This window comes from Vibrio sp. 378, from assembly GCF_033339435.1.
In genome coordinates, this window is the sequence record NZ_JAWOUO010000001.1 from 747,584 (window position 1) to 800,155 (window position 52,572).

The following is a 52,572-nucleotide window of genomic DNA, read 5'->3' on the forward strand; positions in this document are numbered from 1 at the left end:
GTTTACCTATCATACAAACCGTTCAGCAAAAGAAACTTAACGGCACACCTCAAGCATTGATTTTGGTTCCAACACGCGAGCTTGCACAGCAGGTATTTGATAATTTGAATCAGTACTCGGCAGAAACAGAACTTCGCATTGTGTGTGTTTATGGTGGTACAAGCATTGGCGTACAAAAGAGAAAGTTAGAAGAGGGCGCTGATATTTTGATTGCCACGCCAGGCCGCCTTTTGGATCACCTGTTTAATGGTAACGTAAACATCTCTAAAACCGGTATGCTCGTGTTAGACGAAGCCGACCGTATGTTAGATATGGGATTTTGGCCTGACTTGCAGCGCATCTTCCGACGTTTACCTGCAGAGAAACAGATCCTATTGTTCTCTGCGACATTTGAGAAGCGAATCAAAACTATTGCGTATAAACTCATGGAATCGCCAGTTGAAGTCGAAGTTTCACCAGCAAATACGACTGCTGAAACGGTAACACAAATGGTTTATCCAGTGGATAAAAAACGGAAACGTGAATTGCTAGCGTACTTAATTGGCTCGCGGAATTGGCAGCAAGTGCTGGTATTTACAAAAACGAAGCAAGGCAGTGATGAGTTAGCGAAAGAGCTCAAGTTAGATGGCATCAAAGCGGTTTCTATCAACGGTGATAAATCACAGGGCGCCCGCCAAAGAGCTTTGGATGAATTTAAACAAGGTAAGGTACGTGCTTTGATTGCAACCGATGTGGCAGCACGAGGGTTAGATATTCAAGAGCTAGAACAAGTCGTGAACTTTGATATGCCATTCAAAGCAGAAGATTATGTCCATCGAATTGGCCGCACTGGAAGAGCAGGAAAGTCAGGTTTGGCGGTTTCTCTGATGAGTAGAGATGAGGAGTACTTGTTGCAAGCTATCGAGAACCTGCTTGATCAACGCTTACCCCAAGAATGGCTGGCAGGTTTCGAACCAAGTCTTGTAGAAGAAGTTGAGCCTGAACAAAATGGGGGTGGGCGCCGTCGTAGTCGTTCATCTGAGAAGCGTAAGCTAAAAGCAAAATTGGCGATTCATAAGAATCGTGGTAAATCACGTAGCTCTCGCTAAACCGCGCAAACTTTTGTTCTTACATAGTCAGGCTGTTTTTGCCTCTTCATAGACGTCTAACGTTTGGGGGATAGCAAGTAGGTACCCTTGATACATATCGAAACCGAGCTTTTTCATTAAGCGAAGTTGATGCTCGGTTTCAATTCCTTCGATAACGGTTTTAGAGCATAACGCTTTTGCGAGTGATAATGCATCGTTAAGCGCTTTAAAATCACCGTTTTCATACCTTAGCAATAAAGAGCGATCCATCTTGATTATATCTGGGCAAACGCTTCTCACTCGCTCAGTTGTCGATGCATTGACGCCATAATCGTCAATCGCTAATTTAAATCCTTCAAGACTTAACTCCCGAGCAGCTTGAGACAAAGAGAGTTCATCCTCCACCTTCAATTCAAGTAACTCCATGACGATTTGTTCATTCATCAAATGCGATTCATAAATGGTTTGTTTTAGCAGTCGGTTATAAGTGATGTCTTTGACTAGTATCTCTGCCGCTACCGGTAATACATTGAGAAACAATTGTTTTGTGTGAAAGCGAGACTGAGAGAAATTTTTGATATGGATTAGGCGACTTAAGCGTTCAACATTGAGCAAATCTTGAGTGGGAGTCGCTTTGGATTGGAAAAACTGATCTGGCCTAACCATGGTGCCATTGGCATTGCTAATTCTTACCAGTGCTTCAAGGCCAACGATGGAAATATCGTTCTTATATATGGGTTGAAAGACACTGCGGAGAGTGAAGTTCGCGTATTTCGCAATATACTGCCCGTCGGCTTCTTTCCGGATGCAACTAAGTAGTTGCGAGATGCTCATCATTGTTACCACAACCTAAATCAATGTCTCAACATCAGCGTTATCGCGCTAATTTTTCTATTTCATTGGCAATGAATCTAAGTGTGCTCATTAACTCAAGCAAGAACGATGGTAATGGATGGGTAGTTTTGTCGAGTGATATCAAACAAATTGATGAAATAATTGATAATCTCAGCACTTCAATTTGATGCTACCATTGCAGTACGGCATACAACTGCAAATATTTTCTGACTAACTGCTGTTTGTTCGAACGCCGTAAAGGATGCCCAAACTTAATGTAACAAGGGCTAATACCGAATCGAGTGTCCAAAGATTGCGTGAGTTGCGACTCGCTGGTGTACAGTGTGATTCCTTGTTCTGTGTATTCGTTGATCTGATCGGGTAGTTCACCCATCCACCAATGAAGTAATTCTCGGCTCGTTTTGCTGCGACTTATCCAATGATCACAAACCAAAAAGAGTAGGTCATTAGGCTGTAAGGCATAGCCATATTCACTCTGCCATTCCGTAATTGATGAGAGTAAGTTTTCCCGGCAAGATTTTCCGGCACTGACCATATGGTGACTCAGAACCCAGACAGTGCCGATGTCGGATGAAATTCGATAGTGATGGGGAAGGTCTGGAGAATCCAACACTTCGATTGGCTTTATCACGCAGTTGTATCCAAAGTGACGAAAAGTATGTTCCATCCTTCTTGAAAACGCGAGACCAAGATGATGCTCACTCATGCCTTGGTTATGCACCGCAGGGTAATGCTTTTCACACAGCTTAAGACAGTCGTCTTGAAAATCATTAACACTTTGAATAACTAGGTCGAGTAGCAAAGAATATCCCTTAATAATTACAAAACGAACTGCAAAAGGTTAGCATAGTCTTTTGAGAATAGACTAATTTACTTCGGCAACTTCTTGATCTAAACACCAAATTTCTCACAAATGACCGTGTTTAATCTTTAATAGAGCAACACGAAAGAAGCAGAAGTTGAACAAAAATTTGAAAGGGAAAAAATGATAAAGCTAGAACGCGCACAAAAAGAGGCGTTGGCCACCGCCATTCAAGATTACATGCAAGACGAGCTAGATGTTGAAATTGGCCAGTTCGATAGTGAGTTTCTAATTGATTTTATAACAGAAAAACTAGGGGTAATTTATTATAACAAGGGTGTTGAAGATGCTAAGTTACTGGTTGAACGCAGAATGTTAGAAGTTTCCGAAGAGCTGTATGAGATAGAACAAGAAATTAAGCTGTAAGTTTCAGTTTTACAAACGATTTAAAGTTCCTTCAAAAAATTCGAACAACTTGATAGATACGGTACCATTGGCTGGATGTAAATGATGGTAAATAATCTGTTTCATATGACGTAAATAGGTTAATGTAGTGTTTCTTGCTCAGCATTAACTTAGGAATATATCTAGGAACTTGAGATGGATACACTGGTAAAGAATTACAACCTTACTGCACGCGTGATGCATTGGTTATCAGCGCTGTGCATTATTGGTCTATTTGCAGTGGGTTTGTGGATGGTCGACCTTAGCTATTACAGCGAATGGTATCGAACTGCGCCGCATTACCATCGCTCTGTCGGTATTTTACTCGCTATTTTAACTTTGGCACGCATCGTATGGAAACATGTGACGGCGTCACCAAAGGTAGAAGGCAAACGTTACGAAGTGCTTGCTGCTAAAGCAGCGCATGGTGTTATGTACCTACTATTGGTCACCATCTTTGTTTCAGGTTACCTCATTTCAACGTCTGATGGACGCGGTATCGAAGTGTTTAATTGGTTCACCGTGCCAGGAGCGGGAGAGTTATTCCCAGGCCAATCAGATATTGCAGGTGAGATTCACTTCTATGCAGCTTGGGCAGTCATCCTGATTGCAGGTTTACATGCTATTGCTGCACTAAAACACCACTTTATCGATAAAGACAACACATTAAGAAAAATGTTAGGAGCTTCAAAATGAAAAAGTCACTTTTCGCTACAGGATTAGCTATCGCTATGGCACTGCCATTTGGCGCGCAAGCTGCAGATTATGTCATCGATACCAAAGGTGCTCACGCTTCAATCAACTTTAAAGTTAGCCACTTGGGTTACAGTTTCATCAAAGGTCGTTTCAATACATTTTCTGGTGACTTTTCTTTTGATGAAAACAACATTGCTGACTCAAAAGTAAATGTTGTTGTTGATACAACCAGCCTAGATTCAAACCATGCTGAACGTGACAAACACATTCGTAGTGGTGACTTCATCGATGCTGGTAAATACAGTGAAGCAACCTTTACGAGCACAAAAGTGGTTGATAAAGGCAATGGCAAACTAGATGTAACTGGTGATCTAACGCTACACGGTGTTACTAAGCCTATTACTATAGAGGCTGAATTCGTTGGTGCTGGCAGTGACCCATGGGGCGGCGAGCGCGCTGGCTTTGTTGGCAACACTCGCCTAGAGCTTGCTGACTTTGACATCCCAGTAATGGGTGCTTCAAGCTACGTCGATATGGAACTTCATATCGAAGGTATTAAGAAGTAATTAGTTCCTTTTAGATACACTAAAAGCGCTCTTCACTTGAAGAGCGCTTTTTTATTATCTTAATCACATCACTAACATCGATAAACCAGTCAGTGATAGCGATTGAAAGCCAATAGACGTTGTAAATGTTTAGCGAATTACGCTGTTTCTAACTCGCTTTTTTCCACTAGGTTTAAACGCTCACCAAAAATCGGGCGTAGTGCTTTTAATACTTCAGTACGAGCAACCACCCCGACCATCTGCCCATTTTCAAGCACAGGAAGCACTTGTGGCTTACTTACTTTGATACTTTTAGCGCGTTCTTCGAGAGACAAAGACGTCAAGCGAGTGGCAATACCCATACTGCTCGCTGGGTACAACTGCTCTTTATCGATACATAGGAATTCCACAACATCAACGAGGCGATCACCAGCGTCAATTGCGACCACATCTCGGCTCATGATGTCGACGACTTTTTGGTCTTTCACCGGAATGTAGTCCTCACACCATAGTTCTACCATCACATCGTGAGCAGAGAAGAAGCCAACTAATCGATTTTGTACGTCTACAACAGGTGCGCTAGTTACGTTGTTATCAAGTAACACATCCAGAGCGGCTGCAATTGGCGTTTCTGCACGAACGGTGACTGGTTTTGGGTTCATAATGTCTTTAACAAAAGAGGCATTTTTCATGGTGAAATCCTTAACTGACGACAGTGTTGTAGTTGTAGTGATAGAAGAAATATTCGCTGCTTTTAGTTCTGGTCGGCGAAAAATACACCAGTTTGAAAGGCCAACTAATACCGCTCCGCCGACGATGTTGCCAAGCGTGACAGGAATCAAGTTAGCGGTGATAAAGTGGCTAATGTTTAGGTCTGTGTATTGTGACGCGGGCACACCGACAGATGCCCAAAAAGATTCAGGTGCAAAATTCGCGATAACAATACCAAGTGGAACCATAAACATGTTCGCAACACAGTGCTCAAAACCGCTGCTGACAAACATTGCCACAGGCAAAATTGTCATTGCTGCTTTTGTCATTGCATTTGCAGAACTAAATGTCAGCCAAATCGCTAGGCAGACCAACAGGTTACAGAGAATACCGAGTGCAAACGCTTGAATGAGAGTGTGGTGAAGTTTGTGTTGTGCGATGTTAAGCGCATTTAATCCCCATTGACCGCCATCCATCTGATAAAGACCAGCAGCAGTAACCAACGCAAGTAGGAACATCGCACCAATAAAGTTACCAACGTAAACTTTGCCCCAGATCGAAAGCATCTTACCGAACGAGATTTGCTTATTGGCCCAAGAAATACTGGATAGGACGGAGCTGGTAAATAATTCACCACCGCAGATCACTATGAGGATCAATCCCATGCTAAATGCGAGTCCACCAGCTAGGCGGCTCAAGCCCCAACCAGCGCCCGTACTGCCGGTGGTCACCGTGATGTAAAACAAGAATGCTAACCCGATGAACGCGCCGGCCATAATCGCGAGGCTTAATGTCATACTGCTGGTTTTGTTTGCCTTACTTAACGCAAATTTTTCCGCTTCAACCATCATCTCTTTTGGAGAAAAATACTGGTGATTTTGAGAACTGGTCACCGCCATATTGACTCCTTAATTTGTAATCGCATAAAAAATCCTTGGTTATTAACTCAAAAATGAAATTGTTGTTTTTATTAAGAGCCTCAATGACTTCAGTTTCAAAACCATTGAGGCTTGCGGTGTTCCCGAACCGCGTACTCAGAATAGGGAGAACGGTTAGTAAGGTAAAATTGATAATATTTAGAAACCTCATCAAATTAATTGATAACTTTACGGGGCCAGGTAAAATGAACTCTATTGCTTATTGGGGCATGCTTTAACAATTGTGGGGATTGGGAAATACCCACTAATAATGGAGGACACTTTGCGCTACTCACTTAAGCAATTAGCGGTTTTCGACGCAGTTGCAGATACCGGCAGTGTAAGCCAAGCCGCAGAAAAATTGGCTTTGACACAATCAGCGACAAGCATGTCGCTTGCGCAATTAGAGAAGATGCTTGGCAGGCCGTTGTTTGAGAGGCAAGGCAAGCAAATGGCGTTAACCCATTGGGGGATGTGGTTACGACCAAAAGCAAAACGCTTGCTACAAGATGCATTGCAGATTGAAATGGGCTTCTATGAGCAACATTTATTGAGTGGTGAGATTCGTATGGGAGCGAGTCAAACTCCAGCAGAGCACTTAGTTCCCGACCTTATCAGTATCATTGATAATGACTTTCCAGAAATGCGTATTTCCCTCGGTGTACAAAGTACAAAAGGGGTGATTGATGGGGTATTAGATTACAAGTATGACTTAGGGATTATTGAAGGGCGCTGTGATGATAACCGTTTACACCAAGAAGTATGGTGTCGTGATCATCTTACTGTTGTCGCAGCTTCTCATCATCCTTTTGCGCGTAATCAGTCTGTTAGCCTTGCGCAGTTAGAGCAAGCGAAGTGGGTACTAAGAGAGCATGGCTCTGGCACACGAAAAACATTTGATAGTTCTATTCACCACCTTATTGAAGATTTGGATGTGTGGCGCGAGTACGAACACGTTCCGGTGTTACGTAGTTTAGTTGCTAATGGTCAGTACCTTACTTGCTTACCGTATTTAGATGTAGAGCGATATATAGAAGCAGGTCATCTTGTGGCATTAAATGTACCTGAGTTAAAAATGGAAAGGATGCTTTCATTTATATGGCGTTCAGATATGGCAGAAAACCCATTAGTCGACTGCATTAAAAGAGAGGGACTACGAATGATGAAAGGGAAGCCTTCAGTTCTTTAAAGGTTGATTAAACATGCCTACGAGATGAGTTGGGTTTATTCCCTAAATCTGTTGATTTATCGGTTGCGTCAAACTTTTAATGTAAATTGTGAAAATAATAATATCTTATTGTGATCAGTATCACCGATAAGCTGAGCTGATGTATCTAACATGTGTCCTTGATTTCAATGTATGAAGGCAGTTATTGAACCATATAGGTACGATAATAGCCGAGTAGGTATGACTACCATGACGACACTTTTAGCTATTTCTATCACTACTGGAATTTTATCTGGCGTATGGGGTTGGATCGCCATCTCTTTAGGTTTGCTTTCTTGGGCTGGTTTTTTAGGTTGCACGAGCTACTTTGCAGCGCCAACGAGCGGATTGAAAGGACTAGGCATCAGCTTAATCACCAATATGACAGGCGTATTCTGGGCAATGGTAATTATTCACGGTTCCACTTACGTGGGGTTGGAAATTATTGGCTATGTGATTACCGCTATTGTGGCATTCTTCATGTGTATTCAAGCTAAACAGGCTTGGCTCGCGTACATCCCTGGTACTTTTATTGGTTCATGCGCAACATTTGCGGCTGACGGAAACTGGCAACTTGTCATTCCATCGTTGTTGCTAGGTGGTGTGTTTGGCTATCTAATGAAAGCGACAGGGCTATGGTTGCATACGAAATCAACCGCTACTTCATCTTCGCTTGCTGAGCAAGCACAGTAGTGAACCCCCGGTCTTATTGGTATCCACTGTGTATTGAGTTTTATCCCTCTCAATACCCTTAATCAAAATTAATGATGTTTGATACAAGCACACCAAATTGGTGTGCTTTTTTTGTATTACAAGACAATACGCTGAGTGTGAAATAGGCCTAACTCATGTATTGCCGTTGGCCATGGTAACAACGCGTTTAAGTGTCCAGCGCAGAAGTACAGGAATACACTCCATGCCTTTCTCTTCACAATGAGAAACAATGGCCAAAGCTAAGTCCGGTTTTGCATGTTTTTTCAAAACACGATTTACGACTTTTTTAGCAGGGATAGGGTGGTCATGAGGAACTTTGATGATGTCCTTAAAGAAAAGTTCAAAACCATTGTTGTACAGAAAGTGCTCGATGTCTCGGTCGGGTAACTCCGTAAGTCGATGCCTTTCCTGATCATGGTCGAGCTGTGCTCGCACTGCATGCGCGTACTTTTTCCCTGCTGGGTCGCCATCGGTAACGACATGCCAATCAATACCAAACTCTTTTGCTACTTTGATGAGTGATTTTAGACCTGATTGAGCAAACTCAACGATTTGAACCCCTTCGGCAGCCAAGTCATACCCGCATTGACGAGCCAGTTCATGAAAAAGCCAAACTTCGGTTTCGCCCTCAACAAGTAACCAGCACCGTGCAAATAATGCTCCTGAACGATGAAAACGAATATGGAAACCAATTCGGCGCAACTCGTCTCGACCAAACTTTGTTGAGTTTAAACTCTTAGCGATGGTTCTGTCTGATAGCCGAATTAAACGTCGAATTGAATACAGTGGAACAGAACCGAGTAACGTGCCACTGTTGGTGGTTAATATCTTTTGCATTGGCAACAATTGCAATAAGGACCACGCTCTCGCTAGATGAGTTGGATGCAGTCGACCTTCTGGATCTTCAATGATCAGTATTGGTCTCGCACAGCGCCTTAAATCGGTGGGGCCTTTAGCTTGAAGATAGGCATTGAGTAACCCCATTAAAAGCAAGCGGCTTTGTTTGTCATTGGTTTCTTTCAAGAACTGACTCAAGCCTTTATCAGAGGAAGGGCTTGTATAGAAAAGACCATCACGAGGTTTGCGTGGGTTGCCTTTACTGACACTTCTGAACGCGAAATAGTGTTCAACAAGCGTTTGCATTGAGTCGAGGCTACTACGAATCTCACCTTTATTCACATGGCCAGGCATAGCCAATAAGCGTCGACAGGTGTTGTTGATTCGTTTTTCAATCCGAGCATTTTTACCATCGCCGTTGACATGGTTTAAATCTGGGAAGCGTCGGGAGTCACGTAGTCGGATTACAGGATGAAGTGTCATTAACTCAATAGCGAGTTTCTCTGAGTGGTGAAGTTTTTTGGGTTTGCCGTTATGATCCAAAAACGCGTACTTTGTATTAATGCCGTGCTCATCGCGAGACGCACTAATACGATAGTAAATGACTTGCTCACCATCTTCGTTGGTGCACCATGTAGGCTTTATGCGTCTGTAGCGTCCCGCTTTTACTTCGTTTTTATCCTGTGCTTTAAAACAAACAATGATCTGTAAGTGTTGTGTTTGTGGATGAGAAATTGAGTAGTCAACGTGAAAATCTTTCAGTTTGAATTGATACAATGAGCCATTGGCAGGTAGTGCGATGGAAAGGGCATCGAGCAATGATGATTTGCCCCACGTGTTTTCACCGATGAGCGTGGTGAGTTCGTCAAAAGAGAGTGAAAGGCGTTTGATGCCTCTAAACCCGGAGATTTCGATGCGTTCTAGTCTCATCTCAATCCTCCTTGCAATTATTTGAATTATCGAGAGTTATTTTGCTACTCCTAAGCATATATGAATTCGGAATTTTTGAGTTAAGCTCAGTTCACAAAATTACGAGAGCCTCTTACTGAATAGAGACCGTTACAAGCGAGGCTTGCTTTCAAAGCCGGGGGACAGCATCGTGATCACTTAAACATGAAATCCTAAATCGCAGTTTCATAAAATTCATGATTCTGTCATGATTCACTTCTTATTATTATAAGGAATGAAAAAAGAGAAGATGAAGATGAATAACAATCATAAGCCAGTGAGAATCAAACTGGCACACATCAATGACACACATTCCTACTTTGAACCAACGTCATTACAGTTAAAGCTTAAGATAAACAATGAACTCACGCTAGAACCCTATGTCAGTGCTGGCGGCTTTTCTCGTATCGCAACCAGAGTCGAGCAGTTAAGAGATGATGCTCAGCGCCAAGGTCATGGGATGTTGTTCCTCCATGCCGGAGATTGCTTCCAAGGTACGCTGTATTTCTCACTATTTAAAGGCAAAGCCAATGCCGACTTATTGAACGCATTAAAGATTGATGCAATGGCGTTAGGTAACCATGAATTAGATATGGGGAATGAGCCAGTTGCATTGTTTTGCCAACGTACTCAGTTCCCATTGCTTGCTGGCAACTGGGATTTATCCAATGAATCACTTAAAAAACCTCACCGTATCAGTGATTGTAAGGATGTATATAGTTACCAACCGGATACACAGAGCGCTCAATACATTGTTAAAGAATTCCATGGTGAGCGGGTCGCGATTTTCGGATTATCCATAGATAAAATGAGCGACATCGCAAACCCTGATGCAGACACGCCTTTTCACTCAGCAATTGAAACCGCCAAGGCGACCGTAAAACAAATCCATTCATCAGGTATAAAAAATATTATTCTTCTGAGCCACTTAGGTTATGAAGGTGATTTAGAGTTAGCTGAGCAAGTCGCAGGTATTGGTATAATTGTTGGTGGACACAGCCACCGGTTGCAAGGTGATTTTTCATCAATAGGGTTAGGACAAGACGATCCCTACGGTATCAAAATTAATGATACCTATGTGGTGCAAGCGGGTTTCCATGCTTTGACAATGGGGCACTGCGTCATTGAGTTTGATGAACACGGTAAAGCAACGATGTTGAGTGGACAAAATGAACTGTTGCTTGGTCGACGTATTTTTTGGGACTCGACGCTAAACCAACAGCTCGACCAAGGTGTATTCGAAACCGCGTGCGACTTCATCCATGGTCAACCGAATGTCGTGGTTTGTAAGAAACACCCGGAAACTCAAGCGATCCTGAGCGATAAGTATATTCCTCAGGTCAGGCAGTTACAGTCACAAGTCATTGCTAGTGTTGACACCAAAAAGCGTCATGTGAGAATTCCCGATGAATTTGGTGAGAGTGAGTTGGCTTCCTCCGTTGCCCGCTCATTTCTGCACTGTTTAAACAAACGTGGATATGACGTTCAATTTGCAATTCATAATGCGGGTGGCGTGCGAACCTCTTTGAACCCTGGCAACATCACAGTGGCAGACATTGCCGGACGACTGTTGCCTTTTGCCGTTCCTATCGGCTTTTACGATGTAAAAGGCAGCGCTATTCGCCGTGCACTTGAAGGCGCGATAAATAATGCACTCAACAATGGCGTAGAAGGCACTGGATCTGGCAGTTATCCGTACACTTACAATTTAAACTTCGAGTACCACGCAGATGCCCCAAAAGGTGAAAGAGTTCAATCATTAGTGATTTTTGATGGCAAACAATGGGTAGGTGTTCAAGATGATGTTTGGTATCGAGGGACTTCTTCTGCCTATACGATGAAAGGGAAAGAGGGGTATGACGCATTGCAGGAGATGAAAGGAGAAGGGCGTGTGACCAGTTTGTCCATGGCTGATTGTTTTATTGAACTCCTGACCGATGAGCCAAACTGTTTGAATCAAAGTCACAAACTTTACACAAAGCGACGTCGATAATAGATACTGGTATTGATTTTGCTGCTCTCCACTTACTACATGGGTTGATGAGGATGGCAGTATGTGGAATAAAGATTGGGCAGATACGGCAGTCGTGGTTGCCTGGATCGCAATTTGGTCAACACTGGTCTACTTTGTGCCTCTAAGCGGCTTTTGAATTGCTAAGAATGTGGATGTTACAAAAGGGAGCAGTAATGCTCCTTTTTTGTATCTATCTTCCCCGTTAGGGCTCTAACCAATGAAGAGTTTGTCTTGAGCCATTTGCTGCTTTTTGTCTGTTTACTGCAGTTCAGGTGGTTGAATCCATTTCTTTCTTTTTATAGTGCTTCCTGATTTTTGATAAGAATTTTATTTCGATAAGACAAGGCTTTTTTGTTGGAAAGCCTGACGCTCGGCGTTATTATGTCGGCGTTTGGGGAGTAGTTAGCGCAAGTTTACTTATCGTCATCTCGTTAAGCATCAGCTTATCCGGTAAGTAAAGGTGTTACGTGGTTCATTCACGTCAACACTTCAACGAGACCAACGCATTCATTGACTAGCAGCACATAATCGTTATGTGGCTGTTGGTTGTTATTGTCTGCGGAAGGTCACCAAACGAAGTCCTTCCGCCATGGGAGGAAATATGTCTCTTATCGAAAATACCACCCAATTGAGCCAATCGGTGCCTCTTCAAGAATCATTAGCGATGTATGGTGCTTTTGGTTTGTTTACCCTTGTTCTTGTGACGCTTGATATCTATCAAACACGTGGTGGCGTTATCACGATGAAAAAAGCCATCGTTTGGAGTGTTTTTTGGTTCTTGCTTGCCTTTGTTTTTGCAGGTTCTATTTATTTATTCTGGGACTTTTACGCGCCACATAGCGCTTATACGAACGACAAAGCAACGATTTCATTCTTAACTGGTTACTTACTAGAGAAGTCGCTAAGCGTGGATAACTTGTTTGTGTTTGCCATCATATTTGCACAATACAGTGTGCCGGAGCACTTGCGTCCGAGAGCATTGCTTTGGGGGGTGATAGGTGCGCTAGTTTTACGCGCTGTCATGATTGCGGTTGGTGCTCAGTTACTTGCACAGTATCACTGGGTATTGTACTTATTTGCTGCTTTCCTTATTTGGACGGGTGTTAAGTTAGCTCGCGACAAAGGCGAAGCAGAAGAGGTTAATCCATATCCTGAGCAGTTGATTCGAAAGGTATTGCCAGTTACAGATGACTACCAAGGAAATTACTTAATCTTAAAGCAAACTGGTAAGTGGGTGGCAACACCGATGCTGATCGTTGTCGGTGTCATTGCAGTAATGGACGTTATGTTTGCGTTGGATTCTATACCAGCTATATTCGCGGTAACGCGAGAGCCATTTTTAGTCTTAGCCGCGAACGTATTTGCATTATTGGGTTTGCGATCGCTGTACTTTGTTCTTCAAGCAATGTTAGACAAGTTTGTATACTTAAAACCAGCATTATCAGTAATCATGATGTTTATCGGGGTAAAAATGCTATTGGTTGGAACAGAATATGAGATTCCGACAACATGGTCTCTCACATTTTTAGTTGTTGTGATGACATCGGCAGTGGTGGCATCACTCCTAAAAAATAAAGCGAAGCGTCAAACTAGCGTTAATATTACTAATCAAAAAATATAAAGTAAGCACTAAAATCAAAAGAAATAACGAAAAATATTGTTAAATATATGTTGTTGCTTAAGGGGCGATTATGCAGGTAATGTTCAGTTATTCAATGTAATTACAGCAATTGTGATTATTTATGCCGTTATTATTCATTTGTATTTTTGAGTTTTGTAATGAGTTTGTTTTATTAGAAATTCTAATTTGAATGGGTAAAATTTGTCATTTCTTAAACAATAAGAAACTGACTAATATACAACCAACTAAACAGACTACTGCTTTTAAAGAGAGGCAATCATGGCACAAGCAATGCAAATGACAAATGTAGCTTTACCAACCTCTATGGATAAGAAAACCTACGCGGTTAACTTCAAAGGACTGATTGCTCACTTACTGGACATTCTATTTGTAGATAACACTGCGCCACGCAGTTACTACGCAGAAGACTTGTCAGCACATATTCAAAAAGACATCGGTATGTACCGTTAATATTGAAATAGTGTAAGAAATACCGGCCTATGAGCCGGTATTTTTTTATTTGTAAAACATGCCTACTCAACCTACGCCCTAGAAAAGAAACACTCTAGAGGAGGTAGACATGATAGTAGATTAAGTGTTGTATAGAAAAACGGGGCACCATTGGTGCCCCGTTTTGACATGACTGAAGTGAGATATTACTTCTTGCGGCAGTATTCTGCGATCACGTACATCGACTGACCACCATTTGCCTTACCCGAAACTAGCTTTGGATCATCGCCAAGGCTAATACCACGAATCACTGTACCTTGTTTGATTACTTGGTTAGTGCCTTTTACTGGTAAGTCTTTAATTACTGTTACATCGTCACCTTTCTTAAGTTCAGTGCCGTTACAGTCAACCGTTTTATCGTCAGCAGACATCCCTTTCATTGCCCAGTTCATTTGCTCTTCTTCCATGTACATCATGTCAAGAGCATCTTGAGCCCAGCTTTCTGTGTTTAGGCGAGTGAGTTGGCGCCATGCAGTCACTTGTACAGCAGGAACCTGGCTCCACATGCTTTCGTTTAGACAACGCCAGTGGTTAATGTCTTTTGGCTCATCGATCTCACCCAGACACTTATCACAAACCATGATGGCAGTATCAACCGTCACATTACCGTGAGGTGGGACAGCGTATGCAGTTAGTTGAGATTCAGAAGAACACAGTTCACATTTTGACTCGCAGCGCGCAAGCAGAGTAGCTTCAATAGACATAAGGACTCACCTTAGTAATGTTATTTTGTGGCGGTATTATCCACTTTATCCTGAGAAATAAAAGGGTGTTAGCGAATTAAAGACTAGATTTTACAATACTCCAACCTGATTAAGATGAAGATGTAAAATATTCGCTAAATAAATAATACGGAAGTATAATAGACACTATTAATTGTTTTGGATTATGAATTGGTTGTGTCAATTTCTACAACGATTACAAGCCTAAAAGAGGGAAATGTAGAGAGAGGGTGGCTAGAACATAGCCCTCTAATTTACAGAGGGCCTGTCGTTAACGTTCGACAATCTGGACAATTTGCTCTTTTGAAATACTCATTTCTTTACCATCCATGTCTTCATACTCGTACATACCCGTTTCCTCGTTCAGGTCTGGTTTACCGTAAGAGGTAATAATTTTCCCTTCATTTGTCGACATCAGATATTGGCTACTTCCGCATGCAGCAAGAAGTAATACAGTGGCAATAACAGTCAATACGCGCATAGAGTTTTCCTTTTAAACAAGTGAGTTAGGCAAAGACATCGTTTTAACTATAGCAGAGGAAATATGAGTGGGTTTGAATACAATTGAAATGAAAAAGCCCAGTAGAAACTGGGCTTTGGTAGGAAGGGCGTTGCGATTACTTCAAAACAGAAGTGTTAGTGACACCTGTTAGTGCGTCATCCATTAAGAAGTCAGTGTTTTCCATCTGCATCTCTACATGATGATCAATATCAGACAGAGTGCCATTTGGCGAAGCAAAAGTACTGTGCGATGCAGTAGCATTAAACTGTACGAAGCTCGCAGTTGCATTCACATCAGTGTCCGTACTGTTCACAGTCTTCAACCCTAGCTTATTAGCGAGCGGTTCAGTACCCGCGAATGGTGCATTTGGAACGCTGTTTGGTACTGTGCTATCGCCATCCACTTCTGTCATAAAGAATGGTGTCGTTAGCGAACCAGATGCCACTAAATCTGAAGCGTTTGTGAACGGATCGACAGTGTCTAGTGTAGTCTGTGCTGCATAGATAAATTGTGAGAAACCTGCTTCTAGCGCTGCTACTTGAGCTTCCGTTGCCGCAGCCTCAAATGCTTCGTAACATGTTTTATCTTCTAGATCCGCACATGATGCATCAGCGTAACTCGCATAGTCTTTAGATGCTGCATAAGCGAGGTTATGTTTGATCTGAGGGCCGTAATTGTCTGAACCCAGTAACAAATTACCAATTTGTCCACCAGAGTTCTGTACTGATGCAGAACTAAAGGTGTACAGTGCATCCGCAGTAGGGCTGCCCAATGTATTGTTTGCTGCTGCGACGGCAGATGTAGCGACAATACCGCCAAGTGAATGACCTAGCATTTTGACTTTTGAACCCGTCAGTGGGTTGAAGCCTTGCAGAGGACCTCCAGCTAAAAGACCGCCTTGAGCAGATACTACCAAGCTAGCGCGCAAACCTAACACATCCAGAACACTCTGACGTAGGTTGTCACGCGCAACGGCTAAGTTGGAAAGATTTAGATAAGCCAGTACATTCGCATTTGCGGAACGTTGTTCATCTAAGCTGCGCGTACCATGAATAGGTAAGTCAATAGCGATAACTGCCACACCTGCTTTTACCATATTGAACGCGAACGCGTACGCATTCTCTTTCGCTGAGGTGATGCCGTGTTGATAAATCACAACGTCTGTCGCGACGCCAGATTTAGGTGTGAAGACCAGTACTTCGACATCTTCAACCGATTTCACTACGGGAACAGGCGAGTAGCGAGTAATAATACGCTCACTATCAAGCTGGGTACCATCGGTAAGAGTAAGCTTAGCTCCAACAAGTTTTAGCTGCTCTGTAGGATCTGTAGCAAGCTTTGTCACATCAACAGGATCATTTGCAAAAACGCCTGTTGATAGCTGCTGAACCATGTTTGCTTGCTCGTTCGGATCCGCTAATGCTGCGCTTAGCTTCGCTAGGCTTGGCATCGCAGATACCATTGGTTGCATGTTCCAGCTTGCGCCTTTATCCAAGTAATGAGGCAGTCTTACCACACCTTGTGTCACGCTTACATCGGCACCTGATTGCATGTAAAGGCCTTTAATTGCCGTTTTAGCTGCGTCTAGATCGCTAATGTATTTACTAAAGTCATCGTCAGAGTCTAGCGCAGTGCTAAAGTCTTGGGTTTCACCGAGCGTTATTGTGTAGGCCGTTGATAAGTCAACTGAACCTTCGTTTGAGTCATTTTTGTAAACGGTATTTAGTGTGTTTGCGCCAGTAGAAAAACCAGTAGCGGTTACTCCTTTGACTGCCGCTAACGTATCACCTACTGACTGGGTGCTGAACCATGAAGAATAAACGATGTCTGCAGGGTTTACTTTGGCAATACCAAAAATTCCTTCAACCGCCTGAGTGACTGCTTGAACAGAAGCAAGGTCGCCAGTTTCATAAACGATCTCTTTCGATTTACCAGTTGCATAGCTTGCAGATGTACCAATTGGCTCACCATTTACGTCAGTAACATCTTGTGTGACCGCAAAAATGTACTCGCTTGACTCATCAAGTGCAGCCAAGAACTGGATGTATAGAGAGTTACCTTTTGCTTGAACTACGTAGTCTTGGTTCTGAACAAGCTCTTCTTCGATTGGGTTAGATTTGCGGTCCCACTCGGTTAAGCGTTGATTAATCTTGATGACTTTAACACCAGACGACAGCATGCCCGTTGCAAAACCGTCGCCGTTGAAGTTAAGAACGATTGGCATAGACGTTGACCATCCATCCATCGTGTTCATTGAGGCTCTAGGGTTGGTTAAAGCATCATCGCCATCAGTTGGCAGACCAAGCGTACCATCGCTTGTGTCCATTAATAAGTAAGACGGTGCCGGTACATCTGCGTTCGCTCCTTGAAGCGTAAAACTGATGGATGTTTCGCGATCAAGCAATGCTTGGACTTCATCTTCAAATTGAACTTTGTCGGAAGTACCAGAACTGGAGGTATCATCACCACAACCAGCAAGAAGGATTGCAGAACAAAGCATTGATAATTTAAACGTGTGTTTCATTGGTTTACTCCGTAATCCCATTATTTGAAGGTGTAGTTCATCTGTACCGCGCTGATGTAAGCAGTACCTTCTGAGTCAAACTTAATCTCTTCACCCAGAGCATTTGTCTCAGTGAAAGAGCCTGATTTACTCTTAACAAGTGCAAAGCCTGCATCGAAAGTTAAATTCTCATTCATTGCGTAAGTTAGGCCCGCGCTGTACCAAAAACGGTCACTGTCAGGGATACTCAATGTCGCTTCACCTGCTTGTTCGTCGTACGCAAAGCCTGCACGGAATGTCCAGTCTGTATTAAGTATGTAAGTTGCACCAATGGAGTAGCGATTGTTGTCTTCATATTTCTCAGGTTTAAAGAAACATACTCCGTCATTACATTCGTTACTGGTCGCTTTTAGTTCTTTAAATGTGCTCCAGTCGGTTTGTTGCCAGCCGTAATGTACAGCCCATTGTTCATTCAGTTGATGGAAAGCCGATAATTCGATAATTGAAGGGAGAGAGATTTTTAAACGGCCATCAACTTTTGGTGATGAAGCTCGACCAGAGTCGTAACTACTAAACTCACCGTCATCAAAATCTAGATCAACCTTAGAGCGGTAGCCAAAGCCAAAACGGTTGTTTTCATTTAGCTCAAATAAAGCGCCGACATTCCAACCCCAAGCGAAAGTTTCACCTTCCATGCCGACAAGGTTATCGGACTTATTACCACCTAAAATACCGGCAAGTGCGCCTTTGTGGCGAGTCAGCTCTGCTTCAGCGTATACTAGGTTGATACCACCACCGACACTGAAAGACTCGTTGATACGGTAAGCGACATTAGGGTTGATGTTTACTGAAAGTAGGGAAGTGTCACCCGCCATATCACCAGCGGAAATATCATTTGGATAGTCAGTAGCAACACCGTATGTTGTGAACATACCGATACCCCAAGCCCAGTTATCATTGATAGGGCTGATGTAATAACCTGCTGGCACGATCTGTAAAGGGGCGACATCTTTCGCGTGTTCATTGTTTACAGTGTCGTACACATCGACTTCAGGGTCGATGATAGATAACGCGCCCGAAAATTGAGCTTCTTTGAAAAGTGTCATTGCTGCAGGGTTACGAGCAAGGACGCTGGCATTATCTGCGACAGCCCCTTCACCTGAAAATGCTCGACCAAGACCAGATGCCGAATGTTCAGCTACCTGGAAGCCCGCTGAGTGGGCATTACACGCAAACAATATTGAAATTGTAAGCAGAGAGCAGTGCTTCTTGTTCATCCTTGACCCTCCTAGGGTGTCATAATGCTGGACCGAAGTCCTTGTAATTGTTGTGTGGTACTTACACCAATTGTTAATACGCGAAATACAACGGTGATGTAAATGTAATGTTAATTGTATGTTTAATAACTTGTCAAAGTTTGAGCGTATTTTGCGTTTTAAATATGATGCATAGGTCAAACGATGGCTTGTAAGGGCATGTATTATCGTTATATTTTTGAAGAGAATGGTACGACCAGAATTGTTTTGCGAGCTTTATAGTTAAATAACGATCAAATCAAGAGATAGCTCGCTTTGCTGTTTCTTCACTTCACAGGCATAATTCGCGCTCGCTATGTAGTTATTCAATAGACGCAATAGGAACCGCATTGGAATTACTGAATGTTGAATTTTTAGGTCGTTCGCTAAGGCTCGAAGGATCGATGGCTGGGTGGCAGCAGTTATATTGGGATAATACGTTGGTGTCTCAAATCGATGCCAGTGACAATACCGCAGAGACTTGTCTACACCAGTTTAGGCTCTCTGCGGGTGAGGAAATCCTGAACTGTCATTTAGAGTGTTCTTTAACATGGCAACCGTTTGAATTGAGTTACAAGGTCACAATTAACGGTGAGCTCATCAATGAAGGTTGTCGAAATGAAAAAGACATCGAGCGCCAAGTGCCAGAAGTTACGCCACCATCCGAAAAGCGTTTAAGTGTAATAGGCCTCGTATCTCTTGGGATGAAAGCACTTAAAAGTGCGAAAGTTATTAAAGTGGCGTTAGCGTCTGCAAGTCTCGCTGCATATTCTTGGCTATTTTCCATCGAGTTCGCGCTAGCGTTGATCGCTTGTTTGGTTTTTCATGAATATGGTCACATTAGAGCGATGAAGTATTTTGGAATGAAGACCAAAGGAATCTATTTGATTCCATTCCTAGGTGGTTTGGCGCTAAGTGACGAAAAGATAAACACGCGCTGGCAGGATGTGGTTATCTCAATCATGGGACCATTTTTCGGTTTAGTACTTAGTATTGTTTTTACTTTGCTTTATTGGATGACTGGTGAGGTGATCTTCGCTGGGCTTGCCGTGTTTAACGCCTTGCTAAACCTATTTAATCTGCTGCCTATTTTACCATTAGATGGTGGCCATGTGCTCAAAAGTATTACCTTCTCAATGAATACTTGGGTCGGGTTAGTTGGCAGTATTGCGACCGCTTTATTAGGCATTTTTATCAGTTACTATTTCGGTCTGACGTTGCTAGGGTTTTTATTGTTAATGGGAATGTTGGAAGTGGTGATGGAATGGAGAGCTCGACATCAAAGCCATTTATTGCCATTAACCCGTTATGGGCAGCTATTCTCACTGGCTTGGTACTTGGTCTCTGTCGGAGGTTTTGTTTCTATCATCTGGTATTTTGCCACTCTCGGAGACAGTTTGTTAAGTTTGCCGCTACAGATATTGGGCACTTGATTAGAATCATTAAAAGCTCCCTAGGGAGCTTTTTTATTTGGCAAGCTTAAGTAGTAGACGATAGTAGCAATGAATTAGCCACATCTTGGTGCTTTCGCGTTATACGCAGGCAGCTTATTTATGGTTGCTTGTAAATCTTTAATGCGCGTACTGTGCGATGGGTGGGTTGAGAAGAATTCAGGTGGTTGAGAACCACCTGATGCAGCACTCATATTTTTCCATAAATCGACACTTTGACGTGGGTCGAAACCTGCTTTTGCCATGAATTCCAGCCCGACAATATCAGCCTCGGATTCCTGAGTACGACCGTATGGCAAAATAACACCGTATTGGACACCGACACCAAGTGCCGCCATCGTCATTTGTTGATACTGTTTGTACTCGGAAGCGCCAATGGCAACGTTTGCTAGAGACAACCCGGCATTTGCTAACTGACTTTGTGAGAGACGTTCATTACTGTGGTCAGCGAGGACGTGAGCGACTTCGTGACCAATGACTGTTGCCAACTGATCTTGGTTTTTCGCGACATCTAAAAGCCCGGTATACACGCCGATCTTCCCACCTGGTAGAGCAAACGCATTGACTTGTTCACTATCAAAAACAACGACTTCCCAGTCTTTAAATCCAGATTGAGCGGGAATGGTGTCAGTGATGTGTTTGGCAACGCATTGAACGTAGGCATTCGTTTTGCGATCTTTGCTGATTGGGATATCTTTCTTCATTTGTTCGAAAGATTTAGCGCCAAGCGATGACATTTCCTGATCTGAAAACATCAGGATCTGGTTGCGACCCGTCGGTGATGCGCTACACGCTGTTAAACCCGCGATAGTTAAAAGAGCAGAGGCTTTCATCCATACCTTCATAACAGGCTCCATTTAATTTTTTGTTTTGAAGCAATAGTATATACCCAAATAGTAACATGATGCATGGATCAAGTTATTCATCTGATTAATAAAGAGGGTGAGATGTTACGTATTGAAGTTATGCCCAAGTAGCGTCTATGCTAGCTTCCTAGCACATCGTTACAACCTAACAAACCAGTTTGTGAAACTAAGAGTAAAACAATGAGTATATGGAAAAAGCCCGTAAGCATAGAGATTCTGAATGCCACGTCAAAAAATACCCTGATCGAGCACCTACAAATTAAATATACAGATTTCACTGACGACTCCCTTACAGCAACCATGCCCGTATGCAGCTTTACTCATCAACCTTTAGGAATGCTTCACGGTGGTGCATCAGTCGTGCTCGCAGAAACATTAGGCTCATTGGCTGCAAACTTCTCTGTCGATGAGGGCAGCTACTGCGTCGGTTTAGATATTAACGCGAACCATGTGCGAGCCATGCGAAGTGGTCATGTGATTGGTACGGCAAAACCGCTTCATCTGGGTATTTCAACGCAAGTGTGGCAAATCGATATCACTGATGAGCGAGGCCGTTTAGTGTGTACCAGTCGCTTGACCATCGCTGTGAAACAACACAAAACAAAGTCGGTATAAACTAAGATGGTGATTGAGTTTTCATTAGGAAAAATCATTGCAACCCAGCGTGAAATAGTGATTAAGCTCTCCGGCAGTGCAATGGTAACCTTGCAAGCACAAACCGATGCAATTCAGCTGCTGGGTAGAGGAGCGAACGTTGTTTTATCTCATGGTGCAGAGTGCAAATGGTCTATCAAGCTGGACAACGAGGAACAACTGGCTGAACTTTCGCGAGAAATTGGTATCGATATTCAATAATCTATAGTGTGATGTTTGCACTTTTTGGTAAAAATGAGGAAACTTAGCTTATCGACAACAAGATAAGAATTTCCTCTTTATGAGTAGCCCTCGTTTACGTGTTCAGTTCGAAACACTGTTTGAAAAATTTTCCGGTCACGATACGGACGTTCAGCTCGAAGACATCACCGAAGCGTTGTTTTGTACACGTCGTAATGCTCGTATTGTTCTAAATAAACTTGAAGAAGAGGGCTGGATTGAGTGGCATCCGGCAGCGGGTCGAGGAAAACTTTCGAAACTCGTTTTTAAACGTAATCGAAGCGATGTCAGCGAAAACCTCGCCAGGCGTTATCTCGATGAAGGGAAAATCGGTCAGGCTCTAGATGCGCTTGATAACGATGCGGCACGATTGACGCAGGTTATCCAAGGTTATTTAGGGCTTCAGCATCGACAGGGCGAGCAGGTCGTGCGTTTGCCTTATTATCGACCATTGTCGATGTTAAACCCGCAGAAACCGATGCGGCGTTCTGAACAGCACATCGCCAGACAAATTTTTAGCGGACTCACTCGCCTTGATGAAAATGAACAACTTCAACCAGATTTAGCCCACACGTGGGAAGCAATTTCTGATACTCATTGGCGTTTTTATCTTCGTCGTGGAGTACGCTTTCATAATGGTGAACCGTTAACAACCAGTTGTGTTCTTGAAAGTGTGCTTGCGTTAAATGGCTTGAACTTGTTTTCTCACATAAAGCGGGTGTCTTCACCACAAGAGTGGACCGTTGATATTGAGCTCGTCCGTCCTGATCGCTACCTGCCTCTGGCTCTGAGTGAGTCGCAAGCAAAAATTTTGCTACCGAGTGCTTTGCGTTCTGAAAGCTTTGATAGACAACCGATAGGGACAGGGCCGTTCCAAGTTAAAATGAATGATGATAAGCGTCTTATTTTGACTGCTTTTGATGGCTACTTTGGTTTTCGCCCTTTACTTGACCAAGTGGAGGTGTGGGTAATCGATGAAGCCTATTCTTCAATGGTTTATCCAAGCCTGTCAAAGCCGAAGATGGATAAACAAGGTTCATCCGATGAAGTCGAGCTGGACCCTGGCTGTACATTCCTATTACTAAACAAAAACACTGGGATTGCAAAAGATCCACGTTGGGCAGAGTTCCTCTCGCAAACCCTCAACAGTCACCAGATTTACGCGCATGTCCCACAAGATAAAGTGATGGAACTGGGAGTATTGCAAGCCTTTGGCCTTAAGCCCGGTTGGATTGATCTTAGGCCAGCAGAAGCGGGCAGCGTACCACAGGCTAATAAGGTAATTTCCGTAGCGTATCAGAAAAAGCATCCGATGTTTCCAGTAGTTGCCAAGGCCATCAAGACACTCTTAAAACCGCACGGTATAGAGGTTGAGTTTATTCGTTATGATTCTCAACCGCCCGCACCGGAGGAAGTGGATATCTGGGTGAAAGCTATGGGCATTGCAACGAACCGAAATGACGCGTTGGCGGGCTGGCTCCTGGATTACAGTGATATTGAGAAGTTCAGTTCAGGTTACGATTTTAGTGAATGGGCTAAACTTGTCGATCAATGGCGTGCTGGGATGCACACAGACTTTCCTGCGCGTGAGCTAGGACGACAGTTAGTAAAAAGCTGTCAGGTGATTCCTATGTTTCACTGTTGGCTAGGCGTGAATAAAGACCACAGCGGTGCGTTACAAAATGCAAAGTGTAATGCCTTAGGTTGGTTTGATTTTAATAATGTATGGGTCAAACCGGATATAGAAAGTAACCATGGCGAAACCGAATAAGAAGCAGCCGACGAAAACCGTCGATATCTATTGCTCAAAGTGTAAAACTCAACTATTCAAGTACCGTAAAGGCGGAAAAGGCGCACTGGTCAAGTGCTTCAAAGAACGCATTGTTGACGATTTCACACAAACCCCATGCATCTGTCCCAGTTGCGGGCAAGAATTTGCAAGAGATACCCTAGTGAGAGGAACGCCTGCTTACAAAATGATTGGCAGCAAAGTGACAATGAAATAATGAAGGGCTAGAAAATGAGTATAAAACATGACTACTGCATGGTGTTAAGCACAACCAGCAACGAAAAAAATCGAGATCAGATCATTAAAGGTTTGCTAGATGCACAATTAGCCGCGTGTATTCAAACAATGCCTATTGAAAGTCACTATGTGTGGAAAGGGGAGATTTGTACTGACAACGAATGGTTGTTAGTCATCAAAACTCGTCGAGAACTTTATGAATTGGTGGAAGAGAAAATAGAAAACCTGCACGAATACGAGGTCGCTCAAATCGTACAGGTTCCAATTGTTGATGGGTTTAACCCTTATTTAGAATGGTTGAGAGAATCGACGTTGAGCCGACATTAAGAATAACGACAACACTGCACCAACGGTATCGCACAACATATCTTTCTGGGCGTCCCATATGTCACCTTGCGAGCCCAGAAAGGCAATTCCCTCATCGCCACCAGCCAACTCCGCATACCACCATTCGATAATCTCATAGCCAGCAGCAAGTGACATGATAGCAAACAAAGCAAACCAGCAAGAGAACGCTTTGTTGAACCGTTTTTTGTTTATCAAGTATTCAGCGATCGGATATGCGTAAAGGCCAATTGAAAAGTGCGCAACGCGATCAAAATTATTTCGCTCTGAACCAATCATGTCGTTAAACCAGTCAAACGGCACTTCGGAGAACGTATATTTCGCACCGATAGTGTGCAAACAGAGCCAGATGAACATTAAAAAGTAAGCCGTATTACTGAACTGATAGCGAATCGAAATCGCCCAAATAGCAACAAGAATACCAATCGCCGGGATAATCTCCGCAAACCAAACTGCACGTGAGTTAGGTTCCAACGCAGAAAATAAAAACACGATGGCATAAAAAATCGTTAATCCTAAGAGTGTCGAGGTGCTTTTCATAGAGTTATTTGATCCTTCAATTTATCTTACAGTGGGACTCCATAGATTGTGTTAATGATTGCACTTAATTGAACGGTGTGCAATTGATATTTTAATGGGTTTTTTGATCACTGAAAATGTTGATTTATTGGCAAACTGCTCAACATTAAAACGTTTGCGCGTGCACTTTTCATTAAAGTTTGATTTACAACATGCCCATCCATAGAATCCATGATTCAGTCTAATAAAAAAGAAGTAAAGCCATGAAACTGGAAACTGTCGATTATCTTGCTGACGATGCTGCTCAACAGTTCGTTACCTCTCTACGCGAAACGGGGTTCGGTGTGCTGAAAAACCACCCGATTCCACAAGAGCTTGTAGAGTCAATTTACAAAAACTGGCATGAGTTTTTCTGTTCAGAACAAAAGAATGATTTTCACTTTAACGTAGACACCCAAGATGGCTACTTCCCACCTTCTGTGTCTGAAGTGGCGAAAGGGCACAAAGTGAAAGACATCAAAGAGTACTTTCATGTTTACCCTTGGGGTCAGATCCCAGAGCAGCTTAAAGCTGAAATCTTAGAGTACTACGAGCGTGCCAATGCATTTGCTCAAGAGCTATTAGGCTGGGTTGAAGCGTACGCACCTAAGGACGTTCAAGAGAAGTTCTCTATCGCGTTGTCAGAAATGATCAATAACAGTGACAAAACATTACTACGCGTGCTTCACTACCCACCGATGACAGGCGAAGAAGAGCCAGGCGCTATTCGTGCTGCTGCGCATGAAGACATTAACCTGCTAACGGTTTTGCCTGCTGCCAATGAGCCTGGACTGCAAGTAAAGAGTAAAGAGGGTGATTGGATCGATGTACCATGTGACTTCGGGAACTTAATCATCAACATTGGTGATATGCTTCAAGAAGCGTCAGGTGGTTATTTCCCTTCAACGACTCACCGTGTAATCAACCCTACGGGTGGCCGTCAAGAAAAGTCACGTATCTCATTACCGTTGTTCCTGCATCCAAAGCCGGAAGTGGTGTTATCTGAGCGCTACACTGCACATAGCTACCTTATGGAACGTTTACGTGAGCTAGGGGTTATTTAACCTTTACGTGATCTCCTTACAAAGGCCGATGGTGAATGACTATCGGCCTTTTTGCATTTATGCTACAAAATGGAAACTATGTTTTTTGTGCCGTGAATGGGGCCCTAAACTCGTGTCAGAGAGGATGAATGGAAGGACAACGTACTGTCAATAGTATTGAGCCTCATGCAATAGAAAATCCGCTGCTTTGGCCAATGTTAGAAATTCTGAGAAAACAGCCCTCTAATTGGAAAGTGCACACCTTGGCAAGCTCGTTGGGTGAACAAGGTTATATTTCAAAGCTGGACGACTCTCCCGATAAGGATTTATTCAAAAGAAATTTCCTGCTCATGAATGCATTATATCAACTGCAAGACACTCTGTATCCGGATAGTTGGCTTCAAGTCGAAGCCATGGATATTCAGCTCATGTCTTCGATGGAAGCTTTGAGGCATAAGATCGATATTCATGATCCTTTGCGTGAGTATTACTTAGATTGGCGCAATTACGAAGCGGACGAAGATGAAGTGCGTCGACTGTTGAATGAATTTTGGACAACTTATCAAAAGTTCATCGGTGGTTCGTCAGTAGCCAGCGTAGATAAGACAAAGGCACTGTCACTATTTGAACTTAACACTGACGCTACGCCTGCGGAAATTAGAAAACAATGGCGAAAACTCGCGCTTCGTTGGCATCCTGATCGAGAAAATGGCAATGCAGAAAGATTTAGAGTTCTTTGTGAAGCGTGGAATGTACTGAGAAACGAATGATTCGCTAAGAATAAAGATAAAGGAAGGCAGCTAACTATAGCTGCCTTTTGATTGAACTGTCTCTGTCAGCGTATCAAAACTAGCATGATGACTTAAACTGAGATTTTCGCATGCGGTTGAGGGCAGCCATAACGTCTAGTGTGCGTGGTTTGGCTAAGTCGCCTTGCTTAGGAAGAGCGGCATGCCACTCACCAGATAGCATTTCTTCAATCTCCTTCGCCGGATGATTACACCAACCTGGAAGTTGAGCAATTTGGAACCATAACCAGCCAATTGTGTTGACTTCATCGGCTGACTCTATCTGTTCCAAAGCGCTAAGATCAGTAAACTCTTTACCAAATCGAAGTGACTCTTTGCCTTTCGCATTCACACGGAACTTGCCGTCAGTGAGAATATTCATCAACGCAACGCGGTTCAGTGCTCGAGGTGGGAAGGTCTGTAAACGTTCTTCTGACTCGTTATGGCGTTGAGTAGGGTGCTGAGCGATAACTTCTTTCGCTTTTTCAGTTACATCAACGGCTTGGTAGTCGTGCATTTGAATGACGGTATCGGCAACGTCTAAGTAGTCGCCCGACCCACCCATAACGATAATGGTAGAGATATCAAGATCATCTCGTAATTGACCAATGCGGTCGACGAGAGGAGTAATTGGCTCATCACCTTTTGCCACCAATGCCTGCATACGCTCATCTCTAATCATGAAGTTGGTAGCAGAAGTATCTTCATCAATCAATAATGTGCTTGCACCCGCTTCAATAGACTCTTGAAGCCAAGCGGCTTGCGACGTTGAGCCTGATGCGTCTTGAGTAGAAAAGTCCGCCGTATCTTTACCCATCGGTAAATGGTTGATGTAGTTCGAGAGGTTCAAGTGGTGTACGCATCGGCCATCTTCGGCACGAATCTTCATAGCCTTGTTATCGGCAACAATGTATTCGCGACCATCTCCTGGAATATGATCGTAAATTGAACGCTCTATTGCATTTAATAAGGTAGATTTACCGTGGAAGCCGCCACCTACGATCAGTGTGATACCTTTTGGAATTCCTAATCCTGTGACATGGCCCTTGTTTGGCGCATGTAAAGTGACTTGTAGAGATTCAGGGGCTTTAAACTCAACGGCTTCTTTCATAGGAAGGTCGCAATTACCTGCAATTCGAGGAAGAATACTGCCGTTTGCGACAAACGCGACTAAGTTATTGGCCTCCAACTGTTCTCGCAGGGCATCTTGGTCTTCAACAACTTGGCAGTGCTTAATTAAAGCGGCTTTGTCGAGTTCACGCTCTAAAGTTGCTCGACGGATAAACTTAGGCAGGTGGAAAGTCAGTATGTTGTTGGCTTTTTTCCCCAATACTGAACGACCTTCGGCTGGTAAGTTAACTCGAAAACGCAGTTCAATACCTTCTTCAGTAAACAACACCGCGGTGCTATCCAGTACTGTTTGGCCTGTCAGTGAAATTGATACTGAGTTTTCTTGTTTAGCAAACTGCTCAAAACTACGCGCAATAAAATCACGTGCAGCTCTTTGAAATGCAGGAGACTCGTCTCTTAGCCACTCAAGACCAGTCAAAGACCATGAGCGAGTCGCACGAAAACGTGACGCCGATGCATAAGGGTCACCCTGTACATGATCGATAAACAAAGTGAAATCAGTGAAGTCGTATTGACCTTTGATTTGCTGATAAGCTCGGTAGTTCTGCTTTTCAATTTTCTTAAGCGTGGCAGTCAACTGATCCATGAAGATATTAGCCTTTTAATAGAAGCGGGCGGCGATTATAGAAACCACCGCCCTCATAGTAAAGAGAATGCTTAGGAAGAGTAGGCGTATTGCCCGCCAGAAAGGCGCTGATTAAACAAACTTTGCTCAAATTCATTACAAGGCATAGGTTTACCATAAAGAAAACCTTGTCCGATATCACAGCCCTCACCAATGAGAAACTGTTCTTGTTGGGGAGATTCAATGCCTTCGATCACGACTTGGAGTTCCAGTTTTTTCGCAATGTGTATGATAGAACAAATTATCGCGCGGTCATCGTCCGACTTTTCCATTTGCTGGACGAAGCTTTTATCAATTTTGATGGCATCAAATGGATATTTCTTTAAATAGCTGAACGAGGCATATCCTGTACCAAAATCGTCAAGTGACAGTGTCACGCCTAGTTTGTGCAGTTTATTTAATGTAGTGCGTGCTACGACCTCATCGGCAATTAAAGCGCTCTCGGTCACCTCGAGCTCGAGAAAGTGCGCTGGCAAGTGAAAAGACTCGAGTAAGTGTTGCACTTGTTCCGCAAAATTTACGTTTTGTAATTGAATGGGAGAAACGTTGACGGCCATTTTGAAGTTATCAATTAACTCAGACCATTGTTTTGCTTTGTCTATCGCGGTTCGAAGAACAAAAGAGCCAACTTCAAAGATAAGCCCGTTTTGTTCAGCCATATGTATTAAGGCTTCGTTGGATACGTCGCCTAGTATTGGATGCCTCCAGCGTAGTAATGCTTCTGCGCCAATCCATTTGTGGGTTTGAGGGTGTACTTTGGGCTGAAAGTAGAGCATTAGGTCGTCGTTTCTTACCGCTTGCAATAAGTAGCTTTCCAGTTGATTGTGGTTGTTGAGTTCATTTGAATGGCTTTCACAGAAATAACTATACGCTTCGCCAGATTCTTTACACAAAAGCATGGCATAACATGCGTTCTGGAGTAGTTGTTTAGCATTGCTGGTTCGGTGAGCTTGTACAACACCAATGTAAGAGTTTAGGTGAACCTCTGTGTCTTTTACATAAAAACTTCCCATACCAATATCGGTAATATCATTCAGTAGCTGATGCAATTTTATATCGATGTCTGTGCCCCAAACGAGCAATACGAGATCATTGGAGCTAGGCCTCCCCGTAACAAAATGTCTGGACTCCCGCTTACCAAGACGATACCGAAACTCTTTCAATATTTCGTCGAAAGCTTCAAAGCCATAACGGGTTTGGATACTGCGTGCATTGCTAAAACCAATGTTTATTACGATTAATGATTGCTGACTGTGATCTAACGTTCTGAGTGTGTCACTGACTATATTTTCGAGTGCTGCTCGGTTTAGGAATCCAGTTCCTTGATCGTGTGTTTTTTGGTAGCTCACCTGCTTTTCAGCGGCTCTGCGACGATCAATCTCTTGCGTTAGGGAATAACTTAACTGCGCCAAATCTGTAGTGCGATTCTCAACTCTATTTTTGAGTTCGTTGTTAAGACGCTGAAGTTTGTGTTGCTGATGCACGATGGAAAGCTGCGCTTCGATTGAATCTTTAAAAGTCCCAAGCAATTGCCGGTAAGTGTCGCAGTATTCATTCTCCTTAGAATCAAGCATGCAAATAGTTCCAAACGTCTCTCCATTTGGCCAGAATAGCGGTAAGCCGCAATAAGAGATCATACCTAGTTTGATATCAGGATTATTTTGCCACTCTTCATCTTCAAGCGCGTTTGGGACAATAAGTTCACTTTTGTGTTTTATGACATGCTCACAATACAAACCGTTGCCAAGCAGCTCAGTATCGCCAGTACGATAAGGATTACCTATAGTTTCGCTGGATGTATTTACTTCTATGCGATCTGGATGGATACGCATAATTAATGTGGTGGGTACGTGCGTTATTTGAGCCAGTAAGTTGACGATTTCCTGCCAACTTCTTCGCATAGACTCAGGGATTTCGTAGTCTAATGTTTGCAATCTCCCCATATAGGTCATCCTTTACGTGGTTTCACTTCCTGTGAATTAAAAATGCAGACTGCTCTATTTTGTTCTCGCTTTTTAATTAAGTATAGGGTGGCTAGGGCTCGAAACAAAAAAAAGTCCTGAAAAGTGTTCAGGACTAGGAATAGTTGTCACATATCTCATCCTTGAAACAGGTAACAAGCATCAAGGCTTAAGCGACATTAACGATTCAATAGAAATGTCTTGCGAATAGTCGACATCTTCAAAGTTAAAGCCATTGAGCTTCATAAACTCATCTTTAAAACCTTGGTAATCACCAATCTCTTTAAAGTTATCAGCATTCATCTGTTCTAAAAGAGCGTGGACTTCTTGTTGAACTTGCGGTTCAAGTTCCAAGTCATCTATTCGAATCAAGCGTTCGCCGTCAACTGGCACTTTCTCTTGATCGTATAACTTCGTAGTAAACAGTCGCTGCATTTGTTCAATACATCGTTCGTGAGTACCTTTTTCCTTCATCACTCGATAAAGCGCTAACAGGTAAGGGCTTAGAGCTGGGATGAATACACTGGCTTTCGTCACCAACGCCTTACACACGGTTGCGTAAGCACCGCCGTCAAAGTTGGCGAGTTTGAGGTTTAATGAATGACTGGTTTGGTGTAAATCGATTTTCGCTCGACCTAACGTACCATCGAGATAAATTGGGTGCGTAATGTCAGGGCCCATGTAAGAAAAGGCGATGGTTTTGCAGCCGTTTGCGATAGAGTCGTTATTGATGAGTGTGTCAATCCAGCTTTCCCAGTCTTCGCCGCCCATTACTTTTATGGTGGCATTGGCTTCCTCTTCTGTTGCAGGCGTTAAGGTGGTTTCTATCCACTTATCGTTCTCCAGCATGATAGAAGCGCCAGTGACAGGCTCACCAATCGGTTTAATGACACTGCGCCAAAACTCATCAGATTCAGGTTTAGGTCGAACACCAGTTGCCAAGCTATAGATGACTAAGTCAACTTCCCCCTCAAAGTACGTTTCAATGGCTTCAATCACTTGATTGCGCACCGAACCAGAGAATGCATCACCAACAATATTTATTGCGGTATGCCCGGCTTGATTTGCTTCTCGCTTAAAAAAGACGTTGTTATACCAACCCGCACTCCCAACCCCTTTCTCTGAAGGGCCACGCTCAAATGAGACGCCAATGGTATCGGCGTTAGCGCCACCGAACGTTAAGGCGATTCGTGCCGCTAGGCCGAAACCAGAGGAGGCTCCAATAATCAAAACCCGTTTTGGGCCTTTTTTGATCTGTGGGGCGCGTTTTACGTATTCAATTTGCTCTTTAATAGATGCATGACACCCTTTGGGGTGCGCAGAGCGAGCAACAACACCTTGAATTAACGGTTCTATTCGCATGTTGTTATCTATCCTCGATGAGTGGAATTGAAAATAGATTAACGTAAAGTTACGTAAAACTTATTGAGCTAGACCATTAAAATTAGAGATGTTTAATTAATTCTTGAGCAACGAAATCAGCGATCCAAGGTTGTGCATCTGGTTTTGGGTGAAGGCCATCATCCATCATCCACTCTGGTTTGGTGACAACATGCTCTAAGAAGAATGGCATCAAGGCAACTTGTTGATGCTGTGCAAGCTTAGGGTAGATATCGTAAAACATATCGCTATAGCGCTTACCATAATTAGGTGGAACCCGAATTTGCATCATGACAACGTCCGCACCAGAATCTTTTATCATGGTAATCATTTTTGAAAGATTCGACGTAATAAGTTTAGGAGGGAAACCTCTCAGTCCATCGTTGGCACCTAACTCAATAAGTACCATGTCAGGGCTATGCTGAGTTAGCAACTGAGGTAACCGTGCTAAGCCATTGCCGGTTGTATCGCCAGAAATGCTGGCATTAATAACTGTTACATCTTGACCATGTTCTGACAACGCATCAGGGAGTAAGCTAGGCCAACTCTCTTCGATCGGCATCTGATAGCCTGCACTCAAGCTATCACCCAAGACAAGTAGCTTTTCGCTCGCATGTGCAGTAGCGGAAAAACAAAAAAATAGAACTAAGGAAAGTATACGAATCATGCAAACACCTGTACTTAATGCACCTATTGTTCAAGCCAATTTGGTTTCTAAACAAGTCTCTACTAATCAAGAACAATTAACAATCCTCAAAGACGTAAATGTTGACATCCGAAAAGGAGAAAAAATCGCCATCGTCGGAACTTCCGGTGCAGGTAAGTCAACATTGATGACGTTGCTAGCTGGTCTTGATACGCCGACATCAGGCGAAATTACTTTATTAGGTCATGAATTATCAAAACTGGACGATGAAGCACGCGCGAAAATTCGGGCTGACTCTTTAGGTTTTGTTTTCCAAAGTTTCCTGTTAATCCCGAGTTTGAGTGCATTACGTAATGTCACACTTCCTTGTCTTTTACGTGGTGAAGCCGAAGATGAAGCAAGAGCAGCGGAATTATTAGCTGCTGTTGGATTGGAAAAACGTGTCGACCATTTACCAAGCCAGTTATCTGGTGGTGAACAACAGCGAGTTGCGCTAGCGCGTGCATTTATGACACAGCCTGAGCTGTTGTTCGCAGACGAGCCTACCGGCAATCTTGACCATCAAACCGCAGACAAAGTGATTGAGCTGCTATTCGATCTTAATGAACAGCACGGGACAACTCTGATTTTAGTAACACACGATGGTCATCTAGCAAGCCGATGTGACCGTATTTATCGTATGGAGGCGGGTGAGCTTAAGGAGGAGATGTAATGTCTGCAGTATCATCAAGTGAAGCAACATCCACAGAGCAAAACAGTACAACACAGCACTCGTCGAATAAAAGTTTGATACGCTGGAGTTTCGGCGAAATAAGGCAGGGGAATCTTTGGCCTATTAGCGTTGCTCTTATTCTCGTGATTGCGAGTATCTTTGCGCTTTCTGCATTAGCAGAACGAATGGAGCAGGTGATCGTCAAGCAAGGGAAGGACGCATTAACGGCAGATGCGGTGTTTGTGTCTGCTAATCCCATTCCGGACACGTTGTTAGCCTCGACTGAAAGCCTTGAACGTTCGACGATGACACGCTTTGCCACTATGGCATTTAGCGATAATGGTATGCAGCTTATTTCTGTAAGGGCGGTGGATGATAATTACCCTTTAATGGGAGAGCTCGTTCTTGAAAATAATCCAGCCGGTCGCGTTAAAGAGAACCAACTCTGGCTTGATGAGCGGATTATGACTCAACTAAGCGTAAAGCCAGGTGACAGTGTCATGATAGGCGATGCCGAGTTTACTGTATCAGGCGCAGTATTGATGGAACCAGGCTTGAGCTTTAATCCATTTCAACAAATGCCTTCTGCATACATTCATCAAAGTGACGTAGATAAAACAGGAGCAATTCAAGTTGGGAGCCGAGTTCAATACCGTCTGTTTTTACAAGCCGATGATAAAACACTAAATAGCTTACAAGATGATACGCAGCTTTCTCCGAGCGATCGCTGGCGCACGCAAGATACTGCCAGTCGTAGTAATGAGGTTTTTGAACGCACGACGCAGTATCTGTCGTTGACCGTAGCGATTGTCATCATTATGGCGGCGACAACATTGGTTCTTACTTGTCAAAATTACGTGAACAGCCGGACACAAACTATCGCGATGTTGAAAAGTCTTGGTGCGAGTCGCCGATGGATTGAAAAGTGGTTATTTATTCAAGTCACAATCCTTCTCATTAGTGCCAGTGTCGTCGGTCTATTGTTAGGGAGCGGGCTGGAATATTTATTACGCATTCCACTCAAAGACTTATTACCCGATCCACTCCCTGGTTACGGTGTCACACCATTTTTGGTGGCATTTATCTCAGCAGTCTTGATTACGGTGCCTGCTCTCGGTATACCATTGTTAGGCTTGATTAAAACTCCCGCGTTAGAAGTGCTACAGCAGGGTAAAGCGCAACGTTCTTGGAAGCGAATGTTACTTGTTCTAGTTCCCGTTGTTCCATTGCTTTTACTGTATGCAGATAACACCTTAGTTTGGATCGTGCTCACTGGTATAGCGGTACTGTTTGTGGTACTCGCAGCCGTTAGCGTCATACTCACAAAGCTGTTTGCACGTGTGTCAACCCATCCTGCAATGAAGCTTGCGTTGAGTCGTATCAACCGGACGCCAGTAACCAGCGGTCTACAGTTTGGTGCTTTGGCATTATCTTTGATGTTGCTGTCTATCATTTGGCTTGTGCGCAGCGATATTCTCGCTGATTGGGAGAGAACCTTACCTGCAGACGCGCCAAATGTGTTCGCTTTGAACATTGGTGATTATGAGCTCGATAACTACCTAGAAACCCTAGATAAAAACGGAGTTACGCGGTCACAAGCTTATCCAATAATTCGTGGACGACTAACAGAGATCAACGGTCAAAACGTCAAAGAGGTTGAGTACGAAGGAGAAGGTTCTGACGCGATACGTCGAGAGCTAAACCTGACATGGGGAGATAGCCTACCAGAATATAATGATGTGCTTTCGGGTGAATGGACAAACAAAGGGAGTGTATCTGTAGAAGCGGATGTAGCAAATGACTTAGGCATCAAACTCGGTGATACGCTGCGCTTTGTAATAAACAGTCAGAATTACGATGCAGTAGTAGATACCATCCGTTATGTCGAATGGCGTGACATGAAGCCTAACTTTTATTTTATTTTCTCATCTGACGTGATGGCTAATTTACCTGGTTCTTACCTCATCAGTTATAGGATTGAAGAAGGAAATGAAGCGTTGTTGACGTCAATGTCACGTGCTCACCCAACGGTCTCTGTTTTAGATATCCGAACTATGGGCGAGAAAATTCAGGCTTTGATTCAGCAAATCGTATCAGCAATCACCATCCTTGCTCTTTTGGGCGTTATTGCTGGTCTGCTGCTCATCTTTACTCTACTGAGGTTAAGCTTGTCCCAACGTCAACAAGAGATTCGTTTGTATCGCACATTAGGTTCAAGTAAGAAACGGATCAACACAACCCTGTGGGCCGAGTACGGAATTATGGCGTTGATTGCTAGTGGTGTTGCGGTATTCGCTGCGGAAGTTTGTGTGGCCGCAGTCATGACATATGGGTTCGATCTCAATGCACAAATTCACCCCGAATTGTGGATAGCTTTACCGCTTGCAACATTTGTTACGTTGGCACTTGTAGTGATGAGTTTGTTGAAAAGATTGTTAACGCCAGTAAACACTTAATCGCAGCGAGTGTTATCAAGTTTGGAACACTCCATGACACTTTTATTTTAGTTATCCACAAAAACAGTGGATAACTTTTGGGATAACTAAATGGGGTAAAAAGTGGGGTGTTTCTGCAGGCTTTGCGCCATGGGTCTTACAGTGAAATTCTTATTCACATAGACACAAAAAAGTGTCTTCTTAACCATGTCGTCAAGTACTTTTTCGCAAATTTTTTCTACTTTAATGCACTTTACAGGCGCTGTTGGATATTTCGCAAACCCATGAACTTTTTGTGATTTTAATCAAGTCCAAACACGAGTAGAATTCACCGTTAGTAAAGAATTTTCCTTATAAAATTTTTAGTGAAGCAATGAAGTCTGAGTTTCCAAGTTATAAAGATAAGCATATCGCTGTTGTTGGTGGCGGTGTAGCAGGTGCAACAGCAGCAATTCATTTTGCGGAGCTGGGTTTTAAAGTTTCCGTAATAGAGAAGGGCGTATCACTAGTAAATGGTCCACCCATTTGTCATTTGCATGCTGGTGGTAATTTATATCGAGAGATTTCCGAGCAACAATGCTTAGACTTGTTAGCACAATCTATTGATACTGTTCGCCTGTATCCGCTTTCACTGAATATTCGTCCGACAATCATCGCGGTTCCTCATTCCGATGGTGGAGACCCATCCACACTAATTCCGCGATTAGAGGTTGTGAAAAGTGCTTATCAGACGCTCGTTGATAAAGATGAGAGTAATAAAGTGCTCGGCGAGCCAAGCGAATACTACAAACTGTATTCAAAAGCGGAGCTAGAAGCTCTCGCGCAACGTACTCAACCAAGTCATCCTACAGACTTCGATGAGTGGTGCATTCCTTTTGCTCAACATGCTGATCTTGAAGCGCTAAAGTATCCTGTTGTCGCAGTTCAAGAATATGGTTGGAGTGTTTTTCGCCTCGCTGCAATTGCCAACTTAACACTAGATACGCTTCCTAATGCTTCAGTCTTCACACAAGCAACGTTCAAGCAAGCCGATTGGATGGGGGAACACTGGCAACTTGGCTATGAACGTGAAGGTATCGATTACCTTATGACATGCGACTACTTGGTTAACGCGTGTGGCTTTGAAACAGGCTCAATTGACAACACAGTTGGTGCCAAGCGAGACAGGTTGGTGGAGTTTAAAGCCGCTTACGTTACGAGGTGGGCAGACTGTCAACAACAATGGCCAGAAGTTATTTTTCATGGCCCGCGTGGAACCGATAAAGGAATGGCTCAATTGACGCCTTATGGCGATGGTTACTTTCAACTTCATGGTATGACAAAAGGAATCACGCTGTTTGAAGATGGTTTAGTGGAGAGCACGAACTCATCTGCTCAACCTGAACTGCCTATGCCTTTACTCTCGAAGATCCGTAACGGCTGGAGAGAAGAAGTGTTAGAAGAGCGAACGAACAACGCCATCAAACACATGGCACAGTTCATTCCCGACTATCACTCTGCTGTAAAAGGAGGAAAAGCATTATTTGGCGCTCAGCAAATTCCCGGCACAGATCCAGTACTCAGAGCGGCAGATGTGACTTTTGAAGATAACCACTACGCGAGAATAGAGGTGGTAAAAGCGTCATCGACACTACTCGCAGCGCAAAAAATGCTTCAATTCTGGTTTGACATCGATCCTAACCAAAATGTGGAAACACAGCATCCGGTCGCTGTAAAGTGGTCCGAACAAGAGGTCGAGCAGTACGCGATTAAACTCACTCAAGAGCGAGGCTATCCACAAGCTTTAGCAGTGCGTTATGGTATGCCTGCATAATCGGCTGTGTTTGGGCTCAGTGGTTGTATTAATACCCAAAAAACTGAGCCCATTGGCACCATACTTCTTGCAAGCCTAGTCTATCTCCTTTCACAAAATTGACTTTTTGTCCGGGTTTCGCCTGTGCCAGTCTAGGTAAGTCAATACGGGCTACGCAGCCAAATTTAGGATACCCGCCAATAGTCTGGTGATCGTTGAGCAGCACAATAGGGTTACCATCGCTAGGTACTTGAATTGAACCTAATGCAATTCCCTCTGATAGGACGCCTTCGTAAGGTGGACGAATGTTATTGCCCTCAAGACGGTAGCCCATGCGATTCGAATTGGGGGAGATGATGAATGCTTTGTTATAAAATGCTTGGCGAGCCTCTTTATCAAAGTCCTCGTTCTGATAGCCTTCAATCACTCTCAACTTAATAGGTAAGTTGTAATCTGGCTTAAAACGAAACGTCATTTGCCTTGGTTTACGTTTCGGTAAGTTATGAGGGACAAAGGGAAGAATATTGCCAGCTTTCAAAGCGCCACCATTTGAATCATAACCACCTAGAGATTCTCGCGAGACGGTCGATGCGCTTCCTAAGTGCTGAGCAACATTGAATCCACCTTTAACCGCTAGGTAGGAGCGAAGTCCATTCCTTGCGACTCCGAACTGAAGCTTCTGTCCTTTTTTCAACGTAAAGTCAGACCAATTTGAAATAGGTTCACCATCTATTTTTGCATTTAAATCACCGCCACATATAGCAAGGTGGCAGTTATGCAAGGCAATAAAACAAGCGTTACCCAAAGTAATTTCAATCGCAACGCAATTGACTACGTTACCAAGCAAATGGTTGGCCCAGCTGTAAGCATAGTCGTCGACCGGCCCACCTTGAGTCACACCGACATGCGCTAAGCCAAAACGACCAAAGTCTTGAACTAAAGAGAGCGGTCCTGGCTTTTCCACCAGTAATCCACCGTAACTCATAGTACGCCTCCTAAATCGATAAACTCTTGTTTTGAAATAGCATTAAAGGTGACCTTGTCACCCACTTCAAACGGTATAAAAGGAGGAGAGTCGGAGAAGAGCTCAAGCGGGCTTTTACCAATAATGTTCCATCCGCCAGGACTATCTGATGGATAGACGGCCGTTTTAGAGTCTGCGATTCCGACACTTCCGGCCGGCACTTGAGTTCTTGGTGTGGCAAGCCTTGCCATGTGCAATTGAGTATCAACGTCAGAGAGAAATGCAAAGCCTGGAGCAAATCCAATTGCAGAAACCGCGTACTCGGTTTTCGTATGCAGGGTAATAAGATCGTCTAATGACAGACCTCGCTTTTGAAAACGAGATAGATCTAACGCGGTTTCTTCAGAGTAATATACAGGGATAGTAATGTGATTCGGCTGGGAAAGCTTAAGTGATTGAGTATCAAACTGGCTCACGATTTGTTGCAGCTCATTGACTAAGTTCTTCTCGTTGATTCGAAAAGGTAAGTAATCAATGAGAATAGTTTGATAGGAGGGGACAACGTTCATAACAATTGAAGCGAAAGTTTCTCTTATGCTGCGAGCAAGCTCTCCGACTGCATTTTCAGCAATACTCTCATCAAACTTAATGAAAATACTGCACTCGGAGATCAAAGAGATATTAAATTTCTCTTTATGCATTAATTTCCTCCAGCGTATAGGCTTTGGCGGATCTTTTGGATCAGCGCGATCGACTCTTCATTGTCACCATGAACACAAATTGTATCGGCTTCCAATAATATGTAACCGCCTGAAGCGGTTTTGACACGCCCAGAGTCAGCTAAGGTCCGGACTTGCTCAAGTATCGCGTGTTCGCTTTTTAACACGGCATTGGGCTGTGTTCTAGGAGTCAGTAAGCCGTCATCTTGGTATAAACGGTCTGCAAATGCTTCAAATAGCAAGGGAACATCATAATCGTCTGCGATTTCTAAGTATTTTTCGTTTTCCTGTGAAGCTAGGATCATTAACGGTACTTTGAACAGTGCTGCCGCCTTTACTACCGCTCTAAATATCGCATCACTTTTCATCATGTCGTTGTATAGAGCACCATGAGGCTTTATGTAACTGATGTCTGTGTATTGCGCCCGGCATAATGCTTGTAAAGCACCAACCTGATATATAACCATGTTCGTAATTTCATCACCCGTCATGCTTATGCTTCGTCTGCCAAAGCCTTGTAGGTCGGCGTAACCTGGGTGTGCGCCAATATCAACATCGTTGTCATTCGCTAGGGTGATGGTGTCGTGCATGACATTAGGGTCGGAGGCATGAAAACCACACGCGATGTTCGCCATATCAACATGGGGCATCACTTCTTCATCTGCGCCCATACTCCAAGAGCCAAAGCTCTCGCCCATATCACAGTTCAATGTAAGTTGCTGTTTATTCAATGTCATACGTTTTATTTCTACACAAGCAATGGGTTTACGATGCAGGAAAATGCATCTAGGTTCAGTGACTCACTTCATTCTTCTATCATGAAAACGAAGCTTTTTGAGCAGATAGCTGACGAAAAAGATCACGTTAGTCCATAAAGATGTTGCCGTTATTTGAGTTGATCCGAATTTTAAGGTATTTCGTTTCTTTTCTATCCAATTTTTGAGAATTTAAGGTTATTTTGCATTAGCATCGTGTTAATCTTGTCGCCCTTCATGGGTGATAGATTGCATAATGGTTCTTCTGTCATTTTTGTGGTTGTCTGCGACAGGAATATATATGTCATTACGAGCGAAGCTTATTTGGCCTCTTCTAGTCTTTTTAACGGCTATCTTTGTTATCTCAAAAGGTTACACCTCGTATACTGTATACCAATCGTCTAAGCATGAACTGGTCGAGCAGACAAGAAAGTTGATTAACAACGTTTCTTTCTCAATTAAAGATGCGCTCACGACAAAGGACAAGCAAAAAGCTCAAACTATTCTCGCCAACTTTTTAAACCAGCCAAATGTAACGCGGGTCAAACTTTATGACCAAGATCATCAACCATTCGCTGTTATGGAGATAAGTGGGGCACTAGCACCCGTTCCAAGTCAAACCGAAAGAAGTAGGTTGCACGCTCTAGGCTATGCCTTATCAACCAAATTTCTTTATGTTCTAGAGCCGATTATCCATGATGGTTATGTCATTGGTAGCATGAGAGTTACGCTTTCTCATCGCCCAATTGTAGAAGCCATACAATCTTTACTTCAAGATGGCGCTTTACTTCTTCTGTTTCTGATCGCTGGTGGCACTGTTTTTTACATAAGTATCGAGAGGCTTGTTCTCAAGCCCGTTATGGAGCTTAGCCGCGTAATAGAGAATGTGACACACGGACGAAGCACGGAAAATCAAGCACGCTATTACGCCAACGATGAAATTGGAGAGCTCGCGAGATCTTTCAATCAAATGATGAACAGGTTAACAGTACGTGAGAAGCAGCGGCAACATTCACTAGACACACTAGAACAAAAGCGCGCATTTTCAGAAGAGGTTATCGAATCTGTTCAGCATGCATTAGTTATTACAGACAATTCCGGACGTGTTATTCATTGTAATACGGCGACCCAGCAAATATTTCAAAAAAAATTAGATGAACTTAAATATGCCAATATTCGTGATCTAATTAAAACCAAAACACCGAATGAGCTGAGTCAGATCCTGAGTCGAGGCCTAGAGTGCGATGATATTCACCTCAAAAATGCAGATAACGAACAGCAGTTGAGCCTAACCAGTCGTCGCCTCTCGACACATGAATACTTACTGTTTTCGATTCAAGATATCACCGAAATTGAAGAAGCCATAAACCGGCAACGTGTTGCGGGACGCGTTTTTGAAAGCAGCCAAGATGGTCTCATTGTTCTTAATCATCGCGGTGTCATTACGATGGCAAACCCTGCCGTCACTAAGTTAGTCGGCTTAGAGGTGGATCAGCTTATTGGGAAGTCATTCATCCAAACGCTAAAGTGGCGCAAGTTACAGGAAATGATGCCTAGTATCATCGAGTCGATAGAAAATTATGGCGTTTGGCAAGGTGAAGTTATCGAGAAGAACCATATTGGTCAGTTTGTACCGATGTTTGCTCGAGTCAATCGTATCGTTAAGTGTGAAGACTATGGTTTCTATGATCTGGTTATTGTTCTTACCGACCTTTCCGGCGCAAAAGAGATGGAACGATTAGAGCATTTAGCTCATCACGATGCTTTAACGGGGTTAGCCAATCGATCTAAGTTCCATTTAGAGTTGGAACAACTAGTACAACGCTCTGGATACTTGCGTGACGAATTTGCAGTTTTGTACCTCGATCTGGATGGATTTAAAGAAGTTAACGATACCTACGGTCATGATGCAGGTGATGAAGTTTTGAAAAAAGTTTCCGAACGTCTAACATCTGCGACGAGACATAGTGATTTAATCGCAAGACTTTCTGGTGATGAATTTGTCATGTTGGTTAATCCCGCCAATCAAAAAGTGGTCACCCGAATAGCAGAACAGTTGCTCGAGAGCATATGTGCTCCAATTGAGTACAAAGGTCACTTACTCAAAGTTGGCGTTAGTATCGGCGTAAAATTAGTCGGTGTAAATGAGCGCGATGCTACTCGAGTTTTAAAAAGTGCGGATACGGCAATGTATCAAGCAAAGAAAGCCGGGAAAGGCCAAGCAATATTAATGGGATGCGAATTACAAGAGACAGTTTAAATCGTAACGTCAAAGCTTTAAACTAACTCAATTCGCGTCAGAAGGAATAATAAAATGAAAGTACTCGTTACGGGTGGTATGGGCTATATCGGTAGTCATACGTGTATTCAAATGATCGAAGCTGGCATGACGCCAGTGATTCTAGACAACCTGTACAACAGTAAATCTACGGTATTAGATCGAATTGAAAAGGTATGTGGTGTAAAGCCAACCTTCATTAAAGCCGATATCAGAGATAAATTGGCGATGGTAGAAGCACTAAAGTCGCACAATATTGAAGCTGTTATCCATTTTGCAGGTTTAAAGGCCGTCGGTGAGTCTGTAGCAAAACCTTTAGAGTATTACGACAACAACGTTAATGGCACTTTAGTATTGGTTGATGCAATGCGTGAAGCCGGAGTTAAATCGTTGGTATTTAGTTCATCAGCGACTGTATACGGTGATCCTGCTTCTGTACCCATCACTGAGGACTTTCCAACTAGCGCAACTAACCCATATGGGCGCAGCAAATTAATGGTAGAAGAGTGTTTAACCGACTTCCAAAATGCGAACCCTGACTGGAGCATTACACTTCTTCGTTACTTTAACCCGGTAGGTTCACATCCAACAGGCGAGCTAGGTGAAGATCCTCAAGGTATTCCAAACAACTTAATGCCGTTTGTTTCTCAAGTTGCGGTAGGGCGCAGAGAGTTCCTTTCTGTGTTTGGTAGTGATTATCCGACCAAAGATGGCACAGGCGTACGTGATTATATTCATGTAATGGACTTATCCGATGGTCACGTTGCTGCATTAGAAAAAGTAGGTAGCAAAGCTGGCCTTCATATCTATAACCTCGGTACTGGTAACGGCTACAGTGTACTGGACATGGTGAAAGCATTTGAAGCCGCAAGTGGTAAAGATGTCCCATACCAACTTGTTGAGCGTCGTCCAGGTGATATTGCAGAGTGTTGGGCGGATCCATCAAAAGCGATGAATGAGTTAGGTTGGAAAGCAACTCGCACTCTAGAAGAAATGACTGGCGATACATGGCGCTGGCAGTCTACTAACCCTCAAGGTTATCCAGATGCCTAATCTTTAATTTACATAATAGTAACAAAAAGGCGCGTGATTGCGTCTTTTTTGATCCAAATCGGAAAAAATCGTAAATTACTGGTTAAAAGGTAGCAAGTATATATAGAGCTGTTAAACTATGCCCGACTCTTAATTTGGGTTATAAATATTCTCGTAGCTATTGGGGTAGTTCATGGAACTCGGTCTGATCATCACTTTCATCATTGCAGCAGCAGTAATGGTGAAAAAAGAGATGGCAAAACAGTAAACTTTCATTTTTCATACTTTTCTTTACATTTTTGAAATGAAAGCCATAAAAAAAGCCAGCATTACGCTGGCTTTTGTGTTTTTAAGGTTTAGAACTCGTATTTAACACTAATGTTATAATTACGCTCAGCTTGCGTTTTGTCTCGACTTAACTCAGTCTTACCGCGAACATCGTTCCAAAGATGGTATTCTTCATTCGTTAGATTCATAACACCAGCACGAATGGTTATATCTTTCATTGGTTTGTAGTACGCCGTTAAGTCAACGACTGTCGCAGACGGCAAAGCAACTTGGTCTTTGATTCCGCCTTTATCACCATCTGAGTTGATATCACTGTTCGATTTCTTAGCCGTGTAGTTTACTTTTAGGCTTGTCCCCCAAAGTGCATTTGGTGAATCGTAATTTACAGCAGCTACGGCATTCCATGGGTTTACACTGTTCAAAGGATTACCATCACCATCTTCACCTTCTGTGTATGCTGCAACAAAGCGAGTTGTCACGCCTGATGGAAGACCAGCAATGGCATGCCAATCAAGACGGTTAGAGAGCTCAACCCCTTTAATGTTTGCTTCACTAATATTGATATTTGTGAATTCAGTTAAACCACCATTGTTTGATGACGTTTGCTCAATAAAGTCACTGTAATCACTGTAGTAGAACGCTACTTCAGTTGCAGACGCTGCAGTGTTATGACGGTAACCAAGTTCATAAGACAAACTCTTTTCAGATCCCAAATTTGGGTTAGGGCGGTTGGTATAGCCATGAGCCGGATTATCGTAGGTGTAGTAAAGCTCGTCGAACGATGGCGCTCGGAACCCTTGGCTCACTTGCGCGAAGATCGTGCCAGGTTGCGATACAGAGTAAGTTGCTCCTAAACGACCAGTTAATGCAGAGTCGCTAAACTTCTCGAATGACTCTTCAGAAGTATTTGAAGGATTAGTAGAGAAGTAATCGTAACGCACACCTGGAGTCAGAATTAGCTTGTCATTAAGAAGCGAAATTTCATCTTGCAAGAATAAACCAAAGCTTTCTTCTTTTGCATCCGGTGTGTAAACGTAAACAGTATCTGGCGTGCCAGGATCGGAATTAAACTCGCGATTGGTATTACTGATGTCACTATGTTTGTACGATATTCCGTAAACAATATAGTGATTTTGAATCTCTTTATCTAACTGAGTTTCGAATTCAAATTTGTCTTCAGTATATTCGTAATCTTTTTTCTGTTGGTTGTCACCACTAGGCGGTACGTAAGGTGGGTAACCTGGGCTGGCTTCGATAAAGCGATTAGACACGCCGTTTTCTTCTTTACCAATCCATGTAAGCTTGGACGTGATCGTATCCGAGATAGCTGCATCTGCAAACCAAATGTGCTTGAGCCCAATGCGATTTTGCTTGGTTGTGTCTTCAGCGTTGAAGTTTTTGTAACTTTTATGTGCGATCTCTGAGTCAGTCTCGTTGTAAATAACTTCTCCCAAGAACTCCAAGCGATGAGCGTCATTCAATTGAGATTGAAGTTTTACCAATAGATCGTTTTTGTAATAATCTTGGTTGTCCACAGAATAGTTATCGTAAGGCGCCTTAGAGAAATTTTGTAGCTCTGCACCATCACGGCGTGTAAAGGCTATAAGTGCTTCTGTATTACCGAAACGCTTTGCTAAAGCTACATGCTCACTAAAAGAGTTATCTTCCGATGAATAAGAGAGTTTAGCTTGACCGCCAAAGTCTTTACCATCTTTGAGGAAATCCTTCGGATCTTTTGTTTCGAATGCGACAACACCGCCAATTGCATCACTACCATGTAGGCTAGAAGCTGCTCCTTTAACAATTTCGACACTCTTTAGCATATCGGGGTCGACAGTAACAGCACTAGAATTGATAAACGAATATGGTCCACCGCTGAATACACCTGGTTGAGATGCACCGTCTACTAAGATTTTAACTCGTTTACCTTCCATCCCGCGAATGTTAATACTTTGGACGCCTTGGCGTTGAGTGCCATTAACAGTAACACCTGGCGTATACTCGAATAGATCATTCAAGTCCTTTACCATGTTTTCTTCGATGTCTTTCTCTGATACAACAGCAACAGAAGCAGCAACAGTGTTTATGGTTTGGTTGGTACGGGTGGCCGACACAACGACTTCTTCAAACTTAGAAGCTTCTTCCGCATAAGCAGTATGGGAAAGGGCAACTAAAATGGAGGCTGACAAAATTGATTTTTTATACATTGGCTTCAATACCTTAGATCCATAATAGGTAACAACACGCGGATATTAATGGATCTAAATGGTAATTACTATCATTACCATTGTCATTTATTAATTTGTATTGAATCTTCTTCTTAGGCTATGAGCATTCCTAGTCTTTAGTTATCAATATGTTATATTATTTGTCGTTAGTTCTTGATAAGTTCATCCAAATACAACGAATGTGATGAATATCACATTAAGAGAGGCCATGTGCAGAGTCCAATTACGTTAGAAGCACTCCATATTCTAGATGCTATTGATCGAAGAGGGAGTTTTGCTGCTGCTGCGAATGAGTTAGACAGAGCCCCGTCATCGCTGAGCTATCAAATCCAGAAACTCGAGCAAGACTTAGACATTATTATCTTCGATCGCTCTGGTCACAAAGCCCATTTTACTGAAGCAGGTAAGCTTATTCTTGAAAGAGGAAGAGCCATTTTACAAGCCAGTGAAAAGTTAGTGAACGATGCAACGTTATTGGCGAATGGCTGGGAACTGGATATTACCATTGCCTTCGATGGCATTATTCCTATATCCAACTTTTTCCCGATGGTTGATGCGCTGGCCGAGGTCAGCTCAACTCGAGTCAGGCTGCAAGAGGAGATTCTGGCTGGTAGCTGGGAGTCGTTGAATTCGGGGAGAGCTGATTTACTGATTTGCCCATCACTGGATACGCTTCCTCAAGAAGTTAAGTCAGAAAAAATTGGTAAAATGAGTATGTATTGGGTAGCTTCCGCTGATCACTATGTTCACAAGCGTAGTGGTAAGTTTGATGAAGCAGCGCGAGAAAAGTATCGGATTATTGCTATTGCAGATACCGCACGTGAGCAACCAGCGCTCTCAATTAATATCATTCAAAAACAGCCTCGCTTGACCGTCACCAACTTTACGGCAAAAGTAGAAGCGCTCACTGCAGGTTTAGGTATTGGTACATTACCAAGCCAAATTGCACAACCTCTTATTGATAGTGGTGTATTGAAACGAATCGAAGGCACTGAAGAACAGCCGATGGATATTATTTTGGCATGGCGCCGGAACACTATGGGTGAGGCAAAATCCTGGTGTATTCAGTACTTAAAAAAGAATTGGAAACTAAAGTAACAACGTAACTTTTACTTCTTAGATTCCCATTGATTACCGAATGTAAGAAGTAAAAGTCATCGCTAATGCTGCGCTTTTCAATTTAAAGGGAGCACCATATCTGCCGTACCGTCTGCAAACTGGACATCGATCTCAAACCCCAAGTTCTGAGCCAACATCAACATCCCTCTGTTTGTTGGCATGGTCATTCCAGACATTTGCTTTGTGCCTTTAACTTTGCAATAGCTGATTATTTTCTGCATCAGCACTTTGCCTAAACCTTTTCCTTTCAAATCTGAACGAACCAAAATAGCAAACTCAGCGTCACTATTGTCTGGTGTAATCAATGCGCGGGCTACCCCTATGATAGACGGTCCGTCAGTATTAAACGCTACCGCAACAAACGCCATTTCGCGGTCGTAGTCGATTTGAGTAAAGTTTGCCAAAGCCTCATGGTTGAACTCTCCAACTTCAGAAAAGAAACGCTTATAGAGATCTTCTTTCGATACGCTATTAATGAATTGAGCATGCAGCGGCTCATCCTCTGGCAAGATAGGGCGAAGCAGGATAGGTTGGCCATCTCGAAGCGTCACCGTTTCGACAAACTCTGCCGGGAAAGGGCGAATCGCTAGCCGTTTTTGGGCGTCTCCTTCGTACTTACACAGTGTGACATCTGCATCAAGGATAGTTAAATCGCTTCCGGACACTAGCACTGGATGGATATCCAGCTTTTGTATTTCTGGTAACTCAACTGCCATTTGGGAGATACGAACCAAGAACTTCGACAACTCAGTAATATCGAGCGCATCTTTGTGTTTCTGCAGGCGAATCTTTCCAGACTTTAGGGCAACAACGACAAGGTAGCGCGCAAGCGTCATGTTCAAAGGAGGAAGTGCAGCGACGGCATCTTGGGCGATATTCCACTCAGAGCCGCCTTGACCAAGCAAGATCACTGGTCCAAAGACTTTATCTACTGCAATACTAATCCGTAGCTCTTCAGCGCTGCCGAGCTTTGCCATCCCTTGTACTAACAGCCCATGTACATTGGCGGAAGGGTAACTGAGCTTTACGGTATCTAAAATGGATAGCGCTGCGTTGGAAACTTCTCGACTGTTTCTTAAATTTAGAGCAACACCGTGAACATCCGATTTATGAGGAATGTCTGGAGAACGCAATTTTACCGCAACAGGATATCCAATATTTTCTGCCATATGAACAGCTTCAATGTCGTCAGATGCAATCCACGTAGGCAAAACGTTAAACCCGAACAGCTTAAATAATGGGCTGGTTTGATGCGTATCTAAGGTGACTGTATTTTTATCCAGTAGTCGTTCATTTGCCCACTCTTTTGCTGAACTCACACTTCCAGAATGTAATGGCTCTGCCGTCGTTGGCGTTTCCATTAGTTGTTTCTGGTTTCGTCTGTATTCGACCAAGTGCATGTATGCTACAACCGCACTTTCAGGTGTTCTATAGGTTGGAATACCCGCTTGAGTAAATGCCAGTCGCGCTTCTCTCGACGTTTGTTCTCCTGACCAGTTGGTCAAGATATTAAAATGCTTATGCCGAGGGTGAGATTTGATTGCATTAATAACGGCTTGAGCAGTTTCAAGAGGATCAGAAACAGCAGAAGGACTATGCATAATCAATATCGCATCTGCACAGTCGTTATTCATCAGTGCGTTAATGGTATCAATATAGCGTTTTTGGGTTGCGTCACCAGACAGATCAATCGGATTTCGAGCACGCCAGTTGGATGGAAGTACTGCTTGTAATTGCTCAATGGAAGCGTCATCAAGCGTTGCGAGTTGGCCACCACGTTCAATCAAAGTATCAACGGACATAACAGCAGGGCCGCCGCCATTGGTGATGATCGCTAAACGCTCTCCACGAAGTGGCACAGAATGCGTGAGTGTTTCTACCGCGGCAAAAAGCTCATGCGTATTGCTGACTCGTAACATACCAGTTCTGCGAATAGCAGAATCGTAAATTACGTCAAGTGTATCTCCGTCTTGCTGCTCAAAAGTATTCATCTCTTTAGAGCGGCCCGCTTTTAGCACCAATATACGTCGGTTACGTGAAGCGGCGCGCGCAGCAGACATAAATCGGCGAGCGTCTTGGATATTATCAACATAAAGCAGAATAGCTTCAGTGTTTCCATCCATACTCAAATAGTCGAGCAAATCTGCAAAATCGATATCTTGTCCGCGCCCAATCGAAATGAACGAAGAAAAACCAATGTTCTTATCATTTGCCCAGTCTAAAACCGTGGTACAAACCGCCGCGGATTGTGAGATGAAAGCAATTTTTCCGGGTTTAGCTGCAACAGGGGAAAACGTGCAGTTAAAATTGTGCCAAGGAAGGATGATACCTAAGCTGTTTGGGCCTAAGACTCGAATGTTCAATGATGAGATATCTAAAGGATTAGGGTCATCAGAGATAACAATCGCAAACGGTGTGCCTCTCTCATCTAGCTCTTTAAGCAATTGCTCGTTACGTGAAACGTTCGTACACAAAATTGCAATATCTGGCGTATAGGGCAGGGAAGCTACATCAGGGTAAGCGATCACGCCAGATACGGCTTTATATCGCGGCGTTACTGGCATAATCGCGCCACCAAATCCACTTTGTAGAAGGTTGCGCATCACAACATGTCCTGCTCGCAATGCTTTTTGAGATGCCCCAATAACGGCCACAGAGTTGGGTTTAAAGAGTTTATGTAGTTTATTCATGCTGACTCCTGGCCGTTTGTAAGTCACGTTGGCTTCTCGGTTTCATATCAATCATAAACGAATAATTTACTGATAAAACATTTTCAGACCAGACATTGCAGAAAATGTGTACGATGCTTATGGAGTTTGTGTTATTCATCACATCAAAATCACAGATTATTGTATTTGATGCTTGATAAACGGCCCTGCTATCGGCATGATTTATCGTAATATTTATCCAGAGCATTTGTTACTTCATGAAAAAAATCGCAATCATCGGCTTGTCAGTTCTGCTTTCTGCTTGTGCATCTGAAACTTACATCACGGATGTGACCTCAGAAAGTTACCGAGAGGACTACAAATCAGATCGTATCTCTAAACCAATTATGGCGTCTGAAAACGCTGTAGTAGAAAAAGACGTACAACCAACTGTTGTGAAAATGACGGCAAAGCCTGAAGAAAAGAAAGTAGTCAAGCTAACGCCAAAAGAGCAGGCGAAGCCAGTTAAGATCGTACCACCAAGTAAAAAGCAAGCTGGCATTCAACGATTCGGCTATACCATTCAAGTCGCAGCTGTGGGTAGCCAAGCTAAAGTCGATCAGTTTGCAAATAAGCTGCCACAGAACGGTCAGCCAATTTGGGAAAACTACAAAGTTGTAAACGGTACTAAGTGGTTCTCAGTTTTATACGGAGACTACGCAACAAGCGCAGAAGCCAAGCAAGCGATTTCGACTTTGCCAGCTCAATTTCAGCAGTTAAGACCATTTGTTAAAAGCATTGATGCAATCAAAAACTCAGCTTACCCAACGCTTAACAAATTAAATTAACACATCAAATAAGGGAGCGAATAGCTCCCTTATTTATTTGCTCAAATCCTATTCGAACAACATTCCTCACATTAAAATTACTGTACGTCACACTTCAAAGGTTTATCATAATAAATAGTATCTTTTGTAGGTCACGGAAAGATGGATTCATGATTAAAAATATTCTTTTACTATGCGGCGGTGGCTCTTCTGAGCACGAGATTTCATTATTGTCTGCAAACTTTGTCGAACAACAACTAAATCTTATTGAAGACGTTCACGTTACACGCGTAGAAATAAAAAACGAAGGTTGGATGACCAACCAAGGTGAGTTGGTTTACTTGGATCTCAATACCAAGCAGTTGTGCTCAAGTGAATCTAATCAAACCATTGATTTCATCGTGCCTTGTATACATGGTTTTCCTGGCGAAACAGGCGACATTCAATCTCTGTTTGAAATCGCAGGTATTCCTTATCTTGGCTGCGGGCCAGAAGCGAGTAGCAATAGTTTCAATAAAATCACATCTAAGCTTTGGTACGACGCTATTGGCATACCCAATACGCCATACTTATTCTTAACGCGAAACGATGAAGAAGCTCACGTTCAAGCTCATAAAGCCTTTGAAAAGTGGGGAAAAGTTTTTGTTAAAGCCGCTCGCCAAGGCTCTTCCGTTGGCTGTTACAGTGTCACAAAAAAAGACAAGCTTTCTAATGCAGTAAATGATGCTTTTGGGTTTTCTGACCAAGTGTTGGTTGAGAAAGCAGTAAAACCTCGAGAACTTGAAGTTGCTGCATATGAGATGAATGGCCAACTACATATCACTAAGCCAGGCGAGGTCATCGCGCCTGATGGTGCTTTTTACTCGTACGATGAAAAGTACAGCAGTTCAAGTCACTCGCTCACAGAAGTTGAGGCGAAGAATCTAACTCAAGTACAATTAGATTCCATCCAACACGCGTCAGAGACGGTATTTAAACAAATGAATCTTCGTCATTTATCTCGTATCGACTTTTTCCTAACGGAAGATGATGAGATTTATTTAAACGAAGTAAACACATTTCCAGGAATGACTCCGATCTCAATGTTCCCTAAAATGCTTCAAAACAACGGGCACAAATTTCATGAGTTCTTGGAAGATTGTATAAACAGTGCAAAGTGATTAACGTTATCGAGACGCGTTTTATGATACAAGTTGTTTTCTAGAGCAAGGATTATTCAAGCCGTATTTGAATATTGCTCAGTAGCAATTATGATTATATCAACGCATTAAACAGATGACTCAGTGGTATGGCGATTTCAAATTATAGAGGTTTTAACCTGCAGTCAGTCGGATCAGATGGCAGTGTTTGGAAGGTTAAAATCAAGAACCACGTTTTACAGGGCAGTTTGACGGCGGTAAAGAAAAGCATTGATTGGTGGTGTGACACCGCATCGATTATTGATCCCAAAGAGTTTGCTTCACTCGGACAAAGAGTGCAGCAAACTGGTGTTGCAAAATCAGAGGTCTTTAACGGCTATACTATTCAAAACGATACAGGCCAACCTAACTCTTGGTACTGTATGTTTAATGGTAAACTGATTAAGGGCAGTAAAGCCGCTATTCAACGCCATATCGAAGCTTATTTGGTTGCAAAGCAAAAAGCGATGCAAGCTCAACAACAAAAGAAACAATAGAATGACTCTGGTATATTCAACAGAAACCGGTCGAATTAAACCGGAAGAAGAAAAAGTATCTCGCCCTAAAGGCGATGGTGTTGTTCGGATTCAGCGCCAAACGAAAGGCCGTAAAGGTAAAGGCGTATGCATTGTTACAGGTTTAGACTTGGATGATGCACCTTTAAAGTTATTAGCGGCAGAACTCAAAAAAGTCTGTGGCTGTGGTGGCTCTGTAAAAGATGGCAATATCGAGATTCAAGGTGATGCTAGAGACAAGATCAAGGCACATCTTGAAAAGAAAGGCATGACAGTCAAATTAGCCGGTGGCTAATTTAATATTTCCAGTAAACAAAAATGGCGTCTAAAGAAATAGACGCCATTTTTTATAAGTTGCTAATTGAAGAGCAAGCAATCGTAGATTGATAGATCGATATTAGCTATTTTATGGTAAATAACCATTATGTTTAATGCTCACAGTAAGGCCCTTAAATTTAAAATCTGCAGGGGAATAGGAG

The 52,572-nt window shown here is 43.0% G+C and carries 46 protein-coding genes (1 of these 46 running past the window's edge); 27 read left to right on the forward strand and 19 right to left on the reverse strand.

All coding sequences use genetic code 11. The annotated features are described in order from the left end of the window. On the forward strand, positions 1–1,088 hold the 3' portion of the coding sequence (locus R7Q48_RS03215; RefSeq protein ID WP_005376383.1) for a DEAD/DEAH box helicase. It extends 172 nt beyond the left edge of the window; 1,088 of the gene's 1,260 nt are visible here — the last part of the coding sequence; its start codon lies off the left edge, out of view; its stop codon occupies positions 1,086–1,088. Positions 1,089–1,115: 27 nt separating this feature from the next. On the opposite strand, the gene R7Q48_RS03220 is transcribed toward R7Q48_RS03215, so the two are convergent. Further along, positions 1,116–1,904, reverse strand: a complete 789-nt coding sequence (locus tag R7Q48_RS03220) for an EAL domain-containing protein (RefSeq protein ID WP_042520834.1) — start codon at positions 1,902–1,904, stop codon at positions 1,116–1,118. A gap of 187 nt (positions 1,905–2,091) precedes the next feature. Continuing rightward, the gene (locus R7Q48_RS03225) at positions 2,092–2,724 is read right to left on the reverse strand and encodes a hypothetical protein (protein ID WP_005376385.1); all 633 of its coding nucleotides are present in this window, start codon (positions 2,722–2,724) and stop codon (positions 2,092–2,094) included. A gap of 183 nt (positions 2,725–2,907) precedes the next feature. Between R7Q48_RS03225 and R7Q48_RS03230 the strand changes: the two genes are divergently transcribed. The 3 genes from R7Q48_RS03230 to R7Q48_RS03240 all read left to right on the forward strand — a co-directional run bounded on the left by R7Q48_RS03230 (position 2,908) and on the right by R7Q48_RS03240 (position 4,430). After that, a complete protein-coding gene (locus R7Q48_RS03230; protein ID WP_005376386.1) occupies positions 2,908–3,150 on the forward strand; it encodes a DUF2164 domain-containing protein in 243 nt (80 codons plus the stop codon). Positions 3,151–3,324: 174 nt separating this feature from the next. Next, positions 3,325–3,864, forward strand: coding sequence for a cytochrome b (locus R7Q48_RS03235; protein ID WP_005390157.1), 540 nt, complete (start codon positions 3,325–3,327; stop codon positions 3,862–3,864). Then, positions 3,861–4,430 (forward strand): YceI family protein, encoded by a 570-nt coding sequence (locus R7Q48_RS03240; protein WP_017634178.1) that lies wholly within the window; start codon positions 3,861–3,863, stop codon positions 4,428–4,430. The genes R7Q48_RS03235 and R7Q48_RS03240 overlap by 4 nt, the downstream gene beginning before the upstream one ends. A 137-nt stretch (positions 4,431–4,567) precedes the next feature. On the opposite strand, the gene focA is transcribed toward R7Q48_RS03240, so the two are convergent. After that, positions 4,568–6,019, reverse strand: a complete 1,452-nt coding sequence (gene focA / locus R7Q48_RS03245) for a formate transporter FocA (RefSeq protein WP_213898341.1) — start codon at positions 6,017–6,019, stop codon at positions 4,568–4,570. A 301-nt stretch (positions 6,020–6,320) separates the two neighbouring features. Here focA and R7Q48_RS03250 point away from each other — a divergent pair, with 301 nt between their 5' ends. Then, positions 6,321–7,226, forward strand: coding sequence for a LysR substrate-binding domain-containing protein (locus R7Q48_RS03250; protein WP_256902703.1), 906 nt, complete (start codon positions 6,321–6,323; stop codon positions 7,224–7,226). A 228-nt stretch (positions 7,227–7,454) separates the two neighbouring features. Then, the gene (locus R7Q48_RS03255) at positions 7,455–7,937 is read left to right on the forward strand and encodes a DUF1097 domain-containing protein (RefSeq protein ID WP_017634175.1); all 483 of its coding nucleotides are present in this window, start codon (positions 7,455–7,457) and stop codon (positions 7,935–7,937) included. A gap of 153 nt (positions 7,938–8,090) precedes the next feature. On the opposite strand, the gene R7Q48_RS03260 is transcribed toward R7Q48_RS03255, so the two are convergent. After that, positions 8,091–9,725, reverse strand: coding sequence for an ATP-dependent endonuclease (locus tag R7Q48_RS03260; protein WP_017634174.1), 1,635 nt, complete (start codon positions 9,723–9,725; stop codon positions 8,091–8,093). A 268-nt stretch (positions 9,726–9,993) separates the two neighbouring features. On the opposite strand from R7Q48_RS03260, the gene R7Q48_RS03265 reads away from it, so the two are divergent. The 3 genes from R7Q48_RS03265 (at position 9,994) to R7Q48_RS03275 (ending at position 13,849) form a co-directional block, all read left to right on the forward strand. Next, positions 9,994–11,736, forward strand: coding sequence for a bifunctional metallophosphatase/5'-nucleotidase (locus R7Q48_RS03265; RefSeq protein ID WP_005376363.1), 1,743 nt, complete (start codon positions 9,994–9,996; stop codon positions 11,734–11,736). A 622-nt stretch (positions 11,737–12,358) separates the two neighbouring features. Beyond that, complete coding sequence (locus R7Q48_RS03270) at positions 12,359–13,378, forward strand: TerC/Alx family metal homeostasis membrane protein (RefSeq protein ID WP_256902701.1); 1,020 nt, start codon at positions 12,359–12,361, stop codon at positions 13,376–13,378. Positions 13,379–13,657: 279 nt separating this feature from the next. Continuing rightward, the gene (locus R7Q48_RS03275; RefSeq protein WP_005376351.1) at positions 13,658–13,849 is read left to right on the forward strand and encodes a hypothetical protein; all 192 of its coding nucleotides are present in this window, start codon (positions 13,658–13,660) and stop codon (positions 13,847–13,849) included. A 185-nt stretch (positions 13,850–14,034) separates the two neighbouring features. Here the strand turns inward: R7Q48_RS03275 and R7Q48_RS03280 are convergent, their stop codons facing one another. The 4 genes from R7Q48_RS03280 to R7Q48_RS03295 form a co-directional block, all read right to left on the reverse strand. After that, entirely contained in the window at positions 14,035–14,592 is a 558-nt protein-coding gene (locus R7Q48_RS03280; RefSeq protein ID WP_005376350.1) for a PhnA domain-containing protein, read from the reverse strand. Between the two features lie 289 nt (positions 14,593–14,881). Further along, a complete protein-coding gene (locus R7Q48_RS03285; protein ID WP_005376349.1) occupies positions 14,882–15,091 on the reverse strand; it encodes a YgdI/YgdR family lipoprotein in 210 nt (69 codons plus the stop codon). Positions 15,092–15,227: 136 nt separating this feature from the next. After that, positions 15,228–17,636 (reverse strand): VolA/Pla-1 family phospholipase, encoded by a 2,409-nt coding sequence (locus tag R7Q48_RS03290; RefSeq protein ID WP_256902700.1) that lies wholly within the window; start codon positions 17,634–17,636, stop codon positions 15,228–15,230. Positions 17,637–17,656: 20 nt separating this feature from the next. Continuing rightward, positions 17,657–18,892 carry an outer membrane protein transport protein gene (locus R7Q48_RS03295; RefSeq protein ID WP_031781326.1) on the reverse strand — a complete coding sequence of 412 codons (1,236 nt, stop codon included), beginning with the start codon at positions 18,890–18,892 and terminating at the stop codon, positions 17,657–17,659. A 422-nt stretch (positions 18,893–19,314) separates the two neighbouring features. Here R7Q48_RS03295 and R7Q48_RS03300 point away from each other — a divergent pair, with 422 nt between their 5' ends. Further along, on the forward strand, positions 19,315–20,343 hold the full coding sequence (locus R7Q48_RS03300; RefSeq protein ID WP_054575173.1) for a site-2 protease family protein: 1,029 nt from the start codon (positions 19,315–19,317) through the stop codon (positions 20,341–20,343). 74 nt (positions 20,344–20,417) lie between these two features. Here R7Q48_RS03300 and R7Q48_RS03305 read toward each other — a convergent pair whose 3' ends face one another. Next, on the reverse strand, positions 20,418–21,206 hold the full coding sequence (locus R7Q48_RS03305) for a M48 family metallopeptidase (RefSeq protein ID WP_017634168.1): 789 nt from the start codon (positions 21,204–21,206) through the stop codon (positions 20,418–20,420). A 201-nt stretch (positions 21,207–21,407) separates the two neighbouring features. Here R7Q48_RS03305 and R7Q48_RS03310 point away from each other — a divergent pair, with 201 nt between their 5' ends. The 5 genes from R7Q48_RS03310 (at position 21,408) to cutA (ending at position 24,453) form a co-directional block, all read left to right on the forward strand. Beyond that, entirely contained in the window at positions 21,408–21,842 is a 435-nt protein-coding gene (locus tag R7Q48_RS03310; RefSeq protein WP_005376340.1) for a hotdog fold thioesterase, read from the forward strand. 6 nt (positions 21,843–21,848) lie between these two features. Then, on the forward strand, positions 21,849–22,082 hold the full coding sequence (locus R7Q48_RS03315; protein WP_005376338.1) for a DUF3389 domain-containing protein: 234 nt from the start codon (positions 21,849–21,851) through the stop codon (positions 22,080–22,082). Between the two features lie 79 nt (positions 22,083–22,161). Next, positions 22,162–23,871: an SgrR family transcriptional regulator gene (locus R7Q48_RS03320; protein ID WP_005386283.1), complete on the forward strand. Its 1,710-nt coding sequence runs from the start codon at positions 22,162–22,164 to the stop codon at positions 23,869–23,871. Further along, positions 23,855–24,106: a hypothetical protein gene (locus R7Q48_RS03325; RefSeq protein WP_186585318.1), complete on the forward strand. Its 252-nt coding sequence runs from the start codon at positions 23,855–23,857 to the stop codon at positions 24,104–24,106. The genes R7Q48_RS03320 and R7Q48_RS03325 overlap by 17 nt, the downstream gene beginning before the upstream one ends. A gap of 14 nt (positions 24,107–24,120) precedes the next feature. Further along, positions 24,121–24,453 carry a divalent-cation tolerance protein CutA gene (gene cutA, locus R7Q48_RS03330; RefSeq protein ID WP_031780471.1) on the forward strand — a complete coding sequence of 111 codons (333 nt, stop codon included), beginning with the start codon at positions 24,121–24,123 and terminating at the stop codon, positions 24,451–24,453. Here cutA and R7Q48_RS03335 read toward each other — a convergent pair. After that, on the reverse strand, positions 24,415–25,011 hold the full coding sequence (locus tag R7Q48_RS03335) for a DUF2238 domain-containing protein (RefSeq protein WP_005376330.1): 597 nt from the start codon (positions 25,009–25,011) through the stop codon (positions 24,415–24,417). The genes cutA and R7Q48_RS03335 overlap by 39 nt on opposite strands. Positions 25,012–25,253: 242 nt before the next feature. On the opposite strand from R7Q48_RS03335, the gene R7Q48_RS03340 reads away from it, so the two are divergent. Together R7Q48_RS03340 and R7Q48_RS03345 are read left to right on the forward strand one after the other, a co-directional pair. Then, positions 25,254–26,093, forward strand: coding sequence for an isopenicillin N synthase family dioxygenase (locus tag R7Q48_RS03340; RefSeq protein ID WP_005386285.1), 840 nt, complete (start codon positions 25,254–25,256; stop codon positions 26,091–26,093). Between the two features lie 128 nt (positions 26,094–26,221). Beyond that, entirely contained in the window at positions 26,222–26,842 is a 621-nt protein-coding gene (locus R7Q48_RS03345; protein WP_213877326.1) for a DNA-J related domain-containing protein, read from the forward strand. Positions 26,843–26,921: 79 nt separating this feature from the next. On the opposite strand, the gene R7Q48_RS03350 is transcribed toward R7Q48_RS03345, so the two are convergent. The 4 genes from R7Q48_RS03350 to tesA form a co-directional block, all read right to left on the reverse strand. Next, positions 26,922–28,577: an ABC-ATPase domain-containing protein gene (locus R7Q48_RS03350; protein ID WP_225455276.1), complete on the reverse strand. Its 1,656-nt coding sequence runs from the start codon at positions 28,575–28,577 to the stop codon at positions 26,922–26,924. A gap of 71 nt (positions 28,578–28,648) precedes the next feature. After that, on the reverse strand, positions 28,649–30,559 hold the full coding sequence (locus tag R7Q48_RS03355) for an EAL domain-containing protein (RefSeq protein WP_137282644.1): 1,911 nt from the start codon (positions 30,557–30,559) through the stop codon (positions 28,649–28,651). A 180-nt stretch (positions 30,560–30,739) separates the two neighbouring features. Beyond that, positions 30,740–31,939 carry an enoyl-ACP reductase FabV gene (gene fabV, locus R7Q48_RS03360; RefSeq protein ID WP_213893418.1) on the reverse strand — a complete coding sequence of 400 codons (1,200 nt, stop codon included), beginning with the start codon at positions 31,937–31,939 and terminating at the stop codon, positions 30,740–30,742. An 82-nt stretch (positions 31,940–32,021) separates the two neighbouring features. Beyond that, complete coding sequence (tesA, locus tag R7Q48_RS03365; protein ID WP_005376324.1) at positions 32,022–32,624, reverse strand: multifunctional acyl-CoA thioesterase I/protease I/lysophospholipase L1; 603 nt, start codon at positions 32,622–32,624, stop codon at positions 32,022–32,024. Here tesA and R7Q48_RS03370 point away from each other — a divergent pair. The 3 genes from R7Q48_RS03370 (at position 32,623) to R7Q48_RS03380 (ending at position 37,563) form a co-directional block, all read left to right on the forward strand. Then, positions 32,623–33,315: an ABC transporter ATP-binding protein gene (locus R7Q48_RS03370; protein ID WP_047101137.1), complete on the forward strand. Its 693-nt coding sequence runs from the start codon at positions 32,623–32,625 to the stop codon at positions 33,313–33,315. The two genes, tesA and R7Q48_RS03370, sit on opposite strands and share 2 nt — an antisense overlap. After that, positions 33,315–35,771: an ABC transporter permease gene (locus R7Q48_RS03375; protein ID WP_256902697.1), complete on the forward strand. Its 2,457-nt coding sequence runs from the start codon at positions 33,315–33,317 to the stop codon at positions 35,769–35,771. Before R7Q48_RS03370 ends, R7Q48_RS03375 begins: the two co-directional genes overlap by 1 nt. A gap of 352 nt (positions 35,772–36,123) precedes the next feature. Beyond that, a complete protein-coding gene (locus R7Q48_RS03380) occupies positions 36,124–37,563 on the forward strand; it encodes an FAD-dependent oxidoreductase (protein WP_170893223.1) in 1,440 nt (479 codons plus the stop codon). A gap of 28 nt (positions 37,564–37,591) precedes the next feature. On the opposite strand, the gene R7Q48_RS03385 is transcribed toward R7Q48_RS03380, so the two are convergent. The 3 genes from R7Q48_RS03385 to R7Q48_RS03395 are packed head-to-tail and all read right to left on the reverse strand — an operon-like array spanning position 37,592 to position 39,962. Beyond that, on the reverse strand, positions 37,592–38,527 hold the full coding sequence (locus R7Q48_RS03385; RefSeq protein ID WP_256902696.1) for a biotin-dependent carboxyltransferase family protein: 936 nt from the start codon (positions 38,525–38,527) through the stop codon (positions 37,592–37,594). Next, positions 38,524–39,207 (reverse strand): 5-oxoprolinase subunit B family protein, encoded by a 684-nt coding sequence (locus R7Q48_RS03390; RefSeq protein ID WP_256902695.1) that lies wholly within the window; start codon positions 39,205–39,207, stop codon positions 38,524–38,526. Before R7Q48_RS03390 ends, R7Q48_RS03385 begins: the two co-directional genes overlap by 4 nt. Next, complete coding sequence (locus R7Q48_RS03395; RefSeq protein ID WP_053307689.1) at positions 39,207–39,962, reverse strand: 5-oxoprolinase subunit PxpA; 756 nt, start codon at positions 39,960–39,962, stop codon at positions 39,207–39,209. Before R7Q48_RS03395 ends, R7Q48_RS03390 begins: the two co-directional genes overlap by 1 nt. 319 nt (positions 39,963–40,281) lie before the next feature. On the opposite strand from R7Q48_RS03395, the gene R7Q48_RS03400 reads away from it, so the two are divergent. After that, a complete protein-coding gene (locus tag R7Q48_RS03400) occupies positions 40,282–42,240 on the forward strand; it encodes a diguanylate cyclase domain-containing protein (protein ID WP_256902694.1) in 1,959 nt (652 codons plus the stop codon). Positions 42,241–42,294: 54 nt separating this feature from the next. Beyond that, positions 42,295–43,311, forward strand: a complete 1,017-nt coding sequence (galE, locus tag R7Q48_RS03405) for a UDP-glucose 4-epimerase GalE (protein WP_005376309.1) — start codon at positions 42,295–42,297, stop codon at positions 43,309–43,311. Positions 43,312–43,646: 335 nt separating this feature from the next. On the opposite strand, the gene R7Q48_RS03410 is transcribed toward galE, so the two are convergent. Beyond that, positions 43,647–45,785, reverse strand: a complete 2,139-nt coding sequence (locus R7Q48_RS03410) for a TonB-dependent hemoglobin/transferrin/lactoferrin family receptor (protein ID WP_053303617.1) — start codon at positions 45,783–45,785, stop codon at positions 43,647–43,649. A 231-nt stretch (positions 45,786–46,016) separates the two neighbouring features. Here R7Q48_RS03410 and R7Q48_RS03415 point away from each other — a divergent pair, with 231 nt between their 5' ends. Then, entirely contained in the window at positions 46,017–46,904 is an 888-nt protein-coding gene (locus tag R7Q48_RS03415) for a LysR family transcriptional regulator (RefSeq protein ID WP_256902693.1), read from the forward strand. A gap of 77 nt (positions 46,905–46,981) precedes the next feature. Here the strand turns inward: R7Q48_RS03415 and R7Q48_RS03420 are convergent, their stop codons facing one another. Beyond that, positions 46,982–49,615 (reverse strand): bifunctional acetate--CoA ligase family protein/GNAT family N-acetyltransferase, encoded by a 2,634-nt coding sequence (locus tag R7Q48_RS03420; protein WP_213898328.1) that lies wholly within the window; start codon positions 49,613–49,615, stop codon positions 46,982–46,984. Positions 49,616–49,851: 236 nt separating this feature from the next. On the opposite strand from R7Q48_RS03420, the gene R7Q48_RS03425 reads away from it, so the two are divergent. The 4 genes from R7Q48_RS03425 to yciH all read left to right on the forward strand — a co-directional run bounded on the left by R7Q48_RS03425 (position 49,852) and on the right by yciH (position 52,388). Further along, positions 49,852–50,421: an SPOR domain-containing protein gene (locus tag R7Q48_RS03425; protein WP_005390018.1), complete on the forward strand. Its 570-nt coding sequence runs from the start codon at positions 49,852–49,854 to the stop codon at positions 50,419–50,421. 149 nt (positions 50,422–50,570) lie between these two features. Continuing rightward, positions 50,571–51,560 (forward strand): D-alanine--D-alanine ligase, encoded by a 990-nt coding sequence (locus tag R7Q48_RS03430; RefSeq protein ID WP_225477849.1) that lies wholly within the window; start codon positions 50,571–50,573, stop codon positions 51,558–51,560. Positions 51,561–51,688: 128 nt separating this feature from the next. Next, positions 51,689–52,075, forward strand: a complete 387-nt coding sequence (locus R7Q48_RS03435) for a DUF3319 domain-containing protein (RefSeq protein WP_005376294.1) — start codon at positions 51,689–51,691, stop codon at positions 52,073–52,075. Between the two features lies 1 nt (position 52,076). Next, positions 52,077–52,388, forward strand: coding sequence for a stress response translation initiation inhibitor YciH (gene yciH / locus R7Q48_RS03440; protein WP_005376292.1), 312 nt, complete (start codon positions 52,077–52,079; stop codon positions 52,386–52,388). The last annotated feature ends 184 nt before the right edge of the window (positions 52,389–52,572 follow it).

Excerpts from the sequence above, each read along its gene's own strand:
- R7Q48_RS03220 (WP_042520834.1), bottom strand. The coding sequence starts at position 1,904 with ATGATGAGCATCTCGCAACTACTTAGTTGCATCCGGAAAGAAGCCGAC.
- R7Q48_RS03230 (WP_005376386.1), top strand. The coding sequence starts at position 2,908 with ATGATAAAGCTAGAACGCGCACAAAAAGAGGCGTTGGCCACCGCCATT.
- R7Q48_RS03235 (WP_005390157.1), top strand. The coding sequence starts at position 3,325 with ATGGATACACTGGTAAAGAATTACAACCTTACTGCACGCGTGATGCAT.
- R7Q48_RS03240 (WP_017634178.1), top strand. The coding sequence starts at position 3,861 with ATGAAAAAGTCACTTTTCGCTACAGGATTAGCTATCGCTATGGCACTG.
- focA (WP_213898341.1), bottom strand. The coding sequence starts at position 6,019 with ATGGCGGTGACCAGTTCTCAAAATCACCAGTATTTTTCTCCAAAAGAG.
- R7Q48_RS03255 (WP_017634175.1), top strand. The coding sequence starts at position 7,455 with ATGACGACACTTTTAGCTATTTCTATCACTACTGGAATTTTATCTGGC.
- R7Q48_RS03260 (WP_017634174.1), bottom strand. The coding sequence starts at position 9,725 with ATGAGACTAGAACGCATCGAAATCTCCGGGTTTAGAGGCATCAAACGC.
- R7Q48_RS03265 (WP_005376363.1), top strand. The coding sequence starts at position 9,994 with ATGAAGATGAATAACAATCATAAGCCAGTGAGAATCAAACTGGCACAC.
- R7Q48_RS03270 (WP_256902701.1), top strand. The coding sequence starts at position 12,359 with ATGTCTCTTATCGAAAATACCACCCAATTGAGCCAATCGGTGCCTCTT.
- R7Q48_RS03275 (WP_005376351.1), top strand. The coding sequence starts at position 13,658 with ATGGCACAAGCAATGCAAATGACAAATGTAGCTTTACCAACCTCTATG.
- R7Q48_RS03280 (WP_005376350.1), bottom strand. The coding sequence starts at position 14,592 with ATGTCTATTGAAGCTACTCTGCTTGCGCGCTGCGAGTCAAAATGTGAA.
- R7Q48_RS03285 (WP_005376349.1), bottom strand. The coding sequence starts at position 15,091 with ATGCGCGTATTGACTGTTATTGCCACTGTATTACTTCTTGCTGCATGC.
- R7Q48_RS03290 (WP_256902700.1), bottom strand. The coding sequence starts at position 17,636 with ATGAAACACACGTTTAAATTATCAATGCTTTGTTCTGCAATCCTTCTT.
- R7Q48_RS03295 (WP_031781326.1), bottom strand. The coding sequence starts at position 18,892 with ATGAACAAGAAGCACTGCTCTCTGCTTACAATTTCAATATTGTTTGCG.
- R7Q48_RS03300 (WP_054575173.1), top strand. The coding sequence starts at position 19,315 with ATGGCTGGGTGGCAGCAGTTATATTGGGATAATACGTTGGTGTCTCAA.
- R7Q48_RS03305 (WP_017634168.1), bottom strand. The coding sequence starts at position 21,206 with ATGAAGGTATGGATGAAAGCCTCTGCTCTTTTAACTATCGCGGGTTTA.
- R7Q48_RS03310 (WP_005376340.1), top strand. The coding sequence starts at position 21,408 with ATGAGTATATGGAAAAAGCCCGTAAGCATAGAGATTCTGAATGCCACG.
- R7Q48_RS03315 (WP_005376338.1), top strand. The coding sequence starts at position 21,849 with ATGGTGATTGAGTTTTCATTAGGAAAAATCATTGCAACCCAGCGTGAA.
- R7Q48_RS03320 (WP_005386283.1), top strand. The coding sequence starts at position 22,162 with ATGAGTAGCCCTCGTTTACGTGTTCAGTTCGAAACACTGTTTGAAAAA.
- R7Q48_RS03325 (WP_186585318.1), top strand. The coding sequence starts at position 23,855 with ATGGCGAAACCGAATAAGAAGCAGCCGACGAAAACCGTCGATATCTAT.
- cutA (WP_031780471.1), top strand. The coding sequence starts at position 24,121 with ATGAGTATAAAACATGACTACTGCATGGTGTTAAGCACAACCAGCAAC.
- R7Q48_RS03335 (WP_005376330.1), bottom strand. The coding sequence starts at position 25,011 with ATGAAAAGCACCTCGACACTCTTAGGATTAACGATTTTTTATGCCATC.
- R7Q48_RS03340 (WP_005386285.1), top strand. The coding sequence starts at position 25,254 with ATGAAACTGGAAACTGTCGATTATCTTGCTGACGATGCTGCTCAACAG.
- R7Q48_RS03345 (WP_213877326.1), top strand. The coding sequence starts at position 26,222 with ATGGAAGGACAACGTACTGTCAATAGTATTGAGCCTCATGCAATAGAA.
- R7Q48_RS03350 (WP_225455276.1), bottom strand. The coding sequence starts at position 28,577 with ATGGATCAGTTGACTGCCACGCTTAAGAAAATTGAAAAGCAGAACTAC.
- R7Q48_RS03355 (WP_137282644.1), bottom strand. The coding sequence starts at position 30,559 with ATGGGGAGATTGCAAACATTAGACTACGAAATCCCTGAGTCTATGCGA.
- fabV (WP_213893418.1), bottom strand. The coding sequence starts at position 31,939 with ATGCGAATAGAACCGTTAATTCAAGGTGTTGTTGCTCGCTCTGCGCAC.
- R7Q48_RS03370 (WP_047101137.1), top strand. The coding sequence starts at position 32,623 with ATGCAAACACCTGTACTTAATGCACCTATTGTTCAAGCCAATTTGGTT.
- tesA (WP_005376324.1), bottom strand. The coding sequence starts at position 32,624 with ATGATTCGTATACTTTCCTTAGTTCTATTTTTTTGTTTTTCCGCTACT.
- R7Q48_RS03375 (WP_256902697.1), top strand. The coding sequence starts at position 33,315 with ATGTCTGCAGTATCATCAAGTGAAGCAACATCCACAGAGCAAAACAGT.
- R7Q48_RS03380 (WP_170893223.1), top strand. The coding sequence starts at position 36,124 with ATGAAGTCTGAGTTTCCAAGTTATAAAGATAAGCATATCGCTGTTGTT.
- R7Q48_RS03385 (WP_256902696.1), bottom strand. The coding sequence starts at position 38,527 with ATGAGTTACGGTGGATTACTGGTGGAAAAGCCAGGACCGCTCTCTTTA.
- R7Q48_RS03390 (WP_256902695.1), bottom strand. The coding sequence starts at position 39,207 with ATGCATAAAGAGAAATTTAATATCTCTTTGATCTCCGAGTGCAGTATT.
- R7Q48_RS03395 (WP_053307689.1), bottom strand. The coding sequence starts at position 39,962 with ATGACATTGAATAAACAGCAACTTACATTGAACTGTGATATGGGCGAG.
- R7Q48_RS03400 (WP_256902694.1), top strand. The coding sequence starts at position 40,282 with ATGTCATTACGAGCGAAGCTTATTTGGCCTCTTCTAGTCTTTTTAACG.
- galE (WP_005376309.1), top strand. The coding sequence starts at position 42,295 with ATGAAAGTACTCGTTACGGGTGGTATGGGCTATATCGGTAGTCATACG.
- R7Q48_RS03410 (WP_053303617.1), bottom strand. The coding sequence starts at position 45,785 with ATGTATAAAAAATCAATTTTGTCAGCCTCCATTTTAGTTGCCCTTTCC.
- R7Q48_RS03420 (WP_213898328.1), bottom strand. The coding sequence starts at position 49,615 with ATGAATAAACTACATAAACTCTTTAAACCCAACTCTGTGGCCGTTATT.
- R7Q48_RS03425 (WP_005390018.1), top strand. The coding sequence starts at position 49,852 with ATGAAAAAAATCGCAATCATCGGCTTGTCAGTTCTGCTTTCTGCTTGT.
- R7Q48_RS03430 (WP_225477849.1), top strand. The coding sequence starts at position 50,571 with ATGATTAAAAATATTCTTTTACTATGCGGCGGTGGCTCTTCTGAGCAC.
- R7Q48_RS03435 (WP_005376294.1), top strand. The coding sequence starts at position 51,689 with ATGGCGATTTCAAATTATAGAGGTTTTAACCTGCAGTCAGTCGGATCA.
- yciH (WP_005376292.1), top strand. The coding sequence starts at position 52,077 with ATGACTCTGGTATATTCAACAGAAACCGGTCGAATTAAACCGGAAGAA.